50 protein-coding genes and 2 riboswitches (2 of these 52 running past the window's edge) are annotated in these 57,201 nt (G+C 71.5%); of the genes, 22 read left to right on the forward strand and 28 right to left on the reverse strand.

The genetic code is table 11. From position 1 onward, the window contains the following. The 3 genes from FHR33_RS21165 to FHR33_RS21175 all read right to left on the reverse strand — a co-directional run. Positions 1–390: the beginning of a COG1361 family protein gene (locus FHR33_RS21165; protein ID WP_183650486.1), read on the reverse strand. The gene continues 426 nt to the left of window position 1, outside the view; only the first 390 of its 816 coding nucleotides appear in the window; its start codon is at positions 388–390; its stop codon lies beyond the left edge, outside the window. 242 nt (positions 391–632) lie between these two features. Further along, positions 633–1,607, reverse strand: coding sequence for a malate dehydrogenase (locus FHR33_RS21170; RefSeq protein ID WP_183650489.1), 975 nt, complete (start codon positions 1,605–1,607; stop codon positions 633–635). Between the two features lie 55 nt (positions 1,608–1,662). After that, a complete protein-coding gene (locus tag FHR33_RS21175; RefSeq protein WP_183650491.1) occupies positions 1,663–3,780 on the reverse strand; it encodes a serine/threonine-protein kinase in 2,118 nt (705 codons plus the stop codon). A 217-nt stretch (positions 3,781–3,997) separates the two neighbouring features. Here FHR33_RS21175 and FHR33_RS21180 point away from each other — a divergent pair, with 217 nt between their 5' ends. Next, positions 3,998–5,128: a saccharopine dehydrogenase family protein gene (locus tag FHR33_RS21180; RefSeq protein WP_221241959.1), complete on the forward strand. Its 1,131-nt coding sequence runs from the start codon at positions 3,998–4,000 to the stop codon at positions 5,126–5,128. 17 nt (positions 5,129–5,145) lie between these two features. On the opposite strand, the gene FHR33_RS21185 is transcribed toward FHR33_RS21180, so the two are convergent. Together FHR33_RS21185 and FHR33_RS21190 are read right to left on the reverse strand one after the other, a co-directional pair. After that, positions 5,146–6,177 carry a polysaccharide deacetylase family protein gene (locus FHR33_RS21185; RefSeq protein ID WP_183650496.1) on the reverse strand — a complete coding sequence of 344 codons (1,032 nt, stop codon included), beginning with the start codon at positions 6,175–6,177 and terminating at the stop codon, positions 5,146–5,148. 283 nt (positions 6,178–6,460) lie between these two features. After that, positions 6,461–7,312, reverse strand: a complete 852-nt coding sequence (locus tag FHR33_RS21190) for an SDR family NAD(P)-dependent oxidoreductase (protein ID WP_183650497.1) — start codon at positions 7,310–7,312, stop codon at positions 6,461–6,463. Between the two features lie 350 nt (positions 7,313–7,662). On the opposite strand from FHR33_RS21190, the gene FHR33_RS21195 reads away from it, so the two are divergent. Next, a complete protein-coding gene (locus tag FHR33_RS21195; protein WP_183650498.1) occupies positions 7,663–8,586 on the forward strand; it encodes an RNA polymerase sigma-70 factor in 924 nt (307 codons plus the stop codon). A gap of 82 nt (positions 8,587–8,668) precedes the next feature. Here FHR33_RS21195 and FHR33_RS21200 read toward each other — a convergent pair whose 3' ends face one another. Genes FHR33_RS21200 through FHR33_RS21210 form a run of 3 tightly spaced genes read right to left on the reverse strand, consistent with a single transcriptional unit; the run spans position 8,669 to position 11,349 of the window. Then, a complete protein-coding gene (locus tag FHR33_RS21200; protein WP_183650500.1) occupies positions 8,669–9,886 on the reverse strand; it encodes an NADP-dependent isocitrate dehydrogenase in 1,218 nt (405 codons plus the stop codon). 51 nt (positions 9,887–9,937) lie between these two features. After that, positions 9,938–10,231, reverse strand: a complete 294-nt coding sequence (locus FHR33_RS21205) for a DUF3017 domain-containing protein (RefSeq protein ID WP_183650502.1) — start codon at positions 10,229–10,231, stop codon at positions 9,938–9,940. Continuing rightward, positions 10,228–11,349, reverse strand: coding sequence for a citrate/2-methylcitrate synthase (locus FHR33_RS21210; RefSeq protein WP_183650505.1), 1,122 nt, complete (start codon positions 11,347–11,349; stop codon positions 10,228–10,230). Before FHR33_RS21210 ends, FHR33_RS21205 begins: the two co-directional genes overlap by 4 nt. A 181-nt stretch (positions 11,350–11,530) precedes the next feature. On the opposite strand from FHR33_RS21210, the gene FHR33_RS21215 reads away from it, so the two are divergent. Next, complete coding sequence (locus tag FHR33_RS21215) at positions 11,531–12,172, forward strand: FHA domain-containing protein (protein WP_183650508.1); 642 nt, start codon at positions 11,531–11,533, stop codon at positions 12,170–12,172. Here FHR33_RS21215 and FHR33_RS21220 read toward each other — a convergent pair. Then, positions 12,093–13,256: an anhydro-N-acetylmuramic acid kinase gene (locus tag FHR33_RS21220; protein ID WP_183650511.1), complete on the reverse strand. Its 1,164-nt coding sequence runs from the start codon at positions 13,254–13,256 to the stop codon at positions 12,093–12,095. The genes FHR33_RS21215 and FHR33_RS21220 overlap by 80 nt on opposite strands. Before the next feature lie 6 nt (positions 13,257–13,262). Beyond that, the gene (locus FHR33_RS21225) at positions 13,263–14,786 is read right to left on the reverse strand and encodes a glycoside hydrolase family 10-like protein (RefSeq protein WP_183650514.1); all 1,524 of its coding nucleotides are present in this window, start codon (positions 14,784–14,786) and stop codon (positions 13,263–13,265) included. A 140-nt stretch (positions 14,787–14,926) separates the two neighbouring features. Here FHR33_RS21225 and FHR33_RS21230 point away from each other — a divergent pair, with 140 nt between their 5' ends. From FHR33_RS21230 to murQ, 3 genes are read left to right on the forward strand one after another with little or no spacing between them, the layout of a single operon-like run. Continuing rightward, positions 14,927–16,333 carry a glycoside hydrolase family 3 protein gene (locus FHR33_RS21230; RefSeq protein ID WP_312895646.1) on the forward strand — a complete coding sequence of 469 codons (1,407 nt, stop codon included), beginning with the start codon at positions 14,927–14,929 and terminating at the stop codon, positions 16,331–16,333. Further along, a complete protein-coding gene (locus FHR33_RS21235) occupies positions 16,330–17,190 on the forward strand; it encodes a MurR/RpiR family transcriptional regulator (protein WP_312895647.1) in 861 nt (286 codons plus the stop codon). Before FHR33_RS21230 ends, FHR33_RS21235 begins: the two co-directional genes overlap by 4 nt. 58 nt (positions 17,191–17,248) lie before the next feature. Next, complete coding sequence (gene murQ, locus FHR33_RS21240) at positions 17,249–18,142, forward strand: N-acetylmuramic acid 6-phosphate etherase (RefSeq protein ID WP_183650522.1); 894 nt, start codon at positions 17,249–17,251, stop codon at positions 18,140–18,142. Positions 18,143–18,175: 33 nt separating this feature from the next. Here the strand turns inward: murQ and FHR33_RS21245 are convergent, their stop codons facing one another. Next, entirely contained in the window at positions 18,176–19,027 is an 852-nt protein-coding gene (locus FHR33_RS21245) for a bifunctional methylenetetrahydrofolate dehydrogenase/methenyltetrahydrofolate cyclohydrolase (RefSeq protein ID WP_183650524.1), read from the reverse strand. A 49-nt stretch (positions 19,028–19,076) separates the two neighbouring features. On the opposite strand from FHR33_RS21245, the gene FHR33_RS21250 reads away from it, so the two are divergent. From FHR33_RS21250 to cobM, 3 genes are read left to right on the forward strand one after another with little or no spacing between them, the layout of a single operon-like run. Beyond that, on the forward strand, positions 19,077–19,490 hold the full coding sequence (locus FHR33_RS21250) for a pyridoxamine 5'-phosphate oxidase family protein (RefSeq protein ID WP_376773188.1): 414 nt from the start codon (positions 19,077–19,079) through the stop codon (positions 19,488–19,490). After that, complete coding sequence (gene cbiE / locus FHR33_RS21255) at positions 19,487–20,683, forward strand: precorrin-6y C5,15-methyltransferase (decarboxylating) subunit CbiE (protein ID WP_183650528.1); 1,197 nt, start codon at positions 19,487–19,489, stop codon at positions 20,681–20,683. The genes FHR33_RS21250 and cbiE overlap by 4 nt, the downstream gene beginning before the upstream one ends. After that, complete coding sequence (gene cobM, locus FHR33_RS21260) at positions 20,680–21,426, forward strand: precorrin-4 C(11)-methyltransferase (protein ID WP_183650531.1); 747 nt, start codon at positions 20,680–20,682, stop codon at positions 21,424–21,426. The genes cbiE and cobM overlap by 4 nt, the downstream gene beginning before the upstream one ends. Here the strand turns inward: cobM and FHR33_RS21265 are convergent. Continuing rightward, entirely contained in the window at positions 21,417–22,466 is a 1,050-nt protein-coding gene (locus tag FHR33_RS21265; RefSeq protein WP_183650534.1) for a cobalt-precorrin-5B (C(1))-methyltransferase, read from the reverse strand. The two genes, cobM and FHR33_RS21265, sit on opposite strands and share 10 nt — an antisense overlap. Before the next feature lie 20 nt (positions 22,467–22,486). Between FHR33_RS21265 and FHR33_RS21270 the strand changes: the two genes are divergently transcribed. After that, the gene (locus FHR33_RS21270) at positions 22,487–23,212 is read left to right on the forward strand and encodes a cobalt-precorrin-6A reductase (protein WP_183650537.1); all 726 of its coding nucleotides are present in this window, start codon (positions 22,487–22,489) and stop codon (positions 23,210–23,212) included. 14 nt (positions 23,213–23,226) lie between these two features. On the opposite strand, the gene FHR33_RS21275 is transcribed toward FHR33_RS21270, so the two are convergent. The 3 genes from FHR33_RS21275 to cobG are packed head-to-tail and all read right to left on the reverse strand — an operon-like array spanning position 23,227 to position 26,776. After that, complete coding sequence (locus FHR33_RS21275; protein WP_183660208.1) at positions 23,227–24,882, reverse strand: precorrin-2 C(20)-methyltransferase; 1,656 nt, start codon at positions 24,880–24,882, stop codon at positions 23,227–23,229. A 5-nt stretch (positions 24,883–24,887) separates the two neighbouring features. Further along, positions 24,888–25,508, reverse strand: coding sequence for a precorrin-8X methylmutase (locus FHR33_RS21280; protein WP_183650540.1), 621 nt, complete (start codon positions 25,506–25,508; stop codon positions 24,888–24,890). After that, entirely contained in the window at positions 25,505–26,776 is a 1,272-nt protein-coding gene (gene cobG, locus FHR33_RS52730) for a precorrin-3B synthase (protein ID WP_221241184.1), read from the reverse strand. Before cobG ends, FHR33_RS21280 begins: the two co-directional genes overlap by 4 nt. 57 nt (positions 26,777–26,833) lie before the next feature. Further along, positions 26,834–26,959: riboswitch (cobalamin riboswitch) on the forward strand. 108 nt (positions 26,960–27,067) lie between these two features. Here cobG and cobN point away from each other — a divergent pair. After that, entirely contained in the window at positions 27,068–30,760 is a 3,693-nt protein-coding gene (gene cobN / locus FHR33_RS21290; RefSeq protein WP_183660210.1) for a cobaltochelatase subunit CobN, read from the forward strand. On the opposite strand, the gene FHR33_RS21295 is transcribed toward cobN, so the two are convergent. From FHR33_RS21295 to FHR33_RS21320, 6 genes are read right to left on the reverse strand one after another with little or no spacing between them, the layout of a single operon-like run. Continuing rightward, positions 30,715–32,160, reverse strand: a complete 1,446-nt coding sequence (locus FHR33_RS21295; RefSeq protein ID WP_183660211.1) for a cobyrinic acid a,c-diamide synthase CobB — start codon at positions 32,158–32,160, stop codon at positions 30,715–30,717. The genes cobN and FHR33_RS21295 overlap by 46 nt on opposite strands. Before the next feature lie 8 nt (positions 32,161–32,168). Beyond that, positions 32,169–32,771, reverse strand: a complete 603-nt coding sequence (gene cobO, locus FHR33_RS21300) for a cob(I)yrinic acid a,c-diamide adenosyltransferase (RefSeq protein ID WP_183650542.1) — start codon at positions 32,769–32,771, stop codon at positions 32,169–32,171. A 1-nt stretch (position 32,772) separates the two neighbouring features. Continuing rightward, positions 32,773–34,851, reverse strand: coding sequence for a VWA domain-containing protein (locus FHR33_RS21305; protein ID WP_183650545.1), 2,079 nt, complete (start codon positions 34,849–34,851; stop codon positions 32,773–32,775). Continuing rightward, positions 34,848–35,447: a histidine phosphatase family protein gene (locus tag FHR33_RS21310; protein ID WP_183650548.1), complete on the reverse strand. Its 600-nt coding sequence runs from the start codon at positions 35,445–35,447 to the stop codon at positions 34,848–34,850. Before FHR33_RS21310 ends, FHR33_RS21305 begins: the two co-directional genes overlap by 4 nt. 5 nt (positions 35,448–35,452) lie before the next feature. Then, on the reverse strand, positions 35,453–36,214 hold the full coding sequence (locus FHR33_RS21315) for a CbtA family protein (protein WP_183650551.1): 762 nt from the start codon (positions 36,212–36,214) through the stop codon (positions 35,453–35,455). 9 nt (positions 36,215–36,223) lie between these two features. Then, positions 36,224–36,415: a CbtB domain-containing protein gene (locus FHR33_RS21320; protein ID WP_183650554.1), complete on the reverse strand. Its 192-nt coding sequence runs from the start codon at positions 36,413–36,415 to the stop codon at positions 36,224–36,226. 31 nt (positions 36,416–36,446) lie between these two features. After that, a riboswitch (cobalamin riboswitch) is annotated at positions 36,447–36,575 on the reverse strand. A 104-nt stretch (positions 36,576–36,679) separates the two neighbouring features. On the opposite strand from FHR33_RS21320, the gene FHR33_RS21325 reads away from it, so the two are divergent. Genes FHR33_RS21325 through FHR33_RS21335 form a run of 3 tightly spaced genes read left to right on the forward strand, consistent with a single transcriptional unit; the run spans position 36,680 to position 42,602 of the window. Next, positions 36,680–40,792, forward strand: coding sequence for a glycoside hydrolase family 38 N-terminal domain-containing protein (locus tag FHR33_RS21325; protein ID WP_183650556.1), 4,113 nt, complete (start codon positions 36,680–36,682; stop codon positions 40,790–40,792). Beyond that, entirely contained in the window at positions 40,789–41,664 is an 876-nt protein-coding gene (locus FHR33_RS21330) for a DUF7158 domain-containing protein (RefSeq protein ID WP_183660638.1), read from the forward strand. Before FHR33_RS21325 ends, FHR33_RS21330 begins: the two co-directional genes overlap by 4 nt. After that, positions 41,664–42,602 (forward strand): ROK family protein, encoded by a 939-nt coding sequence (locus FHR33_RS21335; protein ID WP_183650559.1) that lies wholly within the window; start codon positions 41,664–41,666, stop codon positions 42,600–42,602. The genes FHR33_RS21330 and FHR33_RS21335 overlap by 1 nt, the downstream gene beginning before the upstream one ends. Here FHR33_RS21335 and FHR33_RS21340 read toward each other — a convergent pair. From FHR33_RS21340 to purN, 3 genes are all read right to left on the reverse strand, one after another. Continuing rightward, entirely contained in the window at positions 42,562–42,744 is a 183-nt protein-coding gene (locus tag FHR33_RS21340; RefSeq protein ID WP_183650562.1) for a hypothetical protein, read from the reverse strand. The two genes, FHR33_RS21335 and FHR33_RS21340, sit on opposite strands and share 41 nt — an antisense overlap. Positions 42,745–43,019: 275 nt before the next feature. Beyond that, a complete protein-coding gene (gene purH / locus FHR33_RS21345) occupies positions 43,020–44,552 on the reverse strand; it encodes a bifunctional phosphoribosylaminoimidazolecarboxamide formyltransferase/IMP cyclohydrolase (RefSeq protein WP_183650565.1) in 1,533 nt (510 codons plus the stop codon). After that, positions 44,549–45,172 carry a phosphoribosylglycinamide formyltransferase gene (gene purN, locus FHR33_RS21350; protein ID WP_183650568.1) on the reverse strand — a complete coding sequence of 208 codons (624 nt, stop codon included), beginning with the start codon at positions 45,170–45,172 and terminating at the stop codon, positions 44,549–44,551. The genes purH and purN overlap by 4 nt, the downstream gene beginning before the upstream one ends. Before the next feature lie 76 nt (positions 45,173–45,248). On the opposite strand from purN, the gene FHR33_RS21355 reads away from it, so the two are divergent. Further along, positions 45,249–45,668, forward strand: a complete 420-nt coding sequence (locus tag FHR33_RS21355; RefSeq protein WP_312895648.1) for a hypothetical protein — start codon at positions 45,249–45,251, stop codon at positions 45,666–45,668. Here FHR33_RS21355 and FHR33_RS21360 read toward each other — a convergent pair. The 3 genes from FHR33_RS21360 to sucC all read right to left on the reverse strand — a co-directional run bounded on the left by FHR33_RS21360 (position 45,665) and on the right by sucC (position 49,605). Beyond that, positions 45,665–47,251 carry a cell division protein PerM gene (locus tag FHR33_RS21360; protein WP_312895649.1) on the reverse strand — a complete coding sequence of 529 codons (1,587 nt, stop codon included), beginning with the start codon at positions 47,249–47,251 and terminating at the stop codon, positions 45,665–45,667. The two genes, FHR33_RS21355 and FHR33_RS21360, sit on opposite strands and share 4 nt — an antisense overlap. Positions 47,252–47,548: 297 nt before the next feature. Continuing rightward, positions 47,549–48,424 (reverse strand): succinate--CoA ligase subunit alpha, encoded by an 876-nt coding sequence (gene sucD / locus FHR33_RS21365; protein WP_183650574.1) that lies wholly within the window; start codon positions 48,422–48,424, stop codon positions 47,549–47,551. After that, on the reverse strand, positions 48,424–49,605 hold the full coding sequence (sucC, locus tag FHR33_RS21370; protein ID WP_183650576.1) for an ADP-forming succinate--CoA ligase subunit beta: 1,182 nt from the start codon (positions 49,603–49,605) through the stop codon (positions 48,424–48,426). Before sucC ends, sucD begins: the two co-directional genes overlap by 1 nt. 220 nt (positions 49,606–49,825) lie before the next feature. Between sucC and FHR33_RS21375 the strand changes: the two genes are divergently transcribed. The 5 genes from FHR33_RS21375 (at position 49,826) to FHR33_RS21395 (ending at position 53,897) form a co-directional block, all read left to right on the forward strand. Next, the gene (locus FHR33_RS21375) at positions 49,826–50,659 is read left to right on the forward strand and encodes a hypothetical protein (protein WP_183650578.1); all 834 of its coding nucleotides are present in this window, start codon (positions 49,826–49,828) and stop codon (positions 50,657–50,659) included. Positions 50,660–50,918: 259 nt separating this feature from the next. After that, on the forward strand, positions 50,919–51,749 hold the full coding sequence (locus FHR33_RS21380; protein ID WP_183650581.1) for a hypothetical protein: 831 nt from the start codon (positions 50,919–50,921) through the stop codon (positions 51,747–51,749). Next, on the forward strand, positions 51,746–52,537 hold the full coding sequence (locus tag FHR33_RS21385) for a hypothetical protein (RefSeq protein WP_183650584.1): 792 nt from the start codon (positions 51,746–51,748) through the stop codon (positions 52,535–52,537). The genes FHR33_RS21380 and FHR33_RS21385 overlap by 4 nt, the downstream gene beginning before the upstream one ends. 109 nt (positions 52,538–52,646) lie before the next feature. Further along, the gene (locus tag FHR33_RS21390) at positions 52,647–53,438 is read left to right on the forward strand and encodes a hypothetical protein (RefSeq protein ID WP_183650587.1); all 792 of its coding nucleotides are present in this window, start codon (positions 52,647–52,649) and stop codon (positions 53,436–53,438) included. 24 nt (positions 53,439–53,462) lie between these two features. After that, positions 53,463–53,897 (forward strand): nitroreductase family deazaflavin-dependent oxidoreductase, encoded by a 435-nt coding sequence (locus FHR33_RS21395; protein WP_183650590.1) that lies wholly within the window; start codon positions 53,463–53,465, stop codon positions 53,895–53,897. A 75-nt stretch (positions 53,898–53,972) separates the two neighbouring features. On the opposite strand, the gene pcrA is transcribed toward FHR33_RS21395, so the two are convergent. After that, a complete protein-coding gene (gene pcrA, locus FHR33_RS21400; protein ID WP_446685802.1) occupies positions 53,973–56,222 on the reverse strand; it encodes a DNA helicase PcrA in 2,250 nt (749 codons plus the stop codon). A gap of 97 nt (positions 56,223–56,319) precedes the next feature. On the opposite strand from pcrA, the gene FHR33_RS21405 reads away from it, so the two are divergent. Together FHR33_RS21405 and FHR33_RS21410 are read left to right on the forward strand one after the other, a co-directional pair. Further along, positions 56,320–57,021 (forward strand): PIG-L deacetylase family protein, encoded by a 702-nt coding sequence (locus tag FHR33_RS21405; protein ID WP_183650593.1) that lies wholly within the window; start codon positions 56,320–56,322, stop codon positions 57,019–57,021. Positions 57,022–57,114: 93 nt separating this feature from the next. Beyond that, positions 57,115–57,201, forward strand: the beginning of a protein-coding gene (locus FHR33_RS21410; RefSeq protein WP_183650596.1) for an ABC transporter permease. It continues 660 nt past the right edge of the window; the window shows 87 of its 747 coding nt (coding positions 1–87); its start codon is at positions 57,115–57,117; the stop codon falls past the right edge of the window.

A 57,201-nucleotide genomic window follows, 5' to 3' on the forward strand; every position in this document is an offset into this window, starting at 1 on the left:
CAGGCGCAGCGGACCTCGCGCGCCCGACCTGACGATCCCGTGGATCGTCACCCCTCCGTTCGCTCCCACGATCACGTCCGTCTCCGAGGGGCAGATCACCTCGCTGACCGTACGGCCAGGGCGGCACGTCGCCACGTCGACGCCCAAGACGTCCACCTCCGGGGGCACGTTCACCCTCAGCACGGGAAGCACGGCGTCGCCGGGGCCGTCGTTGCGCACCTGGACCCTGTAGGTGATCAGCTGTCCTGGCTGGGCGACGGACGGGCTGGCCGACACCGTCACGGACAGGTCGGCCCTGCCCCATTCCTCGTCGGCTCGCGCTGCTGCCTGGCCTGCCAGCACCGCCACACCGACCATGCCGGCGAGTACCCTCGCCGGTACGCGTCCCATGCCCACCAGTCCCCCGTAGCCTCGGTTCCGGCCGCCCATTCTTCCGTCCTGACCTGGGCAAACAGCTCCACCGACACGCACGGTCCCGAACCGGGCGATCTTCGTGGCGGCCCCTGGACGACGTCGGGGCCCAGCGGGACGTCCTCGACGTACCCGGGCGAGGCTTGCGGGCTCTCCGGCCGCGCTCAACGCACGAAGGCGGGGCCCGGTCATGGGCCCCGCCTTCGCCGTAGGAGAGTGAGTCAGATCAGACCGAGCTCGCGCACCGCGTCGCGCTCCTCGATCAGCTCGGCCACCGAGGCGTCGATGCGCTCGCGGGAGAACGCGTCGATCTCCAGGCCCTGGATGATCTCCCACCTGCCGCCGACCGAACGGACGGGGAAGGAGGAGATGATGCCCTCGGGCACGCCGTACGAGCCGTCGGACGGGATCGCCGCGGAGGTCCAGTCGGTGCCGTTGACCCAGTCGTGGACGTGGTCGATGGCCGCGTTCGCCGCGGAGGCGGCCGAGGAGGCGCCACGGGCCTCGATGATCGCGGCGCCGCGCTTGGCGACGGTCGGGATGAAGGTCTCGCGCAGCCACTCGGGGTCGACCTGCTCGGCGGCGACCTTCCCGCCGACCTCGGCGTGGAACAGGTCAGGGTACTGGGTGGCCGAGTGGTTGCCCCAGATGGTCATGTTCCTGATCTCGGTGACCGGCACCTGGAGCTTGGCGGCCAGCTGCGACAGCGCGCGGTTGTGGTCGAGGCGGGTCATGGCGGTGAAGCGCTCGGCCGGGACGTCGGGCGCGTTCTGCTGGGCGATGAGCGCGTTGGTGTTGGCCGGGTTGCCGACCACCAGGACCCTGATGTCGTCGGCGGCGTGGTCGTTGATCGCCTTGCCCTGGGGGCCGAAGATGCCGCCGTTGGCGCCGAGCAGGTCGCCGCGCTCCATGCCGGCCTTGCGCGGCATGGCGCCGACCAGCAGGGCGACGTTCGCGCCCGCGAAGGCGACGTTGGGGTCGTCGGTGATCTCGATGCCGGACAGCAGCGGGAAGGCGCAGTCGTCGAGCTCCATCGCGGTGCCCTCGGCCGCCTTCACCGCCTGCGGGATCTCCAGCAGGCTCAGCTTGACCGGGACGTCGGCGCCCAGCAGCTGGCCCGAGGCGATGCGGAACAGCAGGGCATAACCGATCTGTCCGGCGGCTCCGGTGACGGTTACCTTGACGGGCGCGGCCATGGCCTTCCCCTAACTCAGAAGAATCGAATCGTGACGTCTGGATGTTACTCGCTCGTCATCCACAGGGTTCCATCACGGGTACCCTCAGGTCCGCCCTGAAGTCGACATTGCTGAAATGGGTGGCGACGAGCTGGCCGATCACATTGTTCGTGATGAGCTCGGAGATCGCGCCCTTGACGGCCTCACAGGTGCGCACGTCGCCCTGCTTGATGCCGACGGCGTAGCGCTCGTCGCTCAGCGTGGCGCGCAGGATCCGGTAGCGGGCGTTCTCCCTGTTGGCGAACCCCGCCAGCAGCAGGTCGTCGCCCGAGACCGCGTCGACCTTGCCCGCGGCGAGCAGCCTGATGCAGTCGGCGTAGTTCTCCGCGGTGACGGTGACCATGTCGACCATCTTCTGCACCTTGCCGACAGCGGTGCTGCGCTGGTCGCACAGCTTGCGGCCCTTGAGGTCGGCGGGCTTGAGGATCTTGCTGTCGCCGTCGCGCACGAGCACCGCCTGATGGGCCACGATGTACGGCCCCGCGAACAGCAGGTCGCTGTCGTCGATGGAGTAGGTCGCCACCACGAGGTCGACCCGCCCGTCGGCCAGCGCGTCGGCCCTTTCGTCCCTGGGCAGGACCACGAAGGTGATGCCGCGCTCCTCGACGCCGAGCGCCTTGGCCACGCGCTTGGCCACGTCGATGTCGAAGCCGGAGAACGACCCGTCGGCCATCTCGTAGCCGACGCCGGGGACGTCGCCCCTGACCCCGATCGTGATCTTGCCGGTGGCCGCCGCCCTGTCGGCGACCGAGTCGCCGATGGGCGTCGGGTCGGGGCTGCGCTGGCTGCCCAGCGCGATCGGCCAGCCGTACTGCACGGCTGCCACCGCGAGCGCGGCGACCAGCAGCAGGGCGAGGATCAGCGCCACCCACGGCGTCACGGGTCTGCGGCGCCTGGCAGGGGGGACGGCGGTCGGCGGCTGGCTCAGGTACCGCTGCTCGCTCATGGGCTGCTGCACGGGCCCCGGCTGCCCGCCGGACGCCGGGTACTGGTCGGGCATGGAGTGCCGGCTGGGCACGGCGTGCTGACCGGACGCCGGGTGCGGGTGGGCAGCCGGGTGCGGGCCGGCCGGCGCGTGCTGGTTGGCAGCCGGGTGCGGGCCGGCCGGCGCGTGCTGGTTGGCTGCCGGGTGCGGGCCGGCCGGCGCGTGCTGGTTGGGCACGGGCCGCAGCGCCTGGGCGGGGCGCTGGGCGGGCGGGCCCGTCGGCGCATGCGCCCCGGACGGCTGAGCCGCGGTCGCGGGGAGGCGCGTCATCGGCGTGGTGTCGTCGCTGGCGATCTTCACGCCCTCGCTGAGGACGGCCGTGGAGGCGCTCGCCGTACGGGCCGGGTGACCGAGCAGGCGCAGCAGGATCTCGTCGGCCGAGGGCCGCTCTCGGGGGTCCTTGGCCAGCGCGGCGGCGGCCACCCCGCGCAGCGGCTCGGGCAGCGCGCTGACGTCGACCTCGTGGTTGAGGATGCGGTTGAGCACCACCGCGATCGAGTTGCCCTCGAAGACCGTCACACCCGTCGCCGCGTAGGCGATCGTCGCCCCCCAGGCGAACACGTCGGTGTAGGGCCCGATGTCGTCGCCCGCGATCTGCTCGGGCGCCATGTAGGCGGGCGTGCCGATGGCCCTGCTGGTGATCGTGCCCGTGGAGTCGATGATCCGCGCGATGCCGAAGTCGACCACCCTCGGCCCGTCGGCCGCGATGAGCACGTTGTCGGGCTTGAAGTCGCGGTGGACGATCGAGGCCTGGTGGATCGCGGTCAACGCGGTCGCGGTGCCGATCGCCAGCCGCTCGAGCGCCTGCCCCGACAGCGGCCCGTCGCTCTCGACGACGTCCCTGAGCGAGAGGCCGTCGATGTACTCGCTGGCGATGTACGGCGTGTTGCCCTCGAGATCGGCCTCGACCACGCGGGCCGTGCAGAACGAGGCCACCCGCTCGGCGGCCTTGAGCTCCCTCGCGAAGCGTGACCTGGCGATCGTGTCGCCGCTGAACTTCACGTGCAGCAGCTTGATCGCCGCACGCTCCCCCTGGCTGTTGGTCCCGAGGTAGACGATCCCCTGACCGCCCTCCCCGATGCGCCCGGACAGCGTGAACGAGCCCAGCTGGCTGGGGTCGCCCGCCATCAACGGCGCGATCTGCGGCATGCGTCATCCCCACGTTGGCTTCTGCCTGACGACGCAAACTTTACGACGCTCAGGAACCTCCCAGGGAACCGTTAACCGTTCGTGACGTCACAGTTGGTCACGACACAGCCCCACGGCAAAGGCGTTTCATCACACCTCGTAGGCCTCGGAGTCATCGCCCGCGTCAATCGGCACGCGTGCCGCGCGGCTCTCGTCACGAGAGTCACAGAATGACATTCTGGAGCGCATGTACGACATCGTGCTGTTCGGAGCGAGCGGGTTCACCGGCGCGCTCACCGCGGAGTATCTCGCCGAAGCCGTGCCGCCCGGTTGCCGGTGGGCGCTGGCCGGGCGCGACCGCGCCAAGCTGGAGGCGCTCGGCCACGACGTCCCCCTCCTGCACGCCGACGTCAACGACCCCGCCTCCCTCGCCGCCCTCGCCGAGCAGGCGCGCGTGGTCGCCACCACCGTCGGCCCCTACATCAGGTACGGCGAGCCGCTCGTCAAGGCGTGCGCGCGGGCCGGCACGCACTACGTCGACCTGACGGGCGAGCCCGAGTTCGTCGACAGGATGTTCGTCCGCTACGACGGCATGGCCAGGAGCACCGGCGCCAAGATCGTGCACGCGTGCGGCTTCGACTCCATCCCCTACGACCTCGGGGTCCTCCACACCGTCGACCAGCTGCCCAGCGGCGTCCCGCTCAAGGTCAGCGGCTTCGTCAGGAGCAACGGCAGGGCCTCGGGGGGCACCGTCCACTCCGCGGTGACGGCGATGTCCAGGGTCAGGCAGATGGCCGAGGCGGGCACGCAGCGCCGGTCGGCCGAGATCCGCCCGAAGGACCGCAGGGTCAGCTCCCTGCCGGGCGGGCTGCGCTACGTCGGCGGATGGGCGCTGCCCATGCCCACCATCGACCACCAGATCGTCGCCCGCTCGGCCCGCGCGCTCGATCGCTACGGGCCCGACTTCGCCTACCGCCAGCACTTCGCGGTCAGGCGGCTGTCCACCGCGTTGGCACTGGCCGCGGGGGCGGGCGCGCTGGCCGTACTCGCCCAGATCCCCCCTGCCCGCGACTGGCTGATCGGCAGGATCGACGCGGGCGAGGGTCCGATGGCCGAGCAGCGCGCCAGGAGCTGGTTCAAGGTGACCTTCCTCGGAGAGGGAGGCGGCGCGCGGGTGGTCACCGAGGTCTCGGGTGGAGACCCCGGCTACGGCGAGACGGCCAAGATGCTCGCCGAGTCGGCGCTCTGCCTGGCCTTCGACGACGTGCCCGAGGTCGCGGGGCAGCTCACGACCGCCGTCGCCATGGGCAGACCGCTCATCGACCGCCTCCACCGCGCGGGCATCTCCTTCACCACCCTCCGGGCCTGAACCCGGATGGCCCGCCTCTAGTACGGCAGGGCCCGCGCGGCGAAGTCCTTGCGCAGGAAGGGCGCCTTGAACTTGGGGTAGGCGACCGTCGTGGGATCGCCGTCGGAGGTGTAGCGCTGGTCGGCGTTCTGGTTCAGCCAGTCGAGCCACGCCGTCGAGCAGAACTGCGCGCAGTCACCCTTCTTGTCCATGGCCCTGATCCTCGGGATGCCGAGCGGGTCGAAGTTCTTGTTGAACGGCGCGGGCGCCGGCGTGTACCCGGCGAGGAAGACTCCCGCGTGGTTGTAGGCGACGTCGCCGCTCTTGCCGCTGCGGGCCCAGTCCTTCTTGCGCGGCTGGTTGCCGTACGGCAGGGCGAGCGTGACGGGCGGCGCGCCGTCGAGCTCCGTGACCAGCTTCTGGCCCGCCGCGATCTCGTCGGCCACAGCCTTCTGCGGCTTGCCCGACAGGCTGTGGTGGTCGCGGGTGTGATTGCCGATGTCGAAGCCGTTCTGCTTCAGCCACAGCATCATCTGCGCCTGCTCCTCGGGCGCGGTCTTGCCGAACATGTCGCCGGTCACGTAGAAGGTGGCCGCGGCACGGAATCCGGGGTTGCGCTTGGCGACGTCCTGCAGGATCTGGACGGCGGTGCCCTGCTTGGGCTGGCCGAGCTCGTCCAGCGTGAGCTGCGAGGGCGAGGAGTCGTCGAAGGTCAGGACGACGGCGTGCTTGCCCGCCGGAATGTCGATCTTGCCGGTGGTGTACTCGGCGGCGCTGACGGGCACGTACCCGTCCTTGGCCAGGCGTTCGAGATCGGCCCTGAACTGCGCGGGGGTGCGGTCGTCCTGGGTGGTGGGCTTGTCGACCACCCGGTGGAACATGATCACGGGGATCTGGCCGAGCTCGTTGGCCTTCACCTTGGCCGCCGCCGCCACCTTGGCGGCCTTGGCCTGCCGCGTCGCCGCCGCGGTGTCCACCTTCGGCTTGGCGACCGTGGTGTCGGTCCCCGCACCGCCACAACCGGCGGCCAACGCGCCGATCACTACCAACCCTGCACCTAGCACCCGCATGAGAACCCCCGGAGATCGACTACGGAGTGCTCTTACCCCGATACACCATGTGAACGGCTCTTGCGTCGGTATGAAATCCGTCAGGCTCTCATGACATGCGAAAGGGCCGCCCTTGGACGGCCCTCGGGGAAGGCAAGACGGTCATGAGCCGTACGGCCGGCGCCGGCCGGTACAGCTCACGCACTCACGACCACGAGCAGGGGGAGCCCAAGCCACGGCCGGGGGCGCGCATCGCGCAGGGAGGAGCGACGAGGCTCAGGGCTCGAGAAGCTCGGACCGGGGGTCACCGATCTTCTTGATCGAGGTTGCCGTGGGCCTCGGCCGAAAGGTCCTGCCAGTCGGCCCAGGTCTTGAGCCGGTCGGCGTAGACCTGCTGGAGCATCGGGTAGAAGCCCAGCCCGAAGAGCACCCGCAGGGGCGGGTTGTCGGAGTCGACGATCTTGAGCAGCGCCTGGGCCGCGGCGACCGGGTCGCCGGCGGGCTGCTTGCCCGCGAACCCCGCGAGGCGCTGACGGAGGCCGTCGTAGATCGGGTTGGTCTCGGCCAGGTGGCCGTTGTTGAGTACATCGGGGTTCTTGCCGGACCTGGTGGCGAAGCCGCCTGGCTCGATGACGGTCACCTTGATGCCGAAGTCGGCGACCTCTTGGGCGAGGGCGTCGTTCAGGCCTTCCAGGGCCCACTTGGAGGCGTGGTAGGCGCCGCCGAGCGGCATCGAGAAGAGGCCGGCCGCCGAGGACAGCTGGATGATGTGTCCCGCGCCCTGCTCGCGCAGGTGGGGCAGCGCGGCCTGGATCACCCACACCGCGCCGAACAGGTTGGTCTCCATCTGGTCGCGCAGTTGCTGCTCGGTCAGCTCCTCGATCGCGCCGATCTGGGCGTAGCCGGCGTTGTTCACGACGACGTCGAGACGGCCGAAGTGTTCCTTGGCCCGCTTGACGCTGTCGAAGACGGCGGCCTTGTCGGTCACGTCCATCTCCAGCGGGAGCACCGCGTCGCCATGGGCGGCGACCAGGTCGTCGAGGCTTCGGGCGTTCCTGGCGGTCGCGGCCACCTGGTCGCCGCGGGACAGGGCGGCCTCGACGAAGTTACGGCCGAGGCCGCGGGACGAACCGGTGATGAACCACACCTTGCTCATGATGTCTTCCCGTTCTTTCTGCGGTGGCGGTTTCCCTCGTCGCCGTGTTCGGCTGACACACCCCCTAGACGAGACAGCCCGGCGAAGATGTGAGCCCCGCCGAGTGTGACCTGTGTCTCCCCCGCGTTCCTGGCATGGCCGTCGATGTCACGGACGGCTGGTCTGTCTCGTCTCGGGTGGTGGAGACACGCCGATGCGGGTCCTCAGGCGCCGGCCGGGCTGCCCGCCGGGGAAGCGGCAATGATAGGGATGACCGGAAGGCGTGGATTGTCCAACGTCAGGGTCGAGCGGAAGCTCGGCCGGCAGCCGCGCCACCTTTCGTGGCTGCAGGGGTTCAAGGAGGAGCCGGCGTGACCCGCACCGAGGAGTTCCAGGAGCTGCGCCCGCTGCTGTTCTCGATCGCCTACCGGATCCTGGGCAGCGTGAGCGAGGCAGAGGACGCGGTCCAGGAGACCTGGCTGCGCTACGAGGGCTCCCCCGCCGAGCCCAGGTCCGCCAAGGCGTTCCTGTCGGCCACGGTGTCCCGGATCTCGATCGACGTGCTGCGCTCGGCCCGCGTCCGGCGGGAGGAGTATGTCGGCCCGTGGTTTCCCGAGCCGCTGCTGGCCGACCCTTACGAGGATCCTGAGCGGTCGGCGGAGCTGGCCGACTCGGTGTCGATGGCGGCCCTGTTGCTGCTCGAGCGGCTCAGCCCGCTGGAGCGGGCGGTCTTCGTGCTGCGGGAGGTGTTCGCCTTCAGCTTCCGGGACATCGCCTCGGCGGTGGAGCGGTCGGAGGCGGCCTGCCGCCAGCTCGCGGTGCAGGCGCGCCGCCACATGGACGAGGGCAGGCCCCGCTTCGAGGCCGACCGGCGCGAGCGCGACAGACTCGCCGTGCGCTTCTTCGACGCCATGAGGGAAGGGGACGTCGACGGGCTGCAGGAACTGCTGGCCGCCGACGTGCACATGGTCGGCGACAGCGGCGGAAAGGCCCCGCAGCTGGCCCACCCCGTCATCGGCCTCGAGAAGGTGACCCGGATGCTCGCCGCGTTCATCCCGATGCTCGCCAAAACCGGCGGCATGATGGAGCTGCACGAGGTGAACGGCCAGCCGGGCGGGATCTTCCGCGACCGCGACGGCAGGGTCCTCAACACCTGGGCGCTCGACATCCTCGACGGGCGGATCCAGACGATCCGCACGGTGAACAACCCCGACAAGCTCGGCCACCTGGGCCCGGTGGGGGACGCCTGGGCGACCCTCCGCGAGGTGACCGAGGCCCGCCGGTCCGCGAACTGACCGCAAGAGGCCCTGAGACGGCCTCGGACATGCGAAACGGCCCCTACCTCGCGGAGAGACCGCGGGTAGGGGCCGTGTTCGACTAGAGAGACATCTTCTTCTTGAGGTTCTCGTCCAGCGCCGCCAGGAAGTCCTGGGTGGTGAGCCACTTGGCGTCGCCGCCGACCAGCAGGGCCAGGTCCTTGGTCATCTGACCGCTCTCGACGGTCTCGACGCAGACCTCCTCCAGCTTCTCGGCGAAGTCGATCACCGCGGGGGTGTTGTCGAGCTTGCCGCGGTGCTGCAGGCCACGGGTCCACGCGAAGATCGACGCGATCGGGTTCGTGGAGGTGGGGTTGCCCTTCTGGTGCTCACGGTAGTGACGGGTCACCGTGCCGTGAGCGGCCTCGGCCTCGACGGTCTGGCCGTCGGGGGTCATGAGGACGGAGGTCATGAGGCCGAGCGAGCCGAAGCCCTGCGCGACGGTGTCGGACTGGACGTCGCCGTCGTAGTTCTTGGCCGCCCAGACGTAGCCGCCCTCCCACTTCATGGCCGCGGCGACCATGTCGTCGATGAGGCGGTGCTCGTAGGTGAGCCCGGCGGCGTCGAAGTCGGCCTTGAACTCGGTCTCGAAGACCTCGGCGAAGATGTCCTTGAAGCGGCCGTCGTAGGCCTTCAGGATCGTGTTCTTCGTGGACAGGTAGACGGGGTAGCCGCGGTTGAGGCCGTAGCGCATGGACGCGCGGGCGAAGTCGCGGATCGACTCGTCCAGGTTGTACATCGCCATGGCGATGCCGGGGCCGGGGAAGTCGTACACGTCGATCTCGATCGGCTCGGAGCCGTCCTTCGGCGTGTAGGTGAGGGTGAGGGTGCCCTCGCCGGGGATCTTCAGGTCGGTGGCGCGGTACTGGTCGCCGAAGGCGTGACGGCCGACGACGATCGGCTTGGTCCAGCCCGGCACCAGGCGCGGCACGTTCGACATGATGATCGGCTCGCGGAAGATGACACCGCCGAGGATGTTACGGATGGTCCCGTTCGGAGACTTCCACATCTTCTTGAGGCCGAACTCCTCCACCCTGGCCTCGTCGGGAGTGATGGTCGCGCACTTGACGCCCACCCCGTACTTCTTGATGGCGTTGGCGGCGTCGATGGTGACCTGGTCATCGGTGGCGTCACGGTGCTCGATGCCGAGGTCGTAGTACTTCAGATCGACGTCGAGGTAGGGAAGGATCAACTGGTCCTTGATGAACTGCCAGATGATCCGGGTCATCTCGTCGCCGTCAAGCTCGACGACGGGGCCCTCTACCTTGATCTTGGGCATGCGTATGGTTCCCCTTCGTGAAAATATGGGTTGAGGTTATCTGAGGCGTGGTCACCGGCCGAAAAGGGCCAGGAGTTGCGCCTTCAGGTCGGGGTACTCGAGGAAGAGCGCGGTGACGACCAGCGCCGCTCCGAGCACCGCCACCGTGGGAGCGTCAACGTTCTTCGTGCGTACGGCAAGCGCCCCGCCGTACCCTGCGAAACGAACGGCGGCCGCCACCAGGAGCACCGCTCCCAGCGCGAACCCGCCCCACTCGGCGTCGACCAGGAAGATCGCGAGCACGCCAAGAACCGCACCCGCCATCACCAGCGGGTACGGCCCCCAACGCTCAGCGGTTCGGTTCATCGCTCGTCAATAGGCTTCCACTTCTGTTCACGCTCTCCGATGTACTCGCTGTCCGGCCGGATCAAACGGTTGTCCGCGTGCTGCTCGATCACGTGCGCGGTCCATCCGGACATGCGGCTGATCGAGAAGACCGGCGTGAACAGGTCGGTCGGGATGCCAAGGTAGTGGTAGACGGTGGCGGCGTAGAAGTCGACGTTGGGATAGAGGCTCTTGGTCTCGAAGACGACCTCCTCCATCTCCTTCGACATCCGGTAGTACGTGTCGTCGCCCGACCCGGCGGCCAGCTCCTCGGACATCTTGCGCAGGTGCGTGGCGCGGGGGTCCTCGGTCTTGTACACGCGGTGGCCGAAGCCCATGATCTTCTCGCCCGCCGCCAGCTTGTCGCGCACCGACTGGGCCACCTGGGACGGGTCGAGCGACTCCAGCGTCTTCATGACCTGCTCGTTCGCGCCGCCGTGCAGCGGGCCCTTCAGGGTGCCGATCGCGGCGACGATGGCCGAGTGCATGTCCGAGAGGGTCGCGGCGCAGACGCGGGCGGCGAACGTGGAGGCGTTCATCGTGTGGTCGGCGTGCAGGACCAGGCAGGCGTCGAAGATCTCTACCTGGCGCGCGGTGGGCCGCTCCCCCGTGACCTGCAGCAGGAAGTTGCCCGCGATGCTCAGGTCGGGATCGGGGTCGGGAAGGCTCCCGCCCGAGCGCGCGGCGTGGTAGCGCGCGACAAGGAGCGGCTGCTGGGCGGTCAGGCGGGCGGCCTTGCGCAGGTCGGCCTCGGCCTCGATGGAGTCGCGGTCGGGGTCGTCGGCGCTGGCGAGGGAGACGAGCGTGCGCAGCGCCTCCATCGGTTTCTGCTTCTCGGCCACCTCGGAGATGTTGGCCGAGACCAGAGCGCCCAGCTCGCGACCCCTGACGAGCTCGGCGCCGTAGGCGGCCAGCTCGTCACGGGTGGGCAGCTTTCCCCGCTGCAACAGGTAGGCGGTCTCTTCGAACGTCGCGCGGCCCGCCAGGTCATGGATGTCGTATCCACGGTAGAAGAGGCGACCGGCCTTGCCGTCGATGTCACTCAGCGCTGTGGACGCGGCTACGACATCGGCCAGGCCTTTTGTGGGCTTGTCCGCCATGTGTGTTTCCTCCGCTTATCTTCGTCCGAAGTCTACCCGTGAGCAGGTAAAACCGTCCGCAGAGGTCCAGACCAATTTCACGCCGGATTCTCCTTATGGCAAAGGCGATTCCGCATCCCTTCGTTTGGGTAAGCCGGAGCTGTAGTTACAGTAACGGCGGGCTACCTGGGGAGGAACTGCCGTGGAGGGGCCCTTCATACGCATCGAGGACACTGGCGAGGTGGTCCCGTTGCGTCCCGAGATCACGACCGTGGGGAGGGGCCGGGGCGTCGACATCCGGCTGACCGATCCAAGCGTGTCTCGGCTCCACGCTGAGTTCGTACGGCGCGGGCCGTACCTGTATGTCGTTGATCTGGGCCTGTCCCGCAACGGCACGCGGGTGAACGGGAGGCCGATCGCCCGGAGGGTCCTTGACGACGGCGACGTCGTCTCCTTCGGCGCGGCGCGCGGGCGCATCGGAGGAGTGCCGCGAGAGGACTTCACACCGGAGGTCGAGCTCCGCAGGGCTGCCGCGCCCGAGCTGACCAGGCGAGAGGTCGACGTGCTCACGTCGCTGTGCAGGCCGGCCCTGTCGGACGAGGCGTTCGTCGCCCCCGCCACGGCGCGCGAGATCGCCGACGACCTGGTGGTGACCGAGGCCGCGGTGAAACAGCACCTGCTCAGGCTTTACCAGAAGTTCAGAATCCCTGAGGGCACCAACCGCCGCACGCGGCTGGCCAACGAGGTGGTGGCGCTCGGGCTGGTCAGGCCGACGCCGGTGGTGCCGCCCCAGCGTTCTGGAACGTCCCAGGAGAGCCAGCCCGCGGGTCGCCGAGCCTCCTGACCCGAACGGCGACCGGTGCTTCGGCGAGGGGTTCCGGCAGCCTGAGTGGTCCGGATCCCGGAGTGATGGTGCCGAGCACGCGCGGGCCCGACGCGCCCGTGCAGCTCGGCACCGTGGCCGCGAGACCGTGCGCGGTCAGCCAGCCGAACAGGGAGAAGGCGATGGCCTCCTTGGCGTCCGAAGGGATGCCGAGGGCGTCGCTCGGCACCAGCCGCGCCTTCGTCATGGCGGCGAGCATCCGCATCAGCGCCGGGTTGCGCACGCCGCCGCCCGACACGATGACGGTGTCGAGCGCGTGCCTGTCGATCTCGGCGGTGACCGTCCTGGCGGTCAGCGCGGTCAGCGTCGCCACGAGGTCGGCCTGCGGCAGGTCCGAGGTGACGTAGCCGGGGGTGAACAGCTCCTTGCCCGTGGTCTTGGGCGGGTCCTGCCGGTAGTACGGCTCGGCCAGCAGCTCGGCGAGCAGCCGCTCGTCGACCGTGCCCGCCTCCGCCAGCGCGCCGTCCCTGTCGTACGGCGGGGCCGCCGCGTCGATCAGCGCGCACGCGGGGCCGGTGTCGTAGGCGATCTCCGGCGTGGTGAGGTTCGCGATGCCGCCCAGGTTGAGCGCCCCGCCCCTGCCCCGCAGTCCCTTGATGAGGAGCTGGTCGAGGTAGGAGACGAGGGGCGCGCCCTGCCCTCCTGCCGCCACGTCGCGCACGCGCAGGTCCGACACCACGGGCAGGCCGGTCCGCTCGGCGATCCAGGCGGGCTGGCCGAGCTGCAGCGTGCCGTGCACCCGTCCGTCGGAGACCCAGTGGAAGAGGGTCTGGCCATGCGAGCAGACCAGGTCGGCCGGGCCCGCCGAGAGCGCCGCCTCGGCGAAGGCCTGGCCGATGAGCGTGTCGAGCGCGCACACCTCGCCCATCGACACCGTCGCCGGCGGGAGTGCGGCCTTGACGCGGGCTCTCAGCTCGGCCGGGTACGGCCTCTCGCCGGTGTGGGTGATCACTCCGGTGAGCGTGCCGTCCTCCATCGACCAGTCGACGATCGCGCTGTCGATGCCGTCGTGGGAGGTGCCTGACATGAGGCCGAGAACCCGCATACGGACCTACCTGACCTGTCGTCCGCGGCTGGGGCGGCTGGTCCTGCTGACCCTGTCGACCGCCACGGCGTAGTAGTGGTCACCCTTCTTACCCTCGGCGTCGGTCCAGCGCACGAGCCTGTCGCCGGGGACGACCGCCACGAGATGACGGGCGTCGTCGAAGGCGTCGATCTCGTCGGCGGACCTGAAGATCGCGAACAGGAAGGGCTCGTGCCTGCCCGTCGCGACCAGGTGCAGTTCCACACCGCCCTGGACCCTGCGCACGTGGGCGATCACCGGCCGATGGGGCTTCTCGCCGTCGGCCAGCCTGGGCAGCAGGGGCGGGAGAGCGGGCCGCTGGTAGTGGTCGCGCACCGCGGTGCTGATCGAGCCGAGGCGGTCGGCGCGCAGGTCGTTGGCGTTGTACCAGATGTCGCCGCCGATCTGCGGGTGCGACCTGTTGAGGGTCAGGTGCTTGGACAGCTCGGCGGGGTCCTGCCACTGCGGCGCCTGCGCGGGGTCGCCCGCCTTGTAGGCGGCCTGGCCGATCCAGAGCATCGTGCCGGTGCCGTCGGCCACGTTCGACCACCACGGGACGAGCTTGGAGTAGTCGGCGGGCGGCTGGCCGATGTACCAGTAGAGCTGGGGCGCGATGTAGTCGAGCCAGCCCTTCTTGACCCAGCCGCGGGTGTCGGCGTGCAGGTTGTCGTAGGACTGGCCGCCGTTGGTCTCCGAGCCGAGGGGGTCGCTGGCCTTGTTGCGCCAGATGCCGGAGGGGCTGATGCCCCACGCCACCTCGGGCTTGGCCTCGCGCACCCGCTGCTGCATCTCCGAGACCATCAGGTCGACATTGTTCCTGCGCCACGTGGCCAGGTCGGGGAAGCCCGCGCCGTACGTGGCGAAGGTGGCCGCGTCGTCGAAGGCGGTGGTGTTCGTCGGGTAGAAGTAGTCGTCGAAGTGCAGGCCGTCGATGTCGTAGCGGGTCAGCGCGTCGAGCATCGCGTCCTGGCAGAACTTCCGGACCTCCGGGATGCCCGGGTTGTAGTAGAGCTTGCCGCCGAAGGGCAGGATCCACTCGGGGTGCTGCCTGCCCGGGTGGGAGGGGTGCAGCTTGGAGGGGTCGGCCTGCATGGAGACCCGGTAGGGGTTGAACCACGCGTGGAAGGTGAGCCCCCGCTTGTGCGTCTCCTCCACGGCGAAACCGAGCGGGTCGTAACCGGGGTCCTGCCCCTGCACGCCGGTCAGATACTGCGACCACGGCTCGTACGGCGACGGCCAGAAGGCGTCAGCCGTCGGCCTGATCTGCACGAACACCGAGTTGAGCTTGCGCGAGACCGCCAGGTCGAGCCACGCCAGGTACTCCGCCTTCTGCTGCTCGGCGCTCAGCCCCGGCTTCGACGGCCAGTTGATGTTGACGACGGAGGCGATCCACATGCCGCGCATCTGTCGCAGCGGCGGCACGTAGTCGGGCTCGGCGAAGGCGGGCAGCGGGACGACCGAAGCGGCCGCGGCGAGAGCGAGACCCTTCAGGACGGTCCTTCTCGTGGGCATGGGGGGCGCCTCTCGGGGGGAGGTGGTTGTGTTCGAGGGCGACGATGGCAGAAAATTACCTTCAGATCAATAATCATGAAGGAAAATGCCGCCATGAGCAGACACCACTGTTTGGTCATGAGGCCCATGAAGGAGGTCTCGTGACTGACCTGTATCGACTCGCCATGGCGGTACTCCAGCCAGGCTTCGAGGGGACCACCGCCCCCGACTGGCTGAAGAAGGCGCTTTCCGACGGGCTCGGCGGGGCCGTGCTCTTCGCCCGCAACGTCTCCCCCGGCACCGCGGGACTGGTGGCCGAGCTGCGGGCGGAGAACCCCGCGGTGGTGGTCGCCATCGACGAGGAGGGCGGGGTCGTCACCAGGTTGGAGGCCCGCGAGGGCAGCTCCTTCCCCGGCAACAGGGCGCTCGGCGTGGTCGACGACGTGGCACTGACGGAGCGGGTGGGCCGGCAGATCGGACGGCTGCTCGCCGAGACGGGCATCACGCTCAATTACGCCCCCTCGGTGGACGTCAACGCCAACCCGGCCAACCCGGTGATCGGCATCCGCTCCTTCGGCCCGACCCCCGAGCTGGTCGCGCGCCACTCCGTGGCCTACGTCAAGGGCGTGCAGGCGGCGGGCGTGGCCGCCTGCGCCAAGCACTTCCCAGGGCACGGCGACACCGTCGCCGACTCCCACCTGGAGCTGCCGACCGTGCACGCCTCGCTCGACCAGCTCCGCGCCCGCGACCTGCCGCCCTTCGAGGCGGCGATCAGGGCGGGGGTGCGCTCCGTGATGTCGGCGCACCTGCTGATCCCCGCGCTCGATCCGAAGGGGCCCGCGACGCTCAGCCGTACCATCCTGACCGGGCTGCTGCGTGAGGAGCTGGGCTTCGACGGGATGGTGGTCACCGACGCGATCGAGATGAAGGCCGTCGCGGCGATGTATCCCCCCGGTGAGATCGCGGTGCGCGCGCTCAACGCGGGCGTCGACGCGATCTGCGCGGGCCTGGTCACCGCGGAGGGTCTGTACGAGATCCGCGACGCGATCGTGGCGGCCGTCAGGGACGGCTCGCTGCGGGAGGAGCGTCTGGCCGAGGCCGCGGGCAGGGTCCTGGCCCTCTCGGAGTGGCACCGCGCGCAGCGGTCCGAGGTGGAGGCCGACGACGGGGCGGGGCTCGAGGCGGCGCGCAGGGCGCTCACCATCACGGGCGAGGCAAGGCTGACCACCGCGCCGCTCGTCGTGGAGGTCAACACCAGGCACAACCAGGCCATCGACCCCGACACGCCCACCGGGCTCGCCGCCGCGCTCGGCGAGCTGCTGCCCGGCACCACGCGCGTCGGCAGGCTCCCCTCCGAGCTGGGCGACCAGCCTGTGGTGCTGGTCATCCACGACGCGGCGCGCCACCCGTGGGTGCGGGAGACGGTGGCGGAGGCCGTACGGCGCCGCCCCGACGTGATCGTCGTGGAGACGGGCATCCCCGCCGAGCCCGCGGGCGCCGCCTACATCGCCACGAACGGCATCTCCAAGGTCTCGGCCAAGGCGGCGGCCCAGTGGCTGACCCGGTGAACGAGCCCGTGAACCCGGTCCTGCAGGTGCGGGCGGTGCTCCCTTCGCTCACCCCCGCTGCCCAGGCCATCGCCAAGATCATCCTGGATGACCCCGGCGTGGTCGTGCGCAGCACGATCACGGAGTTCAGCGCCGTCTCCGGCACGAGCGAGGCGACGATCGTGCGCACCGCCCGCGCGCTCGGCTACTCCGGCTACTCCCAGCTCCGCTTCGCGCTGGCGGGAGCGGTGGCCAGGGAGACGCCCGAGCGGCTGGTGCCGGGCGACCTCGGCCCCGACGACCCGCTCACCGACGTGATCGCCAAGGTGACCAGGGCGGAGGTCGACGCGCTGTCCGACACCGCCGAGCAGCTGGTGCCCGAACAGCTCGGCGAGGTGGTGGCGGCGATCGCCGCCGCGCGCAGGATCAACGTCTACGGCGTCGGCGCGTCGGGCCTGGTCGCCGCCGACCTGGCGCACAAGCTCATGCGCATCGGCCTGTCCAGCCATCCCTTCAGCGACGCGCACCTCGCGCTGACCAGCGCCGCGCTGCTGCGCGAAGGCGATGTCGTGGTGGCGGTGAGCTGCTCGGGCGAGACCACGGACGTGATCGTGCCGACCAGGACGGCGAAGGAGTCCGGCGCGCTTGCGGTGGCCATCACCAACAACCCCCGCTCGTCGCTTGCCCAGGTGGCCGACCACGTGCTGGTGTCGGCGGGGCGGGAGACCGCCTTCCGTCCTGGGGCGCTGGCCAGCAGGATCAGCCAGCTGCTGATCGTGGACTGCATCTTCGTCGGGCTCGCCCAGCGCACCTTCGACAGCTCCGAGACGGCTCTGCGGGCGACCAGGGAGGCGCTCAAGGTTTTCAGGACCCGATGAAGGAAATTTTCATCTATAGTCATTGCTGGTTAGATTTTCGCCATTCCACGGGGGAATCATGTTGCGCGATCTCGTCACCGAGCAGCAGCTGCCCGGCCTCGACGATCTCGACGGGCTCAGCACACTCGACCTGGTCAGGCGCATGGGCGAACAGGACGCGCTGGTCCCCACCGCGGTGGCGGGACAGTCGGCGCGGATCGCCGCCGCCGTGGACGCCGTCTCCGCGCGGATGCGGGAGGGCGGCAGGCTGATCTACCTCGGAGCGGGCACGGCGGGGCGCATCGGCATGCTGGACGCCAGCGAGTGCGGCCCCACCTTCGGCACGACGCCCGAGGAGGTGTTCGCGCTGATCGCCGGTGGCCCCTCGGCCTTCGCGGTGGCCGTGGAGGGGGCGGAGGACTCCGCCGCGCTCGCCGTCTCCGACCTGACGGAGGTCTCGCTGTCGGCCGCCGACGCGGTGGTGGGCATCTCGGCCAGCGGACGCACGCCGTACGCGGTGGGCGGCGTGCGACACGCCAGGGCCATGGGCGCGATGACCGTCGGGGTGGCCTGCAACGAGGGCTCCCCGCTCGGCGAGGCCGCGGAGATCGCCATCGAGGTGGTGGTGGGGCCCGAGTTCCTGACCGGCTCGACCAGGCTCAAGTCGGGAACGGCGCAGAAGCTGGTCTGCAACATGATCTCGACGTTGACGATGGTCAGGCTCGGACGCACGCACGGCAACCTGATGACGCACCTGGTGGCCTCGAACGAGAAGCTGTGGGCGCGCGCGCACGACCTGGTCTCCTCGATCACGGGGCTGCCGGACGCGGAGGTCGAACCCGCGCTGCAGGCGGCGGAGGGCTCGGTGCCGACGGCGGTCATCATGCTGCTGACCGGCGCCGACCCCGACCAGGCCCGCGAGGCCCTCGCCCGCACGTCGGGCAACCTCCGCGAGGCGCTGCGCTCCTTCTGATCCCGTACGGCTAGGCGAGCTGATCCCGTACGGCTAGACGAGGGAGCGCTCGGCCGCCTCCACCACGTTGGACAGCAGCAGGGCGCGGGTCATCGGGCCCACGCCGCCGGGGTTCGGGGTGAGGAAGCCCGCGACCTCGGCCACGTCCGCCGCCACGTCACCGGCGATCTTGCCGTCGACCCGCGACACGCCCACGTCGAGCACCGCGGCGCCCGGCTTGACCATGTCGGCGGTGATGAGCCCTGGAACGCCTGCCGCCGCCACCACGACGTCGGCGCGGCGCACGTGCGAGGCCAGGTCGGCGGTGCCCGTGTGGCAGAGGGTCACGGTGGCGTTCTCGCTGCGGCGGGTCAGCAGCAGGCCGAGCGAGCGCCCCACCGTGATGCCGCGCCCGACGACCACGACGTCGGCGCCCTTCAGCGGCACGCCGTACTCCTGGAGCAGCAGCACGATGCCGTGCGGCGTGCACGGCAGCGGCGCGTCGACCATGTGCACGAGGCGGCCGAGGTTGACCGGGTGCAGGCCGTCGGCGTCCTTGGCGGGGTCCATGCGCTCGAGCAGGGCCATGGTGTCGAGGTGCCTGGGCAGCGGGAGCTGGACGATGTAGCCGGTGCACGAGGGTGAGGCGTTGAGCTCGTCGAGAGCGTCCTCGACGTCGGCCTGGGAGGCGCTCTCCGGCAGGTCGACGCGGATGGAGGCGATGCCGACCTCCGCGCAGTCGCGGTGCTTGCCCGCCACGTAGATCTGGCTGCCGGGGTCGTCGCCGACCAGCACGGTGCCGAGCCCCGGGACGACGCCACGCTCCTTGAGCGCGGCCACCCGCGTGGTGAGGTCCGCCTTGATCTTGGCCGCGGTGGCCTTGCCGTCGAGTTTCACTGCGCTCATGTCCCCCATCCTTCCAGAACGTCCCCGTGGGCCGGTCGCTACGCTGGCCGTGCACGAGAAACGGACGGAAGGGGCGAAGGTGGATCTGGCCGCGCGGGGAGCGGAGTTCGCCGCATTCTGGCGGGAGCGGCACCTGTGCACGCTGACCACGGTCCGCCCCGACGGCACGCCCCATGTGGTGCCGGTGGGCGCGACGCTCGACCTGGAGGCGGGGATCGCCAGGGTCATCACGTCGGGTCACTCCCACAAGGCCCGCCTGGTCGCCGGCGGCGCCCTGGTCGCGCTCTGCCAGGTCGACGGGCGGCGCTGGTCCACCCTCGAGGGGACGGCCGTGCTGCGCACCGAGCCCGACCAGGTCGCCGACGCCGAGGCCCGCTACACCGCCCGCTACAAGCCGCCGCGTCCCAACCCCGACCGCGTGGTGATCGAGATCACGATCACGAACACCCTGGGCAACGTGTGATCACCGTCGTCGGCGTGGGCGCCGACGGCTGGGACGGCCTCCCACCCGCCGCGAGGCAGGCGATCTCCGAGGCGGCCGTGCTGGTCGGCTCGGCCCGCCAGCTCGACCTCGTGCCAGGCACCGGCGCCAGGAAGGTGCGCTGGCCCTCGCCGCTGCTGCCTTCGCTGCCCGGCCTCGTCTCCGAGCCCGGCACCTGCGTGCTGGCCAGCGGCGATCCGATGTTCTTCGGCATCGGCGCGACGCTGGCCAGGACGGTCGGCCCGGAGAACCTGCGCATCCTGCCGCATCCCTCCAGCCTCTCGCTGGCCTGCGCGCGGCTGGCGTGGCCCGTCGAGGACACGCCCGTCGTCAGCCTCGTCGGCCGTCCACTCGACGCGCTGCGCGCAGCCGTGCTGCCGGGGCGCAGGCTGCTGGTGCTCACGGCCGACGGACAGGGCCCCGTCCAGGTGGCGGAGCTGCTGAGAGAGCACGGCTACGGCGCGAGCGTCCTGCACGTGCTGTCACGGCTCGGCTCGGCGGAGGAGTCACGGGTGACGGGCCTCGCCGCCGCGTGGGAGGCCAAGGGCGAGGAGCTGAACGTGGTCGCCGTCGAGTGCGTGGCCGACCAGGGGACCGTGCCGCTGCCGCTGGTGCCGGGGCTGCCCGACGACGCCTTCGAGCACGACGGGCAGCTCACCAAGCGCGAGGTGCGCGCGGTCAGCCTGGCGCGTCTCGCGCCGCTGCCCGGCCAGTCGCTGTGGGACGTCGGCGCGGGCGCGGGCAGCGTCGCGATCGAGTGGATGCGCACCCATCCGTCGTGCAGGGCGGTCGCGGTGGAGAGTCGCCAGGATCGCGCGGCCAGGATCGCGCGCAACGCCGCCGCGCTCGGCGTGCCCGGCCTGCGGGTGGTCACGGGCAGGGCGCCCGAGGCGCTGGAGGGACTGCCGACGCCCTCGGCGGTGTTCGTCGGCGGGGGCGCGACCGTCCCCGGACTTCTCGAGACCTGCTGGGCCGCCCTGCCGCGGGGCGGCAGGCTGGTGGCCAACGCCGTCACGCTGGAGTCGGAGTCCGTCCTGACCGGCTGGTACGGCAGGCACGGCGGCGACCTGGTCCGCCTGTCGGTCAGCAGGGCCGCCCCCGTGGGCGGCTTCACGGGCTGGCGGAGCATGATGCCGGTGACCATCTGGACAGCGACCAAGGAGAGCCGCACGTGACCGTCCACTTCATCGGCGCGGGCCCCGGCGCGGCCGACCTGATCACGCTGCGCGGCCTGCGGCTGATCGAGTCCTCGCCCGTGTGCCTGTACGCGGGTTCGCTGGTGACGGGCGAGCTGCTGGAGTCGTGCCCCCGGGGCGCCCGCCTGGTGGACACGGCGAACCTCACGCTCGACGAGATCGTCGCCGAGCTCGCCGCCGCCCATGCCCAGGGGCTGGACGTGGCCAGGCTGCACTCCGGCGACCCTTCGGTGTTCAGCGCGATGGCCGAGCAGATGCGGCGGCTGGACGCGATCGGCGTGCCGTACGAGGTGGTGCCAGGGGTGCCCGCGTTCGCCGCCGCCGCGGCGACGCTGGGCAGGGAGCTGACCGTGCCAGGCGTCGGGCAGACGATCATCCTGACCCGCACGTCGGCACGCGCCACCCCGATGCCGCCGGGAGAGGACCTGACGACGCTCTCGGCGAGCGGCGCCACGATGGTGCTGCACCTGGCCGTCCAGCGGATCGCGCAGGTGGCGCAGGAACTCGTGCCCGGTTACGGGGCCGAGTGTCCCGTGGCGGTCGTGGCCAGGGCCAGCCGCGAGGACGAACTGGTTATCAGGGGCACGCTCGCCGACATCGCCGCCAAGGTGAGCGAGGCGGGCGTGGTCAGGACCGCGGTGATCGTCGTGGGCAGGGTGCTGACCGCCACGCACTTCCCCGACAGCCACCTCTACTCCGCCGAGCGATGCCGTCAGCCGTGACGGCCCACGATCGCCCCCGCTCTGTCGATCACCACGACGTCCACCTCGACGGGCGCGCCGCGCAGCACGCCCGCCGCGGTGGCGTGGGCCCGCTCGGCCACCAGGTCACCCAGCGGCTCGCCCGCCTCCTCGGCCAGGCGCAGCGCGTGCAGGGCGGTGTTGGCGCCCCTGATGCGCTCGGCCAGCTCCGGCGCGGCGACCAGCCCCGCCAGCAGGCCCAGGTTCACCTGCGAGCGGCCCGAGTGCAGGTCGAGGTGGCCGTCGGCGAGCTTGGACAGCTTGCCCACGCCGCCCGCGATCGTCAGCCTGGGCACGGGGTGGCGGCGCAGGTACTTCAGCACCGCCCCCGCGAAGTCGCCCATGTCGAGCAGCGCGTCGTCGGGCAGGCCGTACAGCTCGGCCGCCACGCGCTCGGAGGTGCTGCCCGTGCACCCCGCCACGTGCGTACGGCCTGCGGCGACGGCCACGTCCACGCCCCTGCGGATGCTGTCGATCCAGGCCGAGCACGAGTACGGCACGACGATGCCCGTCGTCCCGAGGATCGACAGCCCGCCCAGGATGCCGAGCCTGGGATTCCAGGTGCGCCTGGCCAACTCCTCACCGTGCTCGACGGAGATCTCCACGACGACGTCGCCGTGGCCGCCGATGGCCGCGATGTGCTCGGCCATCATGCGGCGGGGCACCGGGTTGATGGCGGGTTCCCCCACTTCCAGGGGCAGGCCCGGCTTGGTGACCGTGCCCACGCCCCGGCCCGCCGCGAACGTGACGCCGGTGCCGGGGGCGGCCTGCCGTACGGTCGAGGTGATCAGCGCGCCGTGCGTCACGTCGGGGTCGTCGCCCGCGTCCTTGACCACCGAGGCCGAGGCGAAGCCGTCGCCGAGCGACTCCCTGGCCAGCGCGAACGCCGGACGCTGCCCCTTGGGCAGGGTGATCGTCACAGGGTCGGGGAAGTCGCCGGTGAGCAGCGCCATGTAGGCGGCCGCCGTCGCGGCGGTCGCGCAGGCGCCGGTCGTCCAGCCGTGACGCAGTGGCGTGGTCATGCTTCGAGGATGGGGGACGCATGCGGAGGGTTCTGATCCTGGGCGGAACGGCGGAGGCGCGCGCCCTCGCGGCGGAGCTCTCCGGACGGGTCCACGTGGTGTCGTCCCTGGCGGGACGGGTGCGCGATCCCAGGCTGCCGGTGGGCGAGGTCCATGTCGGCGGGTTCGGCGGGGCCGAGGGGCTGGCGGCGTGGCTGTCCGCCGGGCGGATCGACGCGGTCGTGGACGCCACGCATCCCTTCGCGGCCAGGATGACCGCCTCGGCCGTGGAAGCCTGCCGTACCACCGGGACGCCCTTGCTGGTGCTGCGGCGGCCGGGATGGGCGCACAGGCCGGGATGGCGGCAGGCCGGCTCCCTGGAGGAGGCCGCACGCCTGCTGCCCTCGGTGGGCAGCAGGGTGTTCCTGACGACGGGACGGCGGAGCATGCCGGTGTTCGCCGGGCTGACCGACCTGTGGTTCCTGGCCAGATCGGTCGATCCCCCCGAGCCACCCATTCCCGTAAATTTCCTGATACTGCTGGCGCGCGGGCCGTACACGGTCGAGGGTGAGCGGGAGCTGATCCGCGCTCACGGGCTCGACGTGCTGGTCACCAAGGACAGCGGCGGCGCCCTGACGGTCGCCAAGCTCGACGCCTTCGAGGAAGCGGGACTGCCGGTGGTCGTGGTCCGCAGACCGCCGCTCCCCGAAGGCCTGGTGGCCGTGGAATCCGTGGCGGCCGCCGCGGCGTGGGTCCACGCGGTGTAGCAGGTTCCGGGGGTTCACGCCGGGTAGCGGCGCGGGGTGTAGACGGTGCCGCCGTCCGTCGCACGGGTGGTGGAGGAGCCGATGATGAGCAGGCAGCGCATGTCCACCTGCGAGGGGTCCAGCTCGCCGAGCGTGGTGACGGTGATCGTCTCCTGCGGGCCCCCGACGTCGCGGCCGATCACCACGGGGGTGGCCGGGTCGCGGTGCTCCATGACGAGGTCGCGGGCGGCCCCCACCTGCCAGGTACGGCTGCGCGAGGCGGGGTTGTAGATCGCCAGCACCAGGTCGGCCCTCGCCGCGGCCCGCAGCCGGTCGGCCACCACCTCCCACGGCTTGAGCAGGTCCGACAGGGAGACCACGCAGTAGTCGTGCCCGAGCGGCGCCCCCGCCCTGCTCGCCACGGCGTGCGCGGCCGTCAGCCCGGGGACGATCCGCACGGGGACGCCGGGAAAGTCCTCCGCCGCCTCCAGCACGGCGCTCGCCATCGCGAACACGCCGGGGTCGCCCGAGGAGACGACAGCCACCCTGCGGCCTTCGCGGGCCAGCGACAGGGCGTGCGCGGCGCGCTCGGCCTCGACCCTGTTGTCGGTGCGGTGCCGGATCTGGCCCGGCCGCTGCGGCACCCTGTCCACGTAGGGGCCGTAACCGACCAGGTCGGTCGCCTCGGCCAGTACCTGGCGGGCCTCGGGGGTGAGCCACTGCTCGCCGGCGGGCCCCAGCCCGACCACGGCCACCCCCGCCCAGTCCCCCTCGCCACGCCCCTCGTCGCGACCTGTGGAAAGCCCTGACGTTTCGTCGCGACCTGCGGAGAGCCCCGACGTTTCGTCGCGGCCCGCGGAGAGCCCCGACGTTCCGTCCCGACCTGCGGAGAGCCCCGACGTTTCGTCGCGGCCTGCGGACAGCCGCGGCTCGTCGCGGGTGCCGTCCGCGGAGAGCGCCGGCAGGTCGGCGCGCCTGCTGCCGCTGGGCAGCATCGCCAGGGAGAAGTAGGGAACGCTCGCGGGATCCACGTCCTTGAGGCGCTCGATCCGCTGGTTCGCCGTGGTCGCCCGCTCGACGTACCAGGCCTCGTCGAGCCGCCCGGCCTCCGCCAGTGCGTCCCTGACCTTCTCGAACGTCCGCCCCAGCTTGAGCACCGCCACCGAGTCCGCGCTCCTCAGCTTCTCGGCGATCACCTCGGCGGGAAGCGTGCCGGGCAGGACGGTCAGCGTCTCCTCGTGCTCCACCAGCGGACGCCCCAGCACCGCGGCGGCCCCCGCCACCGACGTGACCCCCGGCACCACCTCGGTCTCGTAGCGATGGGCCAGCCGCTTGTGCATGTGCATGTAGGAGCCGTAGAAGAGCGGATCGCCCTCGCACAGCACCACCACGTCCCTGCCCGCGTCGAGGTGGGCCGCCAGCCGGTCGGCGCACTCGGCGTAGAAGTCGTCGAGCGCGCCCTGGTAGCCGCCGGGATGGTCGGTGCTCTCCGTGGTCAGCGGATACTTCAGCAGCTCCTCGGCCTGCCCCTCCCGCATGTACGGCAGCGCGATCGAGCGCGCGATGCTCCTGCCGTGCCTGGCGCTGTGATAGGCGATCACGTCGGCCTGGCCGACCAGCCTGGCCGCCTTCACCGTCACCAGCTCGGGATCGCCAGGCCCCAGGCCCACGCCGTACAGCCGTCCCGCCACCGTGTTCACTCCCGCTCACTGGCGATCGCGTTGACCGCGGCCGCCGCCATCGCACTGCCGCCCCTGCGGCCGTGCACCACCAGATACTCCAGGCCGCTGCTCGCCAGGGCCTGCTTGGACTCGGCCGCGCCGATGAAGCCCACGGGGATGCCGAGCACCGCCGCAGGCCGTCCCGCGCCCTCCTCGACCAGTTCGAGCAGCCTGAACAGGGCCGTCGGCGCGTTGCCCACCGCGACCACCGCGCCGTCGAGCCTGTCGCGCCACAGCTCCAGCGCCGCCGCGCTGCGCGTGGTCCCCATGCTCTCGGCCAGCGCGGGGACGCTCGGATCGCCGAGCGTGCAGACCACCTCGTTGTCGCGCGGCAGGCGGCTCCTGGTCACGCCGGAGGCGACCATCATCGCGTCGCAGAGGATGGGCGCGCCGTCCCGCAGCGCCCGCCTGGCGTCGGCGACGACCTTCTCCGAGTAGCCGAGGTCGGTCACCAGGTCGGTCATGCCGCAGGCGTGGATCATGCGAACGGCCACCTGCGCGACGTCCTGCGGCAGACCGCTCAGATCGGACTCCGCACGGATGGTGGCGAACGAGCGCCGGTAGATCTCGGCGCCGTCACGGATGTAGTCGCTCACATGTCCCCTCTGGTCTCTGTCTTCTCGGTCTTCTCTGTCTTCCTGCCGTGCCCGACCAGGTAGCCGGTCGGGGTGGCGACCACGTCGACGACCTCCCCCTTCGGGCGCCCGCACCGCCGCTCACACCCGGCCCAGTGCACGAGGACACCGTCGGGGACGGCCGGCGTGGACGGCTCTCGTGTGCCCATGGCCCACCGCCTGGCATCACCTTGGACGTCGGCGAGCGACTTGGCGCACCCGGGACTCCCTGTGCAGGCGCTGAGCCCCGCCCAGGCAGTGCCGGAGCCGGTGACCAGCCCCACTGTGGTGAGCTCGTCGGCGACCCGCTCGACGTCCTCGGGACGGAGGTCGGGAAGGACGGCCGTCCGCCAGGGCGTGACCCGCACCTCGTCGGCCACGTCGGCCAGCGCCCTGGCCTGGTCCGCGGAGAGCCGTCCGAGCGGGACCACCACCTCCAACGCGACCCGGCCGTCCCGCTGCGGGACCACCCGCGCGTCCGGCGCCCGTAAGCTCGCGATCTCTCGGCAGGGACCGCCCGGTGCCCCGCCCAGGTCCCTCGACGCGACCGGCCCGCCGTGGAGCAGGCGGGAAGCGAGCAGGGCGGGGCCGTCGGGGAGGTCACCGACGCGCCAGGCCGTGCCATCGGACAGCTCGAGGAAGGCCGAGGCGGCCGCGAGCATCGACGGCACCACCTCGTCCACGAGCACCGGGATCCCGGCCGTCGCCCCGCCGAGGCGGAGGAGGCCGCCGGAGGACGAGGTGGCCAGGAAGGTCACGTCGGCGCCGATGGAGAGCAGGTCGCCCGTGCCGTCGTCAAGGGCGAAGAGGAACCGGCCCGACAGCCCGGTCAGCTCAGGGCTCGCGCACAGCCCCCGGTCCAGGGCCGTGACCAGCGGACGCACGTCCACCAGAGACGCCTCCACCCGCCCGGCCAGCGGCGAGGCGAGGATGTTGCGCACGCGCTCGTGCGTCTCCGACGGCAGCAGCCCCACTGCGGCGATCCGAGCGGCGAACGCCCCCGCCTCCGTCGCCGATGGAGCGTCGGCGGAGGGAAGGCCTCTGAGCTGGAGGTTGGCGCGGGAGGTCAGTTCGATGACGCCCGAGCCCAGCTCGGCGGAGCAGGCGGCCACCTCTCGCAGCTGGGTCGCGGACAGCGCGCCGCCCGGGATGCGGATGCGGGCGAGGGCGCCGTCCGCGGCGGTGTGGACCTGTAGCGCCCCCGGACAGGCGTCAGGGCGCACATGTCCGTAAAAGTCGGCTATGTCCACGGGGAGGATGGTAACCCGTCCAAAACCCTCTAGGCTGATCGCAGACGAGGGCGAACGGAGGAAGCCGGTGCGATGCCGGCGCGGTCCCGCCACTGTAACCGGGGAGCGAACCCCACCGAAGGCCACTGTCCGGCGACGGACGGGAAGGCCGGGGTGAGCGTCGATCCGGAAGCCAGGAGACTCCCGCTCTCGTGACACCCGCGACCGGGGCGAGGACCCCGAGGGAGGAGTTCCGCCGTGTCCGAGGCGACCCCCGAAACCCCGTCACAGGCGACCCCCGACGCCCAGACCCTGGTGCTGTTGCTCTCCACCTCCGACACCGACCTGCTGAGCGCCAGGGCGAGTGGCGCCGCGTACCGGCTGGGGAACCCCGCACGGCTGACACCCGAGGAGCTGCCCGCGCTCGTCGAGGGCGTCGACCTGGTGGTGGTGCGGCTGCTCGGCGGGCGCAGGGCGTGGGAGGAGGGCCTCGACCGGCTGCTCGCCGGCCCCAGGCCGGTGGTGGTGCTGGGCGGGGAGCAGGCGCCTGACGCCGAGCTGATGGAGCTGTCCACGGTCAGCGGCGGCACGTGTGCCGAGGCGCACGCCTACCTCGCCCACGGCGGCCCCGGCAACCTGGCCGAGCTGCACGCCTTCCTGTCGGACACGGTGCTGCTGACCGGGCACGGGTTCGCCGCCCCCGAACCGACGCCGACATGGGGCCTGCTCGACGAAGAGCCCCGATCCGCCGCCGACCCCGGCGACGAGCGCGGGCCGGCCGCCCGCCTCCGCGAGGGGGGCGGTGCGGAGCGGCCCGTGGTGGGGGTGCTCTACTACCGGGCGCATCATCTGGCAGGGAACACCGCGTTCGTCCGCGCTCTCTGCGAGGCGATCGAGGAGGCGGGCGGGCGCGCGCTGCCCGTCTTCTGTTCCTCGCTGCGTACGGCGGAGCCCGAGCTGCTGTCCGTGCTGGGACAGGCCGACGCGCTGGTGGTGACCGTGCTGGCGGCAGGGGGCAGCAGGCCGGCGACCGCGGGAGCCGGTGGCGACGACGCGGCGTGGGACGTCGGCGCGCTGGCCGAGCTGGACATCCCCATCCTGCAGGGCCTGTGCCTGACCACGAGCAGACAGGCGTGGGAGGAGAACGACGACGGCCTGTCCCCGCTGGACGCCGCCTCGCAGGTGGCCATCCCCGAGTTCGACGGCCGGATCATCACGGTGCCGTTCTCGTTCAAGGAGGTGGACGAGGACGGCCTGACCGTCTACGTGGCCGATCCCGAGCGCGCGGCCCGCGTGGCGGGCACCGCCGTACGGCATGCGAGGCTCAGGCACGTCCCGAACGCCGACAAGAGACTCGTGGTGATGCTGTCGGCCTACCCGACCAAGCACGCGAGGATCGGCAACGCGGTCGGCCTCGACACCCCCGCGAGCACCGTGAAGCTGCTGGCCAGGCTGGCGGAGGCGGGCTACGACCTGGGCGAGGGCCTGCCCGGCGTGGCAGGACAGGACGGCGACGCGCTGATCCACGCCCTCATCGCGGCGGGCGGGCAGGACCAGGACTGGCTGACGGAGGAGCAGCTGGCCGCCAACCCCGTGCGCATCCCCTCCGCCACCTACCTCGAGTGGTACGGCACGCTCCCCGAGGAGCTGCGCGAGGCGATGGAGCGGCACTGGGGCCCGCCGCCCGGCGAGCTGTTCACGCACGAGGGCGACATCGTCCTGGCCGCGCTCAGGGCGGGCAACGTCGTGGTGATGGTGCAGCCGCCCCGGGGTTTCGGCGAGAACCCGATCGCGATCTACCACGACCCCGACCTGCCGCCCAGCCACCACTACCTGGCCGCCTACCGGTGGCTGTCGGCGGAGTTCGGGGCGCACGCGATGGTGCACGTCGGCAAGCACGGCAACCTGGAGTGGCTGCCGGGCAAGTCGGCGGGGCTGTCGGCGGCGTGCGGTCCTGACGCGGCGCTGGGCGATCTGCCGCTGGTCTACCCGTTCCTGGTGAACGACCCCGGCGAGGGGACGCAGGCCAAGCGGAGGGCGCATGCCGTCCTGGTGGACCACATGGTGCCGCCGATGGCCCGCGCGGAGACGTACGGGGACATCGCCAGGCTGGAGCAGCTCCTCGACGAGCACGCCTCGATCGCCGCGATGGACCCGGCCAAGCTGCCCGCGATCAGGGCGCAGATCTGGACGCTGATCCAGGCCGCCAGGCTCGACCACGATCTGGGGCTGGCCGATCGCCCGCACGACGCGGAGTTCGACGACTTCCTGCTGCACGTGGACGGCTGGCTGTGCGAGGTGAAGGACGCGCAGATCCGCGACGGCCTGCACGTGCTCGGCGCCGCCCCCGAGGGCGCGGCGCGGGTGAGCCTGGTGCTGGCCATGCTGCGCGCCCGCCAGATGTGGGCGGGCGCGCAGACACTGCCGGGGCTCAGGGAGGCTCTGGGCCTGGCCGAGGACGGCAGCGCGGGCCTGGGCGACGTGGACGCCGCCGAGGAGAGCGCCAGGGCGCTGGTCGAGGGCATGGAGGCCAGGGGCTGGGACCCCGCCGCCGCCTCCGAGGTGACCGAGTCGATCCTCGGCACGACAGGGCCTGCCGGCCGCTCCGACCGGGATCCCGCGCTCGGAGGAAAGCCGGGGGCGGGGCGGGAGACGGTGACGCGGATCCTGGAGTTCGCCGCCACCGAGGTCGTCCCCAGGCTGGCCAGGACGACCGACGAGATCGACCACCTCCTGCACGCGCTCGACGGCGGCTACGTCCCGGCAGGGCCCAGCGGCTCCCCGCTGCGCGGCCTGATCAACGTCCTTCCGACCGGCAGGAACTTCTACTCGGTCGATCCGAGGGCGGTGCCGAGCAGGCTGGCGTGGGAGACGGGCCAGGCGATGGCGGAGTCGCTGCTGGCCCGCTACCGCGCCGAGACCGGCGAGTGGCCGAGCTCGGTGGGGCTGTCGGTATGGGGCACCAGCGCGATGCGCACGGCAGGCGACGACGTGGCGGAGGTGCTCTCGCTGCTCGGCGTGCGCCCGGTGTGGGACGAGGCGTCCAGGCGGGTCACCAGGCTCGAACCCGTGCCGCTGGAGGAGCTCGGCCGTCCGCGCATCGACGTGACGGTCCGCATCAGCGGCTTCTTCCGCGACGCCTTCCCGCACGTGGTGGCCATGCTGGACGACGCGGTGCGCATGGTGGCCGCCCTGGAGGAGCCCGCCGAGGACAACCACGTGCGCGCCCACGTCGCCGCCGACCTGGCGGGACACGGCGACGAGCGCAGGGCCACGATGCGCGTCTTCGGCTCGCGCCCCGGCGCGTACGGCGCGGGCCTGCTCCCCCTCATCGACAGCCGCAACTGGCGCGACGACGCCGACCTGGCCGAGGTGTACGCGGTGTGGGGCGGCTTCGCCTACGGCCGCGACCTGGACGGCGTGCCCGCCCGCCAGGACATGGAGAGCGCCTACCGCCGTATCGCGGTCGCGGCGAAGAACATCGACACCCGCGAGCACGACATCGCCGACTCCGACGACTACTTCCAGTACCACGGCGGGATGGTGGCGACCGTACGGGCGCTGACGGGACGCGCGCCCGCGGCCTACGTGGGCGACAGCACCCGCCCCGACGCCGTGCGGACGCGCACGCTGTCGGAGGAGACCTCGCGGATCTTCAGGGCGCGGGTGGTGAACCCGAACTGGCTGGCCGCGATGCGCCGCCACGGCTACAAGGGCGCCTTCGAACTGGCCGCGACCGTCGACTACCTGTTCGGCTACGACGCCACCACCGGCGTCATCGCCGACTGGATGTACGACAAGCTCACCGAGGCGTACGTGCTCGACCCCGAGAACAGGGAGTTCATGGAGCGGTCGAACCCGTGGGCGCTACACGGGATCGCCGAGCGCCTGCTGGAGGCCGCCGAACGGGGGATGTGGGAGCACCCCGACCCCGACGTGCTGCGCGACCTGCAGGAGGCCTACCTCAAGGCGGAGGGCGACCTGGAGGACGACACCAGCCGCTGAGCGGCGCTCGGCGTGCCGGCCCAGTGCAAGTGCAGGTAGGAGGCGGTCAGGAGCGGGTCGCCGTGGCCGTCTCCACCGCCCTCCCACCGGAAGAGCGGCTCGCCATCCGTGGTCACGGCCGTCCGGTGGAACTCGTGCCCCCTGTACGGTTCGCCCGCGCGGGTGAGCAACGAGTCGCGGGTGGCGACGGCGTCGCGGTAGCCAAGGGTGAGCCTGGGCGTCATTTCCGCCTTCGCCGCGATTTTTCCGCACATGGTGTGGTCGTCAAGGCTCTCGCACAGGTACAGCAGCCCCGCGCACTCGGCCGCGACAGGGCCGGGGAAGGCGGCGATCCGCCGCTTGAGCGGCTCGTTGGCGGCCAGGTCGGCGGCGTACATCTCGGGGAAGCCGCCACCGATCACGACGCCCGCCGTCCCCTCCGGCAACGCCTCGTCGCGCAGCGGATCGAAGGTCGCCACCTCGGCCCCTGCCGCCTGGAGCAACTCGGCGTGCTCGGCGTACCCGAAGGTGAACGCCGCGCCCCCGGCCACCGCGACCACCGGCCCGCTGCCGCGACCGCCTCGCGGCGCACCGGCCGAGGTCTCCGCCCGGCTGCCCCCGGGCACGCGCCGCGCAGTCTCAGGCATGCGCCCCACAGCCTCGGGCACGCCCCCCGCGGCCTCGGGCACGCGCCCCGCAGGAGTGGCCAGCGCCTCGCGGGGGCTCCACGGCCGTCCGGGCAGCGCGGGAGCCGTCCGCGCGAGTCGTACCAGCGCCTCCAGGTCGCACGAGCGGGCCACCAGTTCGCCCAGCCTCTCCACCGCCGCCACCGCCTCGGCCTCACGCTCGGCGGCGGGGATCAGGCCCAGATGGCGCGAGGGCGTGGAGACGGCGTCGTCGCGTCGCAGCGCGCCCATGACCCGCACCCCCGCCGCGGCCAGCGCCGACCGGCACAGCTCCTCGTGCCGGTCGGAGCCCACCCTGTTGAGGATGACGCCGCCCACCCGCACGCGGGGGTCGAAGGTGGCGAACCCGTGCACGACGGCCGCCACCGACCTGCTCTGACGGGCGGCGTCCACCACGAGGACGACAGGGGCGTCCAGCAGCCTGGCGACGTGCGCGGTCGAGGCGACATCGGTGTCGCCCCTGCCGTCGAACAGCCCCATCACGCCCTCGACCACGGCGAGGTCCGCGCCGCGGGCGCCGTGCAGGAACAGCGGCCGCACCGTCGACTCGCCGGTCAGCCACGGGTCGAGGTTGCGGCCAGGCCGTCCGGTGGCCAGCGCGTGGTAGCCGGGGTCGATGTAGTCGGGGCCCACCTTGTGCGGCGAGACCCGCAGCCCGCGCGCCCGCAGCGCCGCCATGAGCCCCGTCGCCACGGTCGTCTTGCCGCTGCCCGAGGCGGGCGCGGCGATCACCAGGCGCGGCACTACCACTCGATGCCCTTCTGTCCCTTCTGGCCCGCGTCCATGGGGTGCTTGACCTTGCCCATCTCCGTCACCAGGTCGGCCACCGCGAGCAGTTTCTCCGGCGCGTCCCTGCCGGTGATCACGACGTGCTGGCCGCCGGGACGGCCCGCGAGCGTCTCCACCACCTCGTCCAGGTCCAGCCAGCCCCACTTGAGCGGGTAGGTGAACTCGTCGAGCACGTAGAACCTGTAGGTCTCCCCTGCCAGGTCGCGCTTGATCTGCTCCCAGCCCTCGCGGGCGTCGGCGGCGTGGTCGTCCTCGGTGCCAGGACGCTGGATCCACGACCAGCCCTCGCCCATCTTGTGCCAGGTGACGGCGCCGCCCTCGGCCGAGTCGCCGAGCACGCGCAGCGCCCGCTCCTCGCCGATGCGCCACTTGGCCGACTTCACGAACTGGAACACCCCGATCGGCCAGCCCTGGTTCCACGCGCGCAGCGCCATCCCGAACGCGGCCGTCGACTTGCCCTTGCCAGGGCCCGTGTGGACGATCAGCAGCGGCCTGTTCCTGCGCTGGCGGGTGGTGAGCCCGTCGTCGGGGACGATCTCCGGCTTGCCCTGCGGCATGTCAACCGGCCTTCCTGTAGTCGCGGATGAGGTCATCCATCCCGTCGAGCGGGACGAGGTGGGCGCGCAGTCTCGCCGCGAGGCGTCCTGCCAGGCCCAGCCGTACGGGGCCGCTCTCGCAGTCGACGACGACGGCGGCCGTACCGGTGAGCAGGGCCGCGGCGCGGCCCACGTCGCCTCCCGAGGTGGCGCGCCCGTCGGTCACCACCACGAGCAGCGGTCTGCGGTCGGGGTCGCGCAGCCGCTCCACCCTCAGCACCTCGGCCGCGCGGGCCAGGCCCGCCGCCAGTGGGGTGCGCCCGCCCGTGGGCAGCGCGCGCAGCCGCGCCGCGCCCGCCTCGACCGACGAGGTCGGAGGGAGCGCCACCTCGGCGGCGGCGCCCCTGAAGGTGACCAGGCCGACCTTGTCGCGCCGCTGGTAGGCGTCCAGCAGCAGGCTCATGACGGCGGTCTTGACGGTGGTCATCCGCCTGCGGGCGGCCATGGAGCCGCTGGCGTCGACGACGAAGAGCACGAGGTTGCCCTCCCTGCCCTCCTTCACCGCCTCGCGCAGGTCCTCTCCTCGGACGAGCAGGCCGGGCCCGGTGCGTCCGCGCTCGCGCTGGTACGGCGCGGCGGCGGCGATCGTGGCGGTGAGGTGGAGCGAGCGGAGCGGGCCCTCGGGAACGCGCGCGCCGGTGGTGCGGCCGTGCGGGGTGCGCGCCCTCGACCGCCGCCCCGAGGCGCCGTCGCCGAGGCCGGGCACCTTCAGCCACGGCACCCGGTACGGCGCCGCCACGCCCGCCACTTCCCCACCCCTCTCCTCGGAGACCTCCCCTCGGGAGGCTTCCTGACGGGAGGTTCGGTCGCGGGAAGGCGCCTCCTCGCCGCCGGACCCGACGGCGTCGGCGCCACCCCGGTCACCGGAGCCGTCGCGCCCGCCCGACCCGTCGGAACCGTCCGAGCCCTCGGGCCCCTCGGAGCCCTCAGCGGCCCGGGAGTCGTCGGGGCCGTGGGCGCCGTCGGGGTCTCCGGAAGGACGGGAGCCCCCTGGGCCGTCGTCGTCAGGGTTCTCGTCGTCAGGACTCTCGTCGCCGGAGGTCCTGGCCAGCAGGTCCTCCAGCAGCTGCTCGTCCAGTCCCGGCGCGTCGAAGGGGTCGCGCCTGCGCCGGTGCGGGAGCGACAGCCTGGCCGCCACCCGCACGTCCTCCGTGGTCACCACCGGTGAGCCCCGCCACGCCGCGTGCGCCACCGCCGCGTGCGCGGTGACCAGGTCGGCCCTCAGCCCGTCCACCTCGAAGGCCGCGCACACCTCGGCGATCTGGCGCAGCCTCGCGTCGGGCAGCTCCACCGAGGCCAGCCGCTCCCTCGCCGCCGCGATCCCCTCGGCCAGCGCCGCCTCCTGCGCGCTCCATCCGGCGGCGAAGCCGTCGGGGTCGGCGTCGTGGGCCATGCGCCGCCGTACCACCTCGGCCCGCTCGGCGGGGTCGCGCGAGGCCCGCACCTCGACGGTGAGCCCGAAGCGGTCGAGGAGCTGGGGACGCAGCTCGCCCTCCTCCGGGTTCATGGTGCCGACCAGCAGGAACCTGGCCGCGTGCCGGACCGAGACGGCCTCGCGTTCCACGTAGCAGGTGCCCAGGGCCGCCGCGTCGAGCAGCAGGTCCACGAGGTGGTCGTGCAGGAGGTTGACCTCGTCCACGTAGAGGACGCCCCTGTGGGCGGCCGCCAGCAGTCCTGGCTCGAACGCCTTGACGCCCTCGGTCAGCGCCCGCTCCAGGTCGAGCGAGCCGACCAGGCGATCCTCCGACGCGCCCACCGGCAGCTCCACCAGCGAGGCCGCCCTGGTGACGACCTGCTCGCCTGGCTCGTGCGGCCCGTCGGGGCACTGCGGGTCGGGCTGCAGCGGGTCGCAGGCGAAGCGGCAGCCCGCCAGCACGTCCACGGCGGGCAGCTGGGCGGCGAGCGCCCTGACGATGGTCGACTTGGCCGTGCCCTTCTCGCCCCTCACGAGCACGCCGCCCACGCGGGGCGAGACGGCGTTGAGCACCAGCGCCAGCTTGAGATCGTCGAGCCCGACGACGGCGCTGAAGGGATAGGTCACGAGGCGGCCTTTCGGTTGACGTACCCGATCCGCCACCCCTCGCGGGCGGCGGACAACTGTGTGAGGGAGAGCGGTGCGAGGTCGAAGGGGGCAGGATCGGCCCCGAGCGCGTGACCGAGCGCGGCCCTGATGGCGCCCACGTCACAGACGACGACCGCCCTCCCCCCGCCGCCGCTCCCGCTTCGGCCGGCGCCGCTGTCGCCTTCCTGCTCGTGCCGCTCGTCCAGCCAGCGCGCGACCCTCTCCGCCGCCGCCGAACGCGACTCGCCGCCGTGCGGCGCGGCGTCCCTGTCGGCCAGCCAGCGGGCGAAGGACTCGGGCTCCCGCACCGCCACCTCCTCGTACGGCAGGCCGGACCACCTGCCGTGGTCCTGCTCGGCCAGCGCCGCCACGACCACGGGCTCCAAGCCCATCGCCACCGCCGTCTCCCACGCCGCCCGTGCGGGCGACACGAACGCCGGCCCCGTCTCGAAGGACCCGAGTGAGGCCGTGAGGCGCGCCGCCGCCTCCAGGCTCGAGGGGTCGGCGCCCTCACGCCCCGAAGGGAAGCGCGCGCCGCGCATCCCTGGCGTGGAAGCGTGCCGGACGAACAGCACGCCGGTCAGCCGACCCGTGCCTTCGCGCGCTCGCCCGCCAGCGCGAACAGCGCGCCGAAGGCCGCCCAGAAGACCAGCTGGGTGCCGAGGGAGGCGACCCTGAAGTCCCAGAGCAACGAGGCGGGAAAGCCCGAGGGCACCTCGTCCACGGTGGGCAGCAGCACCCACGCGGCCACCACGGGGACCAGGAAGCACACGCCGCCGACCAGGCCGCGCGCCCACACCTCCTGGACGGTGACCCTGCGGGCGGCCGCGACGCCGATCGCGACGGAGGCGAGCCCGACGGCGACCATCACCACGTAGAGCAGGGTCCTGGCGGTGATGGTCTCCGGGTCGCCCACCGCGGGCGGGTTGGCCGGATATTTCAGGAAGGGGATGAGGACGATGGCGCCGAAGGCGGTCGCGGCGGCGGCGATCGCCAGCAGGGGCTCGGAGCGGGGTCCCACGCGACCGCGCAGCCCGGCGAAGGCGAGGGCGAACACGCCGCCCACCGCCACGCCGTACAGGCCGGTCGCGAGGAAGAGCCCGGCGCGCTGCACCGGCCTGCCGACCACGGCTCCCTCGCCGTGGTGATGCTCCGCCGGCGCCCCCGCGTCGTGCGAGTGCGGGGCCGACGCGCCGTCGCCGGAGGCGGCCGCCGCTGCGGCCTCCTCCAGCGCGATGGCGCTGTCGATGTGCGGCTCACCGGCTAGGAAGGCGAAGCCTCCGGCGACGAGTCCCGCGAGCAGCCCGACGAGCAGCCCCCTGACCAGCAGGGTTCTGATCACGGCCGGGCCTCAGTGGCACGGCACGCCGAGCAGGTGACGCCCGTCGTGCATCAGCTCGTGCAGGAACGTACCGGTCTGCGAGATCGCGCCGTTGTCCATCAGGACGAGGTAGGCGAGCAGCATCAGAACGGGCACGGCCAGCAGCCAGCGCGCAAGACGGTGGAGCGGAATCGGGTTCGCAGACGTGGACAGACCACTCATGTAGAGCCTCCTCAGGGATGACGCGTCCCGCTAGGTGAGGTCGCAGCGGTCAGGTGACCTGGCTCCCGAGGTTGTGGCCCCGGATACAGTGGCGCGTCCGCACCGGCATCTCACCGGATTTCCCCTGATTCGCCGCGAAATCTCCCGGAACGTATCTCTTCCTCCGGATCTCGTCAACATCGACGGCGCTTATGACAACGTTGCCATTGATCTTTCGAAGACCTAGGGTGACGGCGACAGAGCCCCGCCCCCAAGGGAGAGTCAGTGCCCGCACGTCTGTTGTCAGCCGAGTCGACCGACCTGTTCGTGGGGACGGAGGCACAGCCCCATCAGGTGTTGCGCGTCACCGCCGAGCAGGGCGAGCGCGAGGCCGAGGTGGTGGTGCGCGGCGACGGGGTGGCCGTGGCGGGCCGCGCGGTGGTGCCGGGCGGGAACGCGACCGTCGTCGTCGAGGTCCCGCTGGCGGTGAGCGCCCCCCCGGGCTCGACGGTGCCGTGCGCCGTCTCCGCGGGTGACAACACTCTCACCGTGGACGTCACGGTCGAGGAGCCCGGCTGGACGATGCACATGGTGTCGCACTTCCACTACGACCCCGTGTGGTGGAACACGCAGGCGGCCTACACCAGCCCGTGGGAGTTCCTCTCCGGCGACGCCACCACCAGGCCGCTGTGGGAGGGCAACGCTTTCGCGCTGGTCGAGGCGCACCTGGCGCTGGCCGAGCGCGACCCCGACTACAAGTTCGTGCTCGCCGAGATCGACTACCTCAAGCCGTTCTTCGACCTCCACCCCGAGCGCAGGACACAGCTGCGCCGCCTCATGGCCGAGGGCAGGGTCGAGCTGATGGGCGGCACCTACAACGAGCCCAACACCAACCTGACCGGCGCCGAGACCACGATCCGCAACATCGTCTACGGCATCGGCTACCAGCGCGACATCCTCGGCGGCGTGCCGCGCACCGCCTGGCAGCTCGACTCGTTCGGCCACGACCCGCAGTTCCCCGGCTACCTCGCGGCGGCCGGACTGACCGGCAGCGCGTGGGCGCGCGGCCCCTTCCACCAGTGGGGCCCGATCAACAAGAACTTCGGGCAGGCGCACGACGACGCCACGCTCATGCAGTTCCCCAGCGAGTTCGAGTGGATCTCCCCCTCGGGGCTCGGCGTCGTGACGCACTACATGCCCGCCCACTACTCGGCGGGCTGGTGGATGGACTCCTCCGCGACGCTTGAGGAGGCGAGCCGGGCGGTCCACGAGCTGTTCAGGGCGCTGAAGCCGGTCGCGGCGACCAGGAACGTCCTGCTGCCCGTCGGCACCGACTACACCCCGCCGAACAAGTGGGTCACCGAGATCCACCGGTCATGGGCCGAGCGCTACGTCTGGCCGCGGTTCGTGTGCGCGGTGCCGCACGACTTCTTCGCCGCGGTCCACGCCGAGACCAGCGCCTTCAGCCCCCAGACGCGCGACATGAACCCGGTCTACACCGGCAAGGACGTCTCCTACATCGACACCAAGCAGGCCCAGCGCGCCGCCGAGGTGGCCGCGCTCGACGCCGAGCGGCTGGCCGCCTTCGCGTCGCTGCTCGGCCTTGGCCGCTACCCGCACGTGGCGATGGACAAGGTGTGGCGCCAGCTGGCCTACGGCGCGCACCACGACGCGATCACCGGTTCGGAGTCCGACCAGGTCTACCTCGACCTGCTCACCGGCTGGCGCGAGGCCTACGACCTGGCCGCGGACGCCCGCGACAGGGCCCTCGACGCGCTCGCGGCCCGGGTGGAGGCCGACGGCCGCGCCGTGGTGGTCGCCAACACGCTCTCCTTCGCCCGAGACGGCGTGGTCCGCGTGCGGCTGGAGCCGGGGCTGCGCGTCGACGCCCCTTCGGTCGCCGAGGACGGCACGCAGGTCTTCCTGGCGAAGGACGTGCCGTCCATGGGCTGGAGGAGCTTCCCTGTCGTCGAGGGCGAGGCCGAGGGCTGGACCTCCGTCGAGGGCCACACCATCGAGAACGACCTGTGGCGCCTCACCGCCGACCCCGCGCGCGGCGGCGCCCTCACCTCCGTCCTGCGCGAAGGGCGCGAGCTCCTCACCGGGCTCGGCAACGAGCTGCGCCTGTACGACGAGTACCCCCAGCACCCCGACATGGGCGAGGGCCCATGGCACCTGATGCCCACCGGCCGCGTCACCGCCTCGGGCGACACCACCGCCGAGGTCAGGGCGCAGACCAGCCCGCTCGGCGCTCGCCTGATCGTCACCGGCGCGCTCGGCGAGCTCACCTACGAGCAGACCGTCACGCTCGTCGCCGACAGGGTCGAGTTCGCCACCCGCGTCCTCGACTACTCGGGCGCCGACCGGCTGCTGCGCGTGCGCTTCCCCGCCCACGTCCCCGGCGCGCTTCCCGTCTCCGACGTGGCCGGCGCGGTCGTGGGCAGGGGCTTCGCGCTGCCCGACACCGACGCGGCCGAGCATCCCTGGACACTGGACAACCCGGCCAACACGTGGTTCGGCCTCTCCTCCACCGCCAGGGTGGATCTCGGCGGCGCGGGAGCGCGCGCGATCGGCGTGGCCGAGATCGTCGCCGCCTCCGAAGCCGCGGCTCCCGAGGCCCGCGACCTGGTCGTGGCGCTGGCCAGGGTCGGCGTCACCGCGACCACCTCGACGGCCTCGGGCAGCAGGTACGGCTGGCTCGCCGTCGACTCCAACCTGCCCGACGTCCGGATCGTCCTGGGCGGGCCCGACGTGAACCCGCTGGCCGCCGAGCTGCTCGCGCGCAGCGACCCCGCCTACCTCGACGCGCTGAAATCGGGCGCGAGCAGGGTGTGGGTGCCCGCGGAGCGTCCGCTGGCCGAGGTGTGGCGGCCCAGCGCCGACCTGCGCGACGTGCGCGCGCTGCCCGCGCTGATCGTGGCCGACCCCGGCGACCCGCTGCTGGACGGCGCGGTCATCCACGCCACCTGCCCGCTGGGCGAGGAGGTGCTGGAGGACAGGACGGTCGCGCTGCTCACCTACGGCCTGCCGGGCTTCGCCGTCGATCCCTCGGGGGCGCTGCACCTGTCGCTGATGCGGTCGTGCACGGGGTGGCCCTCGGGGGTGTGGGTGGACCCGCCGCGCCGTACGACGCCTGACGGGTCGGGCTTCCAGCTCCAGCACTGGACGCACGAGTTCTCCTACGCGCTGGCGGCAGGCGACGGTGACTGGCGCGCGCTCGCGCTCCCCTCGGCGGGGCAGGAGTTCATCACCCCGCTGCTGCCGCGCGTGGTCTCCGCGCAGGACGGCGACCTGCCACCCTCGCACTCGCTGCTGCGCGCGGACCCGCCTCGTGAGGTGCTGTTCAGCACGGTCAAGGCCACGGGCAACCCGCTGGCGCACGGTACGACGGCCTCCGGGGACGGCGTGACGATCAGGCTCGCCGAGTCCACGGGGCTGGGCACGAGCGCCGCGCTGCACTCGCCCGTGCTCGACCTAGGCGGCCTGACCACGTCGGACCTGCTCGAGACCCCCGGCGAGCCCGCCGACCCTGGAGAGCTGCGGCTCGCGGGCTCCGAGGTCGCCACCTTCCTGACGCCCGCGCCGCTCCACGCGGAAGGCGAGGAACTGGGCATGACCGCCGAGCTCGCCCAGCCCGTTCACAGCCGCTACTGGCTGCACAACAAGGGCCCCGCGCCGCTCGGCTACCTGCCCGTGAGCATCGCCGCCTCCCCCGGCCTGGTCACCTCGCGCGAGCCGTTCGAGCTGGACGTCGTGCTCTCCTCCCACCTGGTCGACACCGCCCACGAGGGCGTGGTCACCGTGGACCTGCCCGACGGCTGGAGCGCCTCCCCCGCGCGGCGCGTCTTCCGCCTCGAACCGGGGGGCCACGTCCGCTTCCCCGTCACCGTCACGCCCGGCCCAGGAGCGGGAGACGGCCTCCAGTTCATCGCCGTCCGCACCGACACGGACGGGCAGCTCGTGGAAGACGTCGTCACGGTCGCCCCCGGCGACGCCCCCGAGCTGCCCGCGCCGATCGCGACCGTCCCCGAGGACGGCGTGGCCGCCCAGGGCGCCGAGAGCGCGCAGGCCCTGCCCACGGGGCTGACCGTCACCCCCGTCACCGAGTCGCTCTCCCTGCGTCCCGGCGACACGACCACCCTGGTCGTACGGCTGGCGAACACCACGGCAGGGGCCATCAGGGGCGAGGCGCAGCTGGCCTCGCCGTACGGGACGTGGGAGCTGCTCCCCTCGGTCATCCAGGCGTTCACCGTCGCGCCCGGCTCCGAGGCGGAGGTCCGCTTCCCCGTCACGGTCCCCGCCGACGCCGCCGAACTCCGCTCGTGGGCGCTGGCCAAGGTCATGTGGTTCGGCCGCTGCCAGTACGCTCCCGCCGTCCCCCTGGAGGTCACCCGATGATCGGGCTCGTCGACGGCCAGGCCGTCCCCCGCGACGTCCTGGACACCCGGCTCCGCGACCTGAGGCGGGGCCCGCTTCACGCCGCCCTGCCCGTCCCCGGCAGTTCGGAGGAGCGCCAGATGGCCCGCTGGGTCACCCAGGTGATCCTGACCGAGGTGCTGTGCGAGCGGGAGGCGCTGTCCAGAGGGCTCGCGCCGCTGGAGGGTCCGCCGCTCGACCGGCTCGCCGCCGTCGAGCTCGGCTCCATCAACGCCGCCGCCTACAACGGCAGCCCATGGGTGCGGGCCGTCCACCAGGCCGTGACCGCCTCGGCCGAGGTGCCCTCCGCCTGGTCGTCCGCCCCACCTCCGCCCGCCCCAACGCTCCACCGGGTACGGCACGCCCTCTTCGCCGACCCGGCGGAGGCGGCGGCCGCGACACCGGCCGACCTGGAGCCGCTCGGCGCGATCCCGCTCGGCTCGCTGCCGTCCGCGATCGCGCAGGCGGTGCGCGGCACGCCGTACGGCACGCTCGCAGGACCCGTCCGCGACGCACTCGGCTGGCACGTCGCCCTCGCCGAACCCGCGGCCCCCGCCCCGGAGCCCACCGCCCTTGGGCCCGCCGCTCCGCAGTCCGCCGCACCGCAGTCCGCCGCACCGCAGTCCGCCGCTCCGCGGTCCTCTGCTCCGCGGTCCTCTGCTCCGCGGTCCTCTGCTCCGCGGTCCTCTGCTTCGGAGCCCACGGCCCCGGCGTCCGCCGCCCTCGTGGCCGCCGCCAGGAGGCGGGCCTTCGTCCAATGGCTCGACGTGCAGCGCGCCACCCGCGTGCGGCTCGTCCACGGCCTCGAACATCCTGGCGACCCCCGCCAGCCCGACAACCACCACAAGCACTGATGACTCACGTACTCGCCATTGACATCGGCGGCACCAAGCTCGCCGCGGCCCTCGTCGACCGCTCGGGCGCCGTCCTGCGCTCCTCCACCGTGCCCACCCCGCGCGAGGACGTCTTCGGCGCCCTCACCCTGCTCATCACCGAGGTCATCGCCGACGGCCCTGCTCCCGTCGCGGTCGGCATCGGCTGCGCGGGCCCGCTCAACCTCGCCTCCGGCACGGTGAGCCCCGTCAACATCACCAGCTGGCGGGAGTTCCCGCTGCGTGAGCGGGTGCGGGAGCTGACCGGCCTGCCCACTGTGCTCGCGGGCGACGCCCAGTGCTTCGCGCTGGGCGAGCACTGGCTGGGCATGGGCGGCGAGAGCGCGTCCATGCTGGGCATCGTGGTGTCCACCGGCATCGGCGGCGGCCTGGTGATCGGCGGCGCGCCGCTCCTCGGCCCCACGGGCAACGCCGGACATGTCGGTCACATGACCGTCAATCCCGACGGCGACCCGTGCCCCTGCGGCAGCAGAGGGTGCGTGGAGAGCTACGCCAGCGGGCCCAACCTGGTCCGATGGGCCCTGGCCAACGGCTGGACGGCGGGCCCATCACCGGACGGCGCGATGCTGGCCAGGGACGCGGCCTCGGGGCACCCCGTGGCGCGGGCCACCTTCGAGAGAGGCGCCCGCGCGCTGGCTGCGATGATCGTCTCGACGGCGGCCGCCATCGAGGTCACGCATGTGGTGATCGGCGGCGGCGTCGCCAACGCGGGCCCCGTGCTGTTCGACCCGCTGGAGCGGGCGATGGACGAGCTGGCGGGCTTCGCCTTCGTCAGAGCCGTCGAGATCCGCCGCTCGAAGCTGGGAGTGCAGGCCGCTCTGGCGGGGGCTGCCAAGCTGGCGTGGTCGAGCGGAGTGGCTACTGCCGCTCCGCCGCCTGGGCCTCACGACGCTCGATGATCCGCCGGGTGTAGGGGATGACTTCCACGACCTTCGCCCCGAGGAAGGCACCCGCGAACGCGAGCAGGATGAGAACGAAGGGGCTCGTGGAGAACCCGTTCAGGGTCACGAAAACCTGCAGCATCGCATCGAACAGCGGCATATGCGGACTCCGGGGGAAGAATCAGGCGGGAAAGCACTCACCTTAACCGGCGTCTCAGGATGCTCGGAGCGCTTTACACCTCCCCCTTCCGCCACTGTCCTGTCCCCTTGTCACGGCCACCGCTGTGTGCAGAAGCGGTGGCCGCGAAAGCGGGCCGTCCTCCCGCCTCGGATCTCACCGCCATGTCACGGCCGCCGCTCCGTGCTGGAGCGGTGGCCCTTTCGACTCCACGGCCACCGCTCCGCGTCCGAGCGGCGGCCGTGCCCTCCTCTGGATCAGTGGAAGAAGTGGCGGGTGCCGGTGAAGTAGAGGGTCACCCCGGCCTTCTCGCAGGCCGCGACGACCTCGTCGTCCCTGATCGAGCCGCCCGGCTCGACGATGGCCTTCACGCCCGCCTCGATGAGCACCTCGGGCCCGTCAGCGAAGGGGAAGAAGGCGTCGGAGGCGGCCACGGAGCCCGCCGCCCGCTCGCCCGCGCGGGTGACCGCGAGGCGGCAGGAGTCGACGCGGTTGACCTGACCCATGCCGACGCCGACCGTCGCCCCGGCCGAGGCCAGCACGATCGCGTTGGACTTCACCGAACGGCAGGCCCTCCAGGCGAAGTCGAGCTCCTCCAGCAGTTCGGGCGAGGCCGGCTCGCCCGTCTTGAGCTCCCACGCGGCAGGGGCGTCGCCCGGCGCGTCGATCCTGTCGGCGGTCTGCACCAGCAGGCCGCCGTCGATCCTGCGGAACTCGGTGGTGTTGGACGGCCGGTCCGGGCAGCGCAGCAGGCGCAGGTTCTTCTTCTGGGTGAGGACGGCCAGCGCCTCGTCGGCGAACGCGGGAGCCACCACGACCTCGGTGAACACCTCGGCGATCTGCTTGGCCAGCTCGACGCTCACCTCACCGTTGACCGCGATGACGCCTCCGTAGGCCGACACGGGGTCGCAGGCGTGGGCCTTGCGATGCGCCTCGGCGACGTCGGAGCCGACCGCGATGCCGCAGGGGTTCTGGTGCTTGATGATCGCGACGCACGGGTCTTCGAAGTCCCACGCGGCCCGCCACGCGGCGTCGGCGTCGAGGTAGTTGTTGTAGGACATCTCCTTGCCGTGCAGCTGCTCGGCGTTGGCGAGGCCGCCGCTCTCCGAGACGAGGAGCGCGGCCTGCTGGTGCGGGTTCTCGCCGTAGCGCAGGACACTCTTGAGCTGCCCTGCCGCCCCGCTGAAGACGTTGTCGCCGGTGTAGGTCGAGGAGAACCAGTTGGCCACGGCCACGTCGTAGGCGGCGGTGTGCGCGTAGGCGCGCCCCGCCATGCGCCTGCGCTCCTCGAGAGTGAACCCGCCCTGCTCCAGCGCCTGGTAGATCTCGCCGTAGGAGGCGGTGTCGACGACGACGGCGCAGGTGGCGTGGTTCTTGGCGGCGCCGCGGATCATCGCGGGCCCGCCGATGTCGATCTGCTCGACGCACTCGGCGTCGGAGGCGCCCGAGGCCACGGTCTCCTGGAACGGGTAGAGGTTGACGACCACGAGCTGGAACGGGTCGATCTCCAGCTCCTCGAGCTGGGCGACGTGGTGCGGCTTGGTGAGGTCGGCCAGCAGTCCCGCGTGGACGCGCGGGTGGAGCGTCTTGACCCTGCCGTCGAGACACTCGGGGAAGCCGGTCAGCTGCTCGACCTTGGTGACGGGCACGCCGTACGAGGCGATGGCCGCCGCGGTGCCGCCGGTCGAGACGATCTCCACCCCCGCGGTGTCGAGCGCACGGGCCAGCTCCTCCAGCCCGGACTTGTCGTACACCGCGATCAACGCGCGCCGGATGGCAATGCGGCTCACTTCTTCATTCCTCCAGATCCGAGGCGGACGGTACGGCCGGTCACGGTCCAGCCCTCACGGACCATCCGGCCGACAGTGTCGACGAGCAGCCCTCGTTCGACGGTCTTGATGCGCTCGTGCAGCAGGTGCTCGTCGTCTCCGTCGAAGACGCGCACCGCCTCCTGAGCGACGATGGGCCCGGTGTCGACGCCCGCGTCGGCCAGCATGACCGTGCAGCCGGTGACCTTGACGCCGTGGGCCATGGCGTCACGCACGCCGTGCGCGCCTGGGAAGGAGGGCAGCAGCGCGGGATGGGTGTTGAGCACGGGGAAGGATTCGAGGGTGGGCGCCCCGAGGATCTTCATGAATCCGGCCGCCACCACCAGGTCGGGCTTGTACGCGGCGATCCGCGCGGCGAGGGCTGTGTCCCAGTCGGCGCGGGAGCCGTACGAGGAGAGTTTCTCCACGAAGGTCGGCACGCCCGCCCGCTCGGCTCTGGCCAGCCCCTCGATGCCGTCGCGGTCGGCGCCGACCGCCACGATCGCGGCTCCGTACGACGGATCTGCAACGGCATCCAGAAGGGCCTGTAGGTTGGTTCCAGAGCCGGAGACGAGAACCACAAGCCGACCTGCCTGGGACACAGGCGCACTCCATTCACATGCTTGGGTGGGGCTGCCAGGGTATCTGTTCCTCGTCCGGCAACGCAGAGGAGGTCAGGTGACGACACCGGTGCAGGCACCGGGCGGTCAGCAGCTCGCGGAGTCAGCGGGCCGCAGGGCGATATGGCTGTCCGTCGCGGCGCTGGCCATGACGTTCATGCTCCCGCTCGCGGGGCTGGTCATGGCGGTCTTCGCGCTCATCGCGGGGATCAGGGCACTGCCGATCCTGCGCGGAGCCGGCAGGTCGACGGGCGTGGCGGTGGGCGGCATCGTCGTCTCCACGCTCTCGTTGATGCTCTCGGCGGGCGCGACGGCCATGCAGCTCTACCTCATGGACGAATACTCCGTCTACCAGGAGTGCATGAGGGGCGCGGGCACGGTGGCCGCCAAGGAGGCCTGCTTCTCGCAGTTCAGGGACGCCGCCGCGGCAAAGCTGCCGCCCGGCGTGATCGACGTCCTGGGTTCGGTACAGCCCTAGTCGTCCCGGTCCCACGCGTAGGGGTCGAGGTAGATGACGTGGCCTCCGCGGTCGTCCGACTCGTCGACGATGTCGCGGCGCGGCTGCCTGGGCGCGTCAGGGCGCTGTGGGCCCGACGCGGGCGAGAGCGCCTCGGCCGCCGCTGAGGCGTGCTCGTCCTGCCAGTCGTCGCGGATCACCGGGATCGGCTGGGTGTCGGCCTCCGTGGCGTCCATCCAGTGGCCCGGCAGCGCCTTGCCCTCGGACTCGGCGAGGCCGACCTTGCTCGCCGCCTTGGCGATCACCGCGCCCGCCTTGCGGGCGGTGTTCAGCTTGCGCGCGATCGGGCCGCGCCCTCGCGCGCCCTGGTAGAGCAGCCACCAGTTCGCCAGGCCCGCCGAGATGCCGGCGGCGACGCCCACCTCCAGGCAGACCGACAGCGCCACCTCCCAGGGCGAAGGGCCGACGGCCGCCAGCCTGGCCCCGCCGATCGGCCCGCCCGACAGCGCCGCGAGCAGCCCCGCCGCGAGCCCGGTGGTGACGCCGGTGACGAACCCCCACAGCGGCGCGGCCTCGTACGACGGAGAGGGCGCGATCCTGACGACCACCACACCCGCCGCGGCACCCGCCGCGAACGGCAGCGCGATGACCGCCATCATCAGCGCGGGCACGGGACCGCTGTCGGGCAGCGCGCCGAGCAGCGGCAGCGTCGGCACGTAGCCGAGCTGCACGCCGGTGGGCGCGACGAGCGTGCCCGTGCCCACCGCGAAGCCCGGCCCCGCGATGTAGGACATGCCCCAGATGACGGCGTTGAGCAGGTAGAGCCCCTGAACCAGCAGGAGCAGCAGCCCGCCGACGAAGCCGGGGGCCAGGCCCTCGGTCAGCTCGCGCACCTGCCCGAAGTTGACCACGACGGCGACCAGCACCAGCAGCAGGCCCGCCACCAGCAGCAGCGCGACCGCGACCGCCGTGCCCACCGTGACCGCCCGCACCCGCTCGGGCAGCAGCCGCAGCATCGAGCGCCACGACCCGATGGTCCGCGCGGTGGCCAGCACGCCCGCCAGGAACGCCAGCACGAAGTGGCTGAGCAGCGCCTCGCCGATGAACGGCTGGGTGATCTCGTTCCTGGCCACCAGCGCGATCAGCCCGGCCAGCAGCGCGTACGGCGCGGCCAGCGAGATCCCCGCCTGCGCCACCAGCACCAGCTGCGCCCTGCGGCGCGCATTGGCCTGCTCCTTGGGGCTGTTCTTCGGCAGCCTGGCCGGCAGCCTCAGCCTGAGGTCGGCATCGCGCGCCATCCACCGCGCCGCCCTGTAGAGCAGCACGGAGGGCAACACCATGAGGCCCAGCGGCAGCAGCCCGAGCTGGCCTCCAGGCCAGGAGAAGCCGGCGTGGTGGGCCGCCAGCCAGATCTGCGCCGCCGTGCGGAACACCCCAGGCAGGCCCGTTCCGAGCGCTCCCCTGGGCGCCGCGATCCATCCGACCAGCGTGAGCGTGATGAGGACGGCCAGCCCGACGCCCAGAGTGGCGGCCGCGGCGAGCATCCCGGAGACGGGCAGGGGCCGCCTCGTCTCGTCGTCGTCCCCGGAGATCTTGCTGAGCACAGTTCGGGGGGCTGTCCGGAGTTGGTCGAGAAGGGCCGTCACAGTGCTCGATGTTCTCAAGTTTTCAGTCAAGAACCCCGCAGCCGCGCCGGATCTTCACCATGATCCTGTACGGCTGCCCGCGCCCTGCCCCCAGTCAGGGCCGGGAGAACAGCGCCCCCAGGACTCGAAGAGATCGGCTGACGACCCTGACGTGACGGCGGGCGGCGGAGTCGGCCGCGGTGGCGTGGAAGACGGAACGGCCACCAGGTGACCCCGGTGGCCGTTCCGTGCTGTGCCGTACGGGCAGACACAGATCTAGCGGGACTGCATGATCTCGCGCATCAGGCGGGCGGTCTCGGAGGGGGTCTTGCCGACGCGGACGCCGACCTTCTCCAGTGCCTCCTTCTTCGCCTGCGCCGTGCCCGCGGAGCCGGACACGATCGCGCCCGCGTGACCCATCGTCTTGCCCTCGGGAGCGGTGAAGCCCGCCACGTAGGCGACGACCGGCTTGGTCACGTGCTGCTCGATGTAGGCCGCGGCCCGCTCCTCCGCGTCGCCGCCGATCTCACCGATCATCACGATCGCGTCGGTGCCCGGGTCCTCCTGGAAGGCCTGGAGCGCGTCGATGTGCGTGGTGCCGATGACAGGGTCGCCGCCGATGCCCACGGCCGTGGAGAAGCCGAAGTCACGCAGCTCGTACATGAGCTGGTAGGTCAGCGTGCCCGACTTCGACACCAGGCCGATACGGCCCGCGGTGGTGATGTCGGCCGGGATGATGCCGGCGTTGGAGGCGCCGGGCGAGGCGATGCCGGGGCAGTTCGGACCGATGATGCGGGTCTTGTTGCCCTTGGAGACCGCGTAGGCCCAGAAGGCGGTCGTGTCGTGGACGGGAACGCCCTCGGTGATGACCACGCAGAGCGGGATGCCCGCGTCGATCGCCTCGATGACCGCGTCCTTGGTGAAGGCGGGAGGCACGAAGACGACGGAGACGTCGGCCCCGGTCTGCTCCATGGCCTCCTTGACGGTGCCGAAGACCGGCAGGCCCTCGTGCACCGTGCCCGCCTTGCGGGCGTTGACGCCGCCCACGACGCGGGCGCCGGAGGCGAGCATGCGGCGGGTGTGCTTGGTGCCCTCACCGCCGGTCATGCCCTGAACAATGATCTTGCTGTTCTCGGTCAGCCAGATAGCCATTACGCACCTACCGCAGCGAGCTCGGCGGCGCGCTTGGCCGCGTCGTCCATCGTGTCAACCAGCTCGACGCCCTTCAGCGCTGCGTCGTGCAGGATCTGGCGCCCCAGCAGGGCGTTGTTGCCGTCGAGGCGGACGACCAGCGGGCGGGTCACGGCCTCGCCGCGCTCCTCCAGCAGCTTGAACGCCGAGACGATGCCGTTGGCGACGGCGTCGCAGGCGGTGATGCCGCCGAAGACGTTCACGAAAATCGACTTCACCGCGGGGTCGGAGATGATGATCTCCAGGCCCGCGGCCATGACCTCGGCGCTGGCGCCGCCGCCGATGTCGAGGAAGTTGGCCGGCTTGGGCTTGCCGGGGAAGGCCTCGCCCGCGTAGGCGACGACGTCGAGCGTGGACATGACCAGGCCCGCGCCGTTGCCGATGATGCCGACGTTGCCCTCGAGCTTGACGTAGTTGAGGTCCTTCTCCTTGGCCTTGGCCTCGAGGGGGTCCTCCGCCGCCTTGTCCTCGAACGCGGCGTGGTCGGACTGGCGGAACGTGGCGTTCTCGTCCAGCGTGACCTTGCCGTCGAGCGCCTTGACCTGGCCGTCGGCCGACAGGATCATCGGGTTGACCTCGACGAGCGAGGCGTCCTCGTCGACGAAGCAGCACCACAGCTTCTCGATGAGCTCGGCCGCGCCGTCCAGGGACTTCTCGGGAAGACCGCCGGCGACGGCGATCTCGCGCGCCTTGGCGCGGTCGATGCCCGTCAGCGCCGAGACCGGCACCTTGGCGACCTTCTCCGGTGTGTTGTGCGCGACCTCTTCGATGTCCATGCCGCCGGCGGCGGAGCAGATGGCGAGGAAGGTACGGTTCGCGCGGTCGAGCAGGAAGGAGAAGTAGTACTCCTCCGCGATCGCGCTCGCCTCCTCCACGAGCACCTTGTGGACCGTGTGGCCCTTGATGTCCATGCCGAGGATGTCTGTGGCCTTCGCTACGGCGTCGGCGGCGTCGTCGGCGACCTTGACGCCACCGGCCTTGCCGCGGCCCCCGGTCTTGACCTGGGCCTTGACGACAACGCGGCCCGTCAGCTGCTCGGCAGCCGCACGCACCTCCTCCACGGTGTGCGCGACGATGCCGCGCGGCACCGGGATGCCGTAGTCCGCGAAGAGCTCCTTCGCCTGATGTTCGAACAGGTCCACGAGGGTCCGTCCTTGCTTGTTCGACTGATGTACGACGGCCCGGGCCCACCCCGTGTGCCGGGCGTTTCCGCCAAGGAAGCCTAGTCCCAAGCTTGAGCTGCCCAGGTCATCGGGTCGCAGATATCTCTTGCCTGCTACACCAGTGTGCGGTAAATCGCCCGATTGTCCCCTTCTGGATCTAGGATGTCCCGCACATCTGACCGAAGGGGCACACACCGACATGAGGCGTTTGATCGCCGCCGCCGCGCTCACGGTATCCGTGGTCGCGGTCGCCACCCCCGCTTTCGCACACACGGCCCCCGCCTCCGCGGCGCCGAAGAATCCGGTCGAGGCGCTCAAGAAGCAGTTCGTCGCCGGTCACGGCGTCAGGATCTCCGAGACCTCCACCATGACCACCGACGGCAAGTCCTCGGGACCCGTCGGCCGGATGACCGGCGTGCTGGAGTTCGGCAAGTCAGGCGTCGTCTCCTCCGACCTCACCCGGCGCAGCAAGGGCGTCACCGTCAAGCCCGACGACGAGTTCGCCGCCCTGTTCAGCCCCACCCGGTACGTCAGCGTCAAGGGCCAGACGTACGCCAAGGGCGGCATCTACGCCACCGACCTGCCCGAGGGCAAGAAGTGGGTGCGCGTCCCCGGCACGCCCGAGGCCACCCTGTCCGGCAGCCAGATGATCAACATCTTCGACACCACGGTGCTCAAGACCGTCCTCAAGGGCGCCAAGAGCGTGCACGGCGGTGTCTACAAGGGCGCGATCACGCTGAGCGACCTGAGCAAGGCCTCCGGCGGCTCGGCGGTGAAGGGCAAGTTCGGCAAGATCAAGATCGCCTACGCGGTGACCCTGAACGCCAAGCAGCTCGTCACCAGGGTGACCAGCGAGGCCAAGATGGACTTCGGCCTGCTGGGCGTCATGAGCATGACCGCGGACACCCGCTTCACGGCATGGGGCAGCAAGGTCTCCATCGTCGCCCCACCCGAGGCCGAGGTGATCGACGCCGCCGACCTCGACAGCGAGGTCCCCGACCTCCCCAGCGTCCTCACCGAGGCCGCGCAGTAACACCCCCTGAACGGCCCGGCGCCCCCGACGGGACCGCCGGGCCGTCAGGCTGCGCCCACAACCCCGCAGGAACGACCGGCTGACGGCGGCGGGGGGGCTCTGCACGAAAAGTTCACGAAGCGTGCGCGTGATCTCCCGGCTTTCGTGATCTGTGGTCGGCAGGCTCGCGCCCATACGAGCCCGACTCGTCTCCGAGACGCCCTTGTGATCTTCGATTGAAAAGATCGTCCTCCCCCTCCAGACGTTGAAGGAAACCTGCATGAGAAAAATTCTCGTCGGCCTCGCCCTCACGACGGGTGTGGCGCTCATCGCCGCCCCCGCGGCGCAGGCGGCGCCGAAGGCCGACCCGGTCAAGTCGCTCAAGGCGCAGTACGTGCCAGGCAAGGGCGTCAAGACCTCTTCCACCATCCGGATGTCGATCTCCGGCGACCCGGTCATCACCGCCCGCGAGAGCGGCGTCACGGCGTTCGGCAAGTCGGGCGTGGCCGCCAGCGACCGCACGACCAAGTTCCACCTCGACCCGGTCATCGTCGCGGCGCTCGAGGACGAGGAGGACGGCCAGTCGCTCAAGGACCTGGTACGCACCCCCACCAGGGTGATCAGCGTCAAGCAGTGGAGCTACATGTCCGGCGGCCTGGTGGCGAGCACGCTGCCCGAGGGCAAGACCTGGGTGCGCACGCCCAACGCGGGCGACAGCCTCGGCGGCCCGAAGGTCGACCTCTTCGCCTCCGGCACCCTCAAGACCCTGCTCGCCAACGCCTCCTCCTACAGGAACGGCGTGGCCAAGGGCACCATCAAGATCTCCCAGCTGCCGGGCAGGCCCTTCGGCGCCAAGGCGGGCCAGAAGGTCAGCTGGACGCTGTGGATCGACGCCAAGGGCCTCGTGAGCCGGTTCGCCACCAAGCTCTCCGTGCCCGTGGGCAGGGGCGAGACGATGGACTTCACCGCCGACGAGAGGTTCACCGGCTGGGGCTCCAAGGTCACCGTCACCGCGCCGCCCGCCGCTGACTGGATCGACTCCAAGGACCTCGACGAGGAGCTGCCCGACGTGCCCGGCATGCCCGACGCGCTGACCGAGGCCGCCGGGTGAGGCGCGCTCTCGTCGGCCTCGCTCTCACCACCGGCGTGGTCCTCGTCACCGCGCTTCCGGCCCAGGCCGCGGCAGGCCCGGATCCGGTGAAGGTGATGAAGGCCCAGCTCTCCGCCAAGAAGGGCGCGGAGGTGGCCTCCACCACCTCCATGAGCGTCGACGGCAAGCTGATGATCAGCTTCAAGGAGAAGGGCAAGGTCCAGCTCGGCAAGGGCAGCGACCTGACCTTCAAGGGCGATCTCGGCCCCGCCATCTACGGTGCCATGGCCCCCGAGGACTTCTACCTGATCTCGGCGCTGACCGACACCTCACGGGTGATCACGGTCGGCAAGGAGAGCTACGTCTCCGGCGGCCTCGTCCGCGACGCGCTGCCCACCGGGATGACCTGGCTGCGCTTCGACAAGCCCGTCGACTCTCCCGGCGCACCGCCGATCGACATCCTGGCCACCGGCACGCTCAAGACGCTGCTCGCCGGCGCCGCTCCCAAGGGCGGCGTGGCCAAGGGCACGATCTCGGTCGCCAAGCTGCGCTCGGTGGCGCCCAGGCTGCGGACCTTCGCCACGAAGGGCAACGTGTCCTGGACGCTCCAGTTCGACGCCAAGGGCCTGGTCAAGCGCTTCAGCGCCACCCTGCCCTCCGTCGGCGGCGTCTCGATCAAGACCGAGACGCGGGTCAGCCGATGGGGTTCGGTCACCGTCTCCCCTCCGCCCGGCGACCAGGTGTTCGACGCCGACGCCCTCGGTGAGTCGGTCCCCATCCCGGACCCGATCGCCGAAGCGAACAAGTAGGACCTGTGCGCGTCGAACGGGCGACCGGTCATGGCCGCCCGTTCGACGCTTCACCACAGCCGCAAGGTCATCGGCTCCCCTCGCTCACTCCGTACCTTCAGGACCCCCCATGAAGCCACTCCTCATCGCCCTCGCGCTCGCCACCGCCGTCCCCGCCCAGCCCGCCCCGAAGCCCGACCCTGTCAAGGTGCTCGACGATCAGATCGAGCCTGGCAGGGGCGTCACCATCTCCGTCGTCACCCGTGTCAGGACCGACGGCAGGCACTACCTGACCGCCAGGACCACCAGGGTCGCCGGGTTCCGCAAGGGCGGGTCCGTCGACGTCGACGACTCGACCACGATGTACTCGCCGCTCGGGAACGAGCGCATGGACGACGAGTTCCGCTTCCCCACGCTGCTCATCAGGGCCAAGGGCAAGAGCTACACCTCGGGCGGCCGCCTGATCGGCCATCTTCCGCTGGACAGGAAGTGGGTGCGCCACCACTACCCCGAGAGGAATCTCGCGGATGTCACGGTCGACCTCTTCCGGCCCGGCACGCTGCGGGCGCTGCTCGCCACCGCCACCTCCCGCACCTCCAGCACCGCCAAGGGCTTCATCCACGCCGCCAAGATCCCCGGACGGCCCCTGGGCGGATCCCGGCTGAGCCGCGAGAAGGTGGCGTGGGCCCTCTGGTTCGACGCCGAGGGCAGGGTCACCCGCATGACCACCAGGATCTCGGAGCAGACGAACGACCACGAGCTGGGCATCACCTCCGACCTGCGCTTCACCGGGTGGGGTGCCGAGGTCACCGTCGAGCCGCCGCCCGCCGACCTGGTCATGGAGGCGGACGACCTTCCCGAGCTCGAACTCCCGGGTGAGGCGGCCATGAAGCTCGCCGAAGCTCTTCCTGAGGAGAACTGAAGTCCGGGGCTGCACGATGACGCCATGAACGCAGACGTCACCGACAGCCCCGACCGTTCGGTCGCCGAGCATGTGCGCCGCTATCTCGACACCGACGGCGAGGACGGATTCCTCGAAGGCGGCGTGACCAACCTCATCCTCACGACCGTGGGCAGGAAGAGCGGCACGCGCCGCCGTACCGGGGTGTTCTTCGGCCAGGACGGCGAGCGCCTCGTGCTGGTCGCGTCCGGCAGCGCGCTCGGCGCCCCCACGCTGCCCAACTGGTATCTCAACCTGCTCGCCAACCCCGAGGCCGAGGTGCAGGTGCGCGCCGAGCGGTTCGCCGTGCGCGCCCACCCCGCGACGGGCGCCGAACGCGACAGGCTGTGGCGGCTCATGACCACCTTGGCGCCGCTGTACCACCGGTACGCGGCCACCGCCAGGCAGGAGATCCCGATTGTCGTCCTGGAAAAGGTCTGAGCGCCGTGGCCGCCCTTCCAGGATCTGGGCGGCGTCGTCGCCGTGACGCCGCCGCCCGTGCTCAGGACGGGCCTGTCAGAGCTTCTCCAGCGGTGCGTAGGCGAGGAGCAGGGTCTTCTCGCCGCCACTCCCGAAGTCGATCTTCACCTTGGTCTTCTCCGCCACGCCGTCGACCGACACGACGGTGCCGAGGCCGAACGCGTCGTGGGTGACCCTGTCGCCGGGATTCAGCGACGGCAGCTGCTTGCCGCCGGGCTTGCGAGCCGGTGCCGGGCTCTCCTTGCGGGACGTGGCCGCGCTCCACGCCGACTTCTCGGGGTCGGTGCGCCACTCGATGAGCTTGGCAGGCACCTCGTTGACGAAGCGCGAGGCGGGGTTGAACGACGGGGAGCCCCACGAGCTGCGCACCGCCGCCCTGGTGATGTAGAGGCGCTTCTCCGCGCGGGTGATGCCGACGTAGGCCAGGCGGCGCTCCTCCTCCAGCTCCTTCGGCTCGCCCAGGGAGCGGATGTGCGGGAAGACGCCGTCCTCCATCGCGGTGAGGAAGACCACGGGGAACTCCAGGCCCTTGGCGGTGTGGAGGGTCATCAGTGTGACCACGCCCTGGCCGCCGTCGCCCTCGGGGATCTGGTCGGCGTCGGCCACCAGGGAGACCTGCTCGAGGAACTCCACGAGCGTGCCCTCGGGGTTGGCCTCCTCGAACTCGGAGGCGACGGAGATCAGCTCGTTGAGGTTCTCGAGGCGCGACTCGTCCTGCGGGTCCTCGGAGGCCTCCAGCTCGGCCCGGTAGCCGGTCGACACGAGGATCTCCTCGGCCAGCGCCGAGGGCGGCATGCCCTCGGCCTTGCCGATCAGGTCGTCGATCATCGCGACGAACTCGCGGATGGCGTTGAGCGACCTGGTCGCCATGCCGTACGCCTCCTCCGCCCTGCGCAGCGCCTCCCAGAAGGAGATGCGCTCACGCGAGGACAGCGCCTCGACCATCGCCTCGGCGCGGTCGCCGATGCCGCGCTTGGGCACGTTGAGAATGCGCCGCAGGGAGACCACGTCGTTGGGGTTGGCCAGCACCCGCAGGTAGGCCAGCAGGTCCTTGACCTCCTTGCGCTCGTAGAAGCGCACGCCCCCGACCACCTTGTACGGCAGGCCGGTGCGGATGAAGATCTCCTCGAACACGCGGGAGGCGGCGTTGGTGCGGTAGAAGACCGCGACGTCGCCAGGGCGCACGCCCTCCTCGTCGGTGAGCTTGTCGACCTCCTGGGCGACGAACATCGCCTCGTCGTGCTCGTTGTCGGCGACGTAACCGACGATCTTCGGCCCGTCGCCCTGGTCGGACCACAGGTTCTTCGGCTTGCGCGACTCGTTGCGCGAGATGACCGAGTTGGCGGCGGCCAGGATGTTCTGGGTGGAGCGGTAGTTCTGTTCGAGCAGGATCGTGCGCGCGTCGGGGTAGTCGCGCTCGAACTCCAGGATGTTGCGGATCGTCGCGCCGCGGAAGGCGTAGATCGACTGGTCGGCGTCGCCGACCACGCACAGCTCCGACTGGTCGGCCCCCGACCGCACCGGCTCGCCGTCGACGGTGGTCAGCTGGGGCCGCCCGACCAGCTCCCTGATCAGGATGTACTGGGCGTGGTTGGTGTCCTGGTACTCGTCGACCATCACGTGCCTGAAGCGCATGCGGTAGTGCTCGGCCACCTCGGGGAAGAGCTGGAACAGCACCACGGTGTTCATGATGATGTCGTCGAAGTCCATCGCGCCGGACTCGGTCAGCTTGAGCTGGTAGGCCTTGTAGGCCTGCGCGAGCGTCTTCTCCAGGTGCGAGCCTGCCCTGTCGATCGCGCTCTCGTAGTCGATCAGCTCGTTCTTGAAGTTGCTGACCTGGGCGGAGAACGAGCGCGGCGGGTAGCGCTTGGGGTCGAGGTCCATCTCGCGGCAGACCATCGCCATGAGCCGCTGGGAGTCGGCCTGGTCGTAGATGGAGAAGCTGGAGGGGTAGCCGAGCCTCTTGGCCTCCTTGCGCAGGATGCGCATGCAGGCGCTGTGGAAGGTCATCACCCACATGGCCTTGGAGCGGGGGCCGATCAGCCTGTCGATGCGCTCCTTCATCTCCTTGGCGGCCTTGTTGGTGAAGGTGATCGCGAGGATCTCACCCGGGTGGACCTCGCGCTCGGCCAGGAGGTAGGCGATGCGGTGGGTGAGCACCCGAGTCTTGCCTGAACCCGCCCCCGCGACGATGAGCAGGGGGCTGCCGTGATGGATCACGGCCTCGCGCTGCTGCGGGTTGAGGCCGTCGAGCAAGGGGTGGTCAACAGAGACTTGGGTGGGCACGGACCTAGGGTAAAGCGCGCCACCGACAAACGCGTCCAGGAATGCCTCGCGGCCCTTCCAGGTTCCGAGAACGAAACCCCCTTCGTAAGGAGAGAACATGGAGATCACCCGAGTCCTGGTGGTGACCGCGCACCCCGACGACGTCGACTTCGGCGCCGCGGGCACGATCGCGCAGTTCGTCGACAAGGGCGTCGAGGTGACCTACCTGCTCGTCACCTCGGGTGACGCGGGAGGCAACGAGCGCGAGGTCGACGGCGCGGGCATGGCCGAGCTGCGCAGGGCCGAGCAGGCCGAGGCCGCCAAGGCGGTCGGCGTCACCGACGTGCGGTTCCTGTCCGGCTACCGCGACGGCAGGGTGGAGCCCACGATCGAGTTGCGGCGCGACATCGCCAGGGTGATCCGCCAGGTGCGCCCCGAGCTGGTGATAACCAGCACCCCCGAGCGCAACTACCAGTTCATCGGCCCCGGCCACCCCGACCACCGCGCCGTCGGCGGCGCCACGCTCGACGCCGTCTACCCCGACGCGCGCAACCCCTACGCCTATGCCGAGCTGGCCGATCTGGAGGCGTGGACGGTCGGCGAGGTCTGGCTGCTCGGCGGCACGAGCCCCAACCACTTCGTGGACATCACCGACACGATCGACCGCAAGATCACCGCGCTCACCGCCCACGCGAGCCAGGTCGGGCACCGTGAGGGCTTCGAGGAGTTCGTCCGCGAGCGCTGGTCGGGCATCGCGCTGAAGGCGGGCCTCGGCGAGGGCCGCTACGCCGAGGCCTTCCAGGTCGTTCCCACCGCCTGACCAGCGCCTGACCTGCCTGGCCGACCGCCCGACCCGCCGCTCCAGGACCGCCGCTCCTGCCCCTCGGATCGTCTCCCCTGTAGAACCTTCCGCATGGGACTCACGCTCACCCCCGCGCTCGTCGCCGTCGTCGTCCTGCTCGCCGTCGCGGGCGCGGTCGTGGCGGGGCTGGGCGGGCTG

It is taken from the genome of Nonomuraea dietziae, assembly GCF_014195505.1.
Taxonomy (GTDB): Bacteria; Actinomycetota; Actinomycetes; order Streptosporangiales; family Streptosporangiaceae; genus Nonomuraea; species Nonomuraea roseola.

Bases quoted from the DNA above. Each gene is read 5' to 3' on its own strand.
- FHR33_RS21170 (WP_183650489.1), bottom strand. From the start codon at position 1,607: ATGGCCGCGCCCGTCAAGGTAACCGTCACCGGAGCCGCCGGACAGATC.
- FHR33_RS21175 (WP_183650491.1), bottom strand. From the start codon at position 3,780: ATGCCGCAGATCGCGCCGTTGATGGCGGGCGACCCCAGCCAGCTGGGC.
- FHR33_RS21185 (WP_183650496.1), bottom strand. From the start codon at position 6,177: ATGCGGGTGCTAGGTGCAGGGTTGGTAGTGATCGGCGCGTTGGCCGCC.
- FHR33_RS21190 (WP_183650497.1), bottom strand. From the start codon at position 7,312: ATGAGCAAGGTGTGGTTCATCACCGGTTCGTCCCGCGGCCTCGGCCGT.
- FHR33_RS21200 (WP_183650500.1), bottom strand. From the start codon at position 9,886: ATGCCCAAGATCAAGGTAGAGGGCCCCGTCGTCGAGCTTGACGGCGAC.
- FHR33_RS21205 (WP_183650502.1), bottom strand. From the start codon at position 10,231: ATGAACCGAACCGCTGAGCGTTGGGGGCCGTACCCGCTGGTGATGGCG.
- FHR33_RS21210 (WP_183650505.1), bottom strand. From the start codon at position 11,349: ATGGCGGACAAGCCCACAAAAGGCCTGGCCGATGTCGTAGCCGCGTCC.
- FHR33_RS21220 (WP_183650511.1), bottom strand. From the start codon at position 13,256: ATGCGGGTTCTCGGCCTCATGTCAGGCACCTCCCACGACGGCATCGAC.
- FHR33_RS21225 (WP_183650514.1), bottom strand. From the start codon at position 14,786: ATGCCCACGAGAAGGACCGTCCTGAAGGGTCTCGCTCTCGCCGCGGCC.
- murQ (WP_183650522.1), top strand. From the start codon at position 17,249: ATGTTGCGCGATCTCGTCACCGAGCAGCAGCTGCCCGGCCTCGACGAT.
- FHR33_RS21245 (WP_183650524.1), bottom strand. From the start codon at position 19,027: ATGAGCGCAGTGAAACTCGACGGCAAGGCCACCGCGGCCAAGATCAAG.
- FHR33_RS21265 (WP_183650534.1), bottom strand. From the start codon at position 22,466: ATGACCACGCCACTGCGTCACGGCTGGACGACCGGCGCCTGCGCGACC.
- FHR33_RS21270 (WP_183650537.1), top strand. From the start codon at position 22,487: ATGCGGAGGGTTCTGATCCTGGGCGGAACGGCGGAGGCGCGCGCCCTC.
- cobO (WP_183650542.1), bottom strand. From the start codon at position 32,771: ATGCCGCAGGGCAAGCCGGAGATCGTCCCCGACGACGGGCTCACCACC.
- FHR33_RS21320 (WP_183650554.1), bottom strand. From the start codon at position 36,415: ATGAGTGGTCTGTCCACGTCTGCGAACCCGATTCCGCTCCACCGTCTT.
- FHR33_RS21330 (WP_183660638.1), top strand. From the start codon at position 40,789: ATGATCGGGCTCGTCGACGGCCAGGCCGTCCCCCGCGACGTCCTGGAC.
- FHR33_RS21335 (WP_183650559.1), top strand. From the start codon at position 41,664: ATGACTCACGTACTCGCCATTGACATCGGCGGCACCAAGCTCGCCGCG.
- FHR33_RS21340 (WP_183650562.1), bottom strand. From the start codon at position 42,744: ATGCCGCTGTTCGATGCGATGCTGCAGGTTTTCGTGACCCTGAACGGG.
- sucD (WP_183650574.1), bottom strand. From the start codon at position 48,424: ATGGCTATCTGGCTGACCGAGAACAGCAAGATCATTGTTCAGGGCATG.
- FHR33_RS21375 (WP_183650578.1), top strand. From the start codon at position 49,826: ATGAGGCGTTTGATCGCCGCCGCCGCGCTCACGGTATCCGTGGTCGCG.
- FHR33_RS21380 (WP_183650581.1), top strand. From the start codon at position 50,919: ATGAGAAAAATTCTCGTCGGCCTCGCCCTCACGACGGGTGTGGCGCTC.
- FHR33_RS21390 (WP_183650587.1), top strand. From the start codon at position 52,647: ATGAAGCCACTCCTCATCGCCCTCGCGCTCGCCACCGCCGTCCCCGCC.
- FHR33_RS21395 (WP_183650590.1), top strand. From the start codon at position 53,463: ATGAACGCAGACGTCACCGACAGCCCCGACCGTTCGGTCGCCGAGCAT.
- FHR33_RS21405 (WP_183650593.1), top strand. From the start codon at position 56,320: ATGGAGATCACCCGAGTCCTGGTGGTGACCGCGCACCCCGACGACGTC.